Origin of the sequence: Cryobacterium sp. TMT1-3 (genome assembly GCF_004402315.1) — a bacterium.
In the GTDB taxonomy this organism is placed as follows: domain Bacteria; phylum Actinomycetota; class Actinomycetes; order Actinomycetales; family Microbacteriaceae; genus Cryobacterium; species Cryobacterium luteum.
Genome location: NZ_SOFW01000022.1, coordinates 1 through 57671, shown reverse-complemented (window position 1 = coordinate 57671; position 57671 = coordinate 1). Strand labels below are relative to the sequence as shown.

Below are 57671 nucleotides of genomic sequence, written 5' to 3'. Positions count from 1 at the left end.
GCAGCCGGTACCCCTCGAGGAGCACGCCGCGCGGTTCGGCGCTGCACCCGGCGGCGACGAGACCGGCCACCCGGTCAGGATGCTCGGCAGCGTAGGCGACGGCGTAATAGCCGCCGAGGGAGAGGCCAACGAGCAGCACCCGGCCGCCGAGCGCCGCCACCCCGGCGTCGATGGCGGCGAGCGCGGCCCGCACCGTGAACGGTTCCTGCATCCGCTGACCGTGGCCGGGCAGATCGATCGCAAGCACCGGGTGCCCGGCGGTGCGCAGCGCCTCCTCCTGCACGCGCCACATCGTGGCCGAGGCACGGATGCCATGCACCAGGAGAACCGGCACACGGGGCGGGGCAGTCTCCATGCCGGTGAGCCTAGCCAGCCGCACCCGGAGTGGGCTGATCGTCGGGCGAGGCTCCAGCCCTGAACCCTCACGCATCGACAAGAGTTCGCGCCGGGGTGTCGATTCCGCCCTGTCTCGATCGTCATGTCGGTGTCACGATCAAATGATCAGAAGGGAAACCACTATGCAATACTCACTGCTCGTCATGAGCCAAGAAGCCGGCGACGCCGAGGTCAGCGACGAAGCCATGGAGTGGGGCCGCGCGGCCTTTGACGCCTGGGCGAAGTCGCTCGATGCCGCCGGGGTGCTCGTCTCCGCAGACATCTTGCAGCCGGTCGCCCACGCAACCACCATCTCGGTGCGTGACGGTTCCCTGCTGGTGCAGGACGGCGCGTTCATTGACACCAAGGAACGCCTCAACGGAACCTTTGTCATTGATGTGCCCGACCTCGACGCGGCCATCGGCTGGGCCGAGAGGTGCCCGGGCGCCCAGTATGGGGCCGTTGAGATCCTCCCCTCTGCCATCATTTTCCGCGAAGGTGCGAGGCACAGCCAGGTCAACGAGACAGCTGAGGCCTGATCAGCCGGACGGATGCCCAGGCGCGGGCCGAGCAGGTGGCCCGCGCCTCCTACGGGCGCCTGCTCGCCGTGCTCGCCGCACCCACCGGCGACATCCCCGCCGCCGAAGACGCCCTCTCCGATGCTTTCGAACAGGCGCTCAAGTCCTGGCCTCAGACGGGCATTCCTGACAATCCGAAAGGCTGGCTGGTGACGGTGGCTCGCAATCGCCTGCGCGATCTCTGGAAATCGGCCGCGCCGCGCCGCCAGGTTCCCCTCGGCGTGCTCGGCATGGACTCGGCGCGGATCGCTGCGGTGTTCCACCTGTCGCCGACCGCCCTGGCCCAGCGGTTGGTACGGGCAAAACGGCGGGTCCGCGCCGCTCGCGTCCCGTTCAGGATCCCCGAACGCTCCGAGCTTGCCTGGCGCCTGCCGCCCGTTCTGGAAGCCATTTACGGTGCCTACGCCATCGTCTGGCAGACGGCGGCATCGCGCGAGGTTAATTCGCTCGGCGGTGAGGCGCTCTATCTCGCGACGACACTCGGCGCCCACGTCGCCCTGTGCGTCGCCATCAGCGACGTCGACGGTGCCGAAGCCGCTTTGCAGGCGCTCGAGCGCATCGAGGGCGCCGACGACTTTCAGCCGGCTTGGGCCACCCGGGCCTACCTGCTCGCCCAGGCCGGCCAATTCCAGAGCGCCCGCGCCGCCTATGCTCGAACGATTGCCCTGACGACGGATGCCGCCGCTCGCGCTCGTCAGCAGCGCACCCGCGACGACCTCGGGTAACGCACGGGGACTGCCAACCGCCGGAGCATGGAAGAATAGACGAACTATGTCACCGAGAGCCCTTCACGCGCTGGAACCGGCCGCCACGGCCCCCGAGTTCATCCGCAACTTTTGCATCATCGCCCACATCGACCATGGCAAGTCGACGCTCGCCGACCGCATGCTGCAGATCACCGGCGTCGTCGACGAGCGTTCCATGCGAGCCCAGTACCTGGACCGCATGGACATCGAGCGTGAACGCGGCATCACGATCAAGAGCCAGGCTGTGCGCATGCCGTGGGAGCTCGACGGCGTCACGTACGCGCTCAACATGATCGACACCCCCGGGCACGTCGACTTCACCTACGAGGTTTCCCGCAGCCTCGCCGCCTGCGAGGGCGCCATCCTGCTGGTCGACGCGGCCCAGGGCATCGAAGCCCAAACCCTCGCCAACCTCTACCTCGCCCTCGAGAACGACCTCACGATTATTCCGGTGCTCAACAAGATCGACCTGCCCGCCGCCGACCCTGAGAAATATGCCCGCGAACTGGCGAGCCTCATCGGTGGTCGCCCCGAGGACGTGCTGCGCGTTTCCGGCAAGACCGGCGCGGGGGTCGAGGAACTGCTCAACCTCGCTACGACCATGATTCCGGCACCGAAGGGCAACCCGGATGCCGCCGCCCGCGCCATGATCTTCGACTCGGTCTACGACAGCTACCGCGGCGTCGTCACCTACGTGCGCATGATCGACGGCCACCTCAAGGCCCACGAGAAAATCCAGATGATGTCGACCAAGGCGACCCACGAGATCCTCGAGATCGGCGTCATCTCGCCGGAACCGGTCGAGAGCAAGGGCCTGAAGGTCGGCGAGGTCGGCTACCTGATCACCGGTGTGAAAGACGTGCGGCAGTCCAAGGTCGGCGACACCATCACGACCGCGGTGCGCCCGGCGACCGACGCGCTGCCCGGCTATGACGAACCGCAGCCCATGGTCTTCTCCGGTCTGTATCCGATCGACGGCAGCGACTATCCGGCGCTGCGCGAGGCCCTCGACAAGCTCAAGCTCTCTGATGCCAGTCTCGGGTACGAGCCGGAGACATCCGTCGCCCTCGGGTTCGGCTTTCGCTGCGGATTTCTCGGCCTGCTGCACCTTGAGATCATCACAGAACGCCTCGAGCGTGAATTCAACATCGACCTGATCACGACCGCGCCGAGTGTGCCCTACGAAGTCACCACCGACGACAAACGCACCATCACGGTGACCAACCCGAGCGAGTACCCCACCGGCAAGATCGCCAAGGTGCTCGAGCCCATGGTCAAGGCAGCGATCCTCGCGCCCAAAGACTATGTCGGCGTCATCATGGAACTCTGCCAGGGCCGCCGCGGCACCCTGCTCGGCATGGAATACCTCGGCGAAGACCGGGTCGAGATTCGCTACTCGATGCCGCTCGGTGAGATCGTGTTCGACTTCTTCGACATGCTCAAGGGCCGCACCGCGGGCTACGCCTCGCTCGACTACGAGCCCTCGGGCGAGCAGGAAGCCGACCTGGTCAAGGTCGACATCCTGCTGCAGGGTGAGCAGGTCGACGCCTTCAGCGCCATCGTGCACCGTGACAAGGCCTACGCCTACGGCGCTCTGATGACCGGTCGTCTGCGCAAACTGATTCCCCGCCAACAGTTCGAGGTGCCCATCCAGGCCGCGATCGGCGCCCATATCATCGCCCGCGAGAGCATTTCGGCGATGCGCAAGGACGTGCTCGCCAAGTGCTACGGTGGTGACATTTCACGCAAACGCAAGCTGCTGGAGAAGCAGAAAGAGGGTAAGAAGCGCATGAAAATGGTCGGCCGGGTCGAAGTTCCCCAGGAAGCTTTCATCGCTGCGCTGAGCGGCGATATCGAGACGAAAGACAAGAAGTAGAGCAGATGCGCAGGGCCACCTTCACCGACGCCGCCGTCAGCTATGCCGCAATCGGCGGCACGCTCGCGCCCGATCTGATGAGCTACCCGCCCAAGGGCTACCGGCCGATGGAACAGAGCGTCAAGCTCGGCAGTTCGCAGGAACGCTTCGAAGCGGCCACGAAACTGCTGATGACGTGGGGAATCCAACGCGGCAGTGGCATGGAGGTGACCGACCTGGAAAACGGCACCGGCGTGCAGTACACCCCGGTGACCTTCCAGCCGGACGGTACGCCGGCGGCCGGCCAGCAGCATCCGGTCAACGAGGCGACCTTCGCCGAGGACGGCACCCCCTACATCGCCAACGGCATGACGGCGACCCTGAGAATGAAGCTGTGGCTGTTCCAGGTCACCGCACCCGTGCGCGTCGTGTACGTGATCGACGAGGCCACCCGCATCGGGTTCGCCTACGGCACCATGGCCGGCCATCCGGAAAGCGGCGAGGAATCCTTCATCGTCGAGCATCGAGAGGATGACTCGGTCTGGCTGACCATCCGCTCGTTCTCGCGGGCGAGCACCTGGTATTACCGCCTGGCCTGGCCGGTGCTGCGCTTTCAGCAGGCCAAATTCACCAGGCTCTACCTGCGCGCCCTGCACCCCGCTGGTGCCATCTAATAGCGGCGCCATCACCAACTGAATTCAACGTACTGGAGCACCACCCATGGCCGGACCCCACCCCGTCGGCGATCCCGCACCCGACGACGGCCTCCTTCCCGCGTCAGCAGCCGTCCACGCGGCCGAACGCGATTTCGGCGTCTACCTGCACGTGCCGTTCTGCCGGGTGCGCTGCGGCTACTGCGATTTCAACACCTACACCGCGACGGAATTGCGCGGCGTCAAGCAGAGCGACTATGCCAGCCAGGCCGTGCTCGAGGTGGAGGCCGCCGGCCGTATCCTTACCGCGTCGGGCGTGCCGGACCGTGAGGTGGCGACGGTGTTCTTCGGCGGCGGCACCCCAACGCTGCTGCCGGTGACCGACCTCGTGAAGATGCTCAGCGCCGTGCGGGACCAGTGGGGCCTGCAGGATGGTGCCGAAGTCACCACAGAGGCGAACCCGGACTCGGTCGACGCCGCCTACCTGCACGCCCTCGCCGATGCCGGCTTCACCCGGGTGTCCTTCGGCATGCAGTCGGCCGTGCCGCACGTGCTCGCGACCCTCGAACGCACCCACGACCCGGAGCGCGTGCCGCTCGTGGTGGAGTGGGCCCGCGCCGTCGGCCTCGACGTGAGCCTCGACCTCATCTATGGCACGCCGGGGGAGTCGCTCGCGAACTGGCGCACCAGCCTCGAGCAGGCGATCGACCTCAAGCCCGACCACCTGAGCGCATACTCCCTCATCGTCGAGGACGGCACCAAGCTCGCCAGGCAGATTCGCCGTGGCGAGATCGCCCCGACCGACGACGACCAGCAGGCCGACTTCTATGAACTGGCCGATGAACTGCTCAATGCCGCCGGTTACGACTGGTATGAGGTCAGCAATTGGGCCACGAGCAACGCTCACCGGTCTCGGCACAACCTCGCCTACTGGACCGGCCAGGACTGGTGGGGCGTCGGTCCCGGCGCACACAGCCATGTCGGCGGCGTGCGCTGGTGGAATGTCAAGCATCCGGCCGCCTACGCCGAGCGTATAGTGGCCGGCCTCTCTCCGGCCGCCGGACGCGAAACACTCGACGCGCCGACCCGCGAGCTTGAACGCATCCTGCTGCAGAGCCGCATCCGCACCGGCATTCCGGTAGCCTCACTGTCGACGGCCGGTCGCCGTGAGGTCGCCGGCCTCATTGCCGACGACCTTGTCAATGCCCAGGCTGCTCTCGCCGGGACGATCGAATTGACCCTGCGCGGACGGCTCCTGGCCGACGCTGTGGTGCGGCGGCTCAGTGACTAGAGCGTCGATCTACTGACTGGAGTCAGCCTCAATCGACAAACGTGCCTCAGCTGACGAAGTGGCTCAGCTGACAAACTTGATTGTGAGCGGGTAGCTGTAGCCTTCGCCGCGGTTGGCGGCGAGCGCGGCCAGAATCATGAACACGAGGGCGACGATGGCGAGCGGTGCATACAGGATGCCGCCGATGCCGAGCGTGATGACGGTGATGGGAACCAGCACGGCCGCGTAGATGTAGTACGAGATATGAAAGTTCAGCGCCGTAGCGGTGTGCGCGCGAATGAACGGTCCGCGATCGCGCAGCACGAGGTAACCGATCAGCGCCGGCAGAAAGCTGAAGATGATGCCCCCGACGTGGATCAGCGTCGCCCAGAGTTTCTCGTCAGCCGGGCTCATCGGATTGGCGGGGGTTGACTGGTACGGGTTCTGCTCAGACATGGGGTCTCCTGTGTTCGGCCCGGTCACTGGCACGGCAGTGCCAGTGACCTCCAGACTAATCGTCCCGCCGTTCCCACGTCGCTGGGCGGCTACGTGATCAGGCCTATTTGATCAGGCGCAGGGCGAACGGGTATCGGTAATTCTGACCGTCCTTGGCCTTCAGAAACCCCAGGATCGAAAAGATAACCCCGGCCAGCCAGACGATCCAGCCGAGGCCCACGAGGAGTCCGCCGATCCCGAAGGTGACGAGGGCCAGGAACGTCGATCCCACGGTGATTGCAGCGTAGGCGATCAACAGGGTGATCTGAAAGTTCAGCGCCTCCTTAGCCTCCGTGTTGGTGAGACGACCGCGGTCCTTGAAGACCAACCAGATGATCAGGGACGGCAGAAAACTCAGGATGCCGCCGAGGTGGGCCAGCGACGCCCACAGGCGATCGTCGCCCTCTGAAACGGGTGCCGCTACGACGGGGTTGGAGTACGGGCCGCCGCCAGGTTGTTGGCCATACGGCGGTTGGCCGACAGTGGGCTCACGGTAGTTGGGATCACGATTGCTGGAATCGCCGGGGGGTTGTGCCTGTGGGTCGCTCATGATCGTGCCTTTCGCTCAAAGCGGTGGGAGCGTATAGCGGCAATTAAACGCTCGCTTCCGGTTTCTGGCAATGGGCGCGCTCAGTCGATACCCGGCCGGTCGCGATACACTTAGCAGTCAGCGGATGCGAGTGCCAACGACGTGCCGACAATCCTGCGTCCCAGCGTGCCCACCGGCGCGCGCGGGGGTGGGCATCCGCTCGTGTGCAGCAGTACCCCGAAAATCAGGAAGGCGGGCACAGTGGTTTCCGACCGTGGCCTCGATGTTCTGCGCGTCATCGTGCAGGACTACGTCGCGTCCCGCGAACCCGTCGGGTCCAAATCCATCGTCGATCGGCACTCCTTCGGTGTCTCCGCCGCCACCATTCGCAACGACATGGCTCTGCTCGAAGAAGAAGAGCTGATCGCGGCGCCGCACACCTCGTCCGGGCGCATCCCCACCGACAAGGGCTACCGGGTTTTCGTTGACCACCTCGCCGACCTGCGCCCGCTCACGCCGGCCCAGCGTCAGGCGATCGAAACCTTTCTCGGCCACTCCGCCGACCTCGACGAGGTACTCGTGCGCAGCGTGCGCCTGCTGTCGCAGCTCACGCACCAGGTCGCGCTCGTGCAGTACCCTTCACTGTCCCGGGCCAAGGTGCGTCACATCGAGTTCGTCCCGCTGACCGAGACGCGGATCCTGTCGGTGTTGATCACCGATTCCGGCGGGGTGGAGCAGCGGGTGATCGACCTGCCGCGCGCGCTCGACGAGCAGACGCTCGGCGAGGTGCGTGCGCGGCTAAATGTCGCGGTTGTCGGGCTCGGCATGGCCGAAGCCAGCGTGGCTCTCGCCGCGAGCGTCTGGCCAGGTTCTCCGGCACTGCAGCCGATCGTCGACCTGATCACCAAGACCCTCGCCGACCAGGTCGGTGCGAACCGCCAGGACAAGCTCGTCATGGCCGGGGCCGCGAATCTCGTGCGCACCGAAGACGACTTCTCCGGCAGCATCTATCCGGTGCTCGAGGCGATCGAGGAGCAGGTGGTGCTATTGCGACTGTTCGGCGAAATGGAGACCGACCAGCACGGTGTCTCGGTGAGCATCGGCCGCGAAAATGCCGCCTTTGGACTGCCGGAGGCGAGCGTGCTCACCAGCGGCTACACCGCAAACGGCAACCTCGCCAGACTCGGCGTGCTCGGACCCACCCGCATGGATTACTCCAACAATATGGCGGCGGTGCGCGCCGTCGCCCGTTACCTCTCCCGCCTGCTGGGCGAGACCTAGATTTTTCCTGGCCGCGCTGCGGCACCGACCCAATTCGAACAACATCCTCAAGGAGAGCCACCTTTGGCTGACCACTACGAAGCGCTTGGCGTTGACCGCGACGCGACCACCGATCAAATCAAGAAGGCGTACCGTCGCCTCGCCCGCGAACTGCATCCCGACGTCAACCCCGGCGCCGAGGCGTCGGAACGGTTCAAAAGCATCACGCACGCCTATGACGTGCTGAGCGACGCGAAACAACGCCAGAAGTATGACCAGGGCGGCCAGAACGGCGGCTTCGACGGGCAGAACTTCGGCAACTTCGGTGACATCTTCGAGACCTTCTTCGGTGGTGGAGGCGGCGGCAGTCGCGGCCCGCGCTCCCGCCGCGAACGCGGCCAGGACGCCCTCATCCGGGTGGAACTCGACCTGGACGAGGTCATCTTCGGCACGCACCGGGACATCGAGGTCGACACCGCGATCGTCTGCGCCACCTGCCAGGGCTCCTGCTGCGCCCCCGGCACCCAACCGATCACCTGCGACATCTGCCACGGCACCGGCAGTATCCAGCGCGCCGTGCGCTCCCTGCTCGGCAACGTCATGACGTCGAGCCCGTGCGGTTCCTGCCGCGGCTACGGCACCATCATCGCCACACCGTGCATGACGTGCTCCGGCCAGGGCCGTGTGCGCGCCCGCCGCACGGTTCCGGTCGACATTCCGGCCGGAGTCGACACCGGCCTGCGCCTGCAGATGCCCGGCAGTGGCGAGGCCGGCCCGGCTGCCGGTCCGAACGGCGACCTGTACCTCGAGATGAAGGTGCGCCATCACGACGTGTTCAGCCGCGACGGCGACGACCTCATGTGCTCGCTCGACGTGCCCATGACCAGCGCCATTCTCGGCACGAGCGTCACCGTGAAGGCCCTCGACGGTGATATCGAGGTGGAGATCCGCCCCGGTGCGCAGAGTTCCGAGGTGCTCACGATCAAGGACCGCGGCATCACCAAGTTGCGTGGCAGCGGCCGTGGCGACCTCAAGATCGGTATCCACGTGGTCACACCGAGCAAACTCGACCACAAGGAACGCGACTTGATCGAGCAGTTCGCGGCGCGCTACGCCGCCCCGGCACCCACCCTGAGCCAGTACCAGCAGGGCCTGTTCGCCAAGCTGCGCGACCGGTTCCTCGGCTAAATGGCACATTTCTACCTGCAGGAATCGCTGCGCACGATCGAGTGCCGCCCGGGGCAGGTCGTTTCTGTCGACGGTGCCGAGGCGCGCCACGCGGTGACGGTCAGCCGGGTGCGTCCCGGGGATCGGCTCCGCGTGGGCAATGGGGCCGGGTTGCTGCTCGACGGTACGGTATTGACGGCGGAGGCTGCGTCGTTGACCCTGCGCGTCAACGACGCGAGCGAGACGCCGGCGGCGGCGCCGCGCATCCGATTGGTGCAGGCCCTGGCCAAGGGCGACCGTGACGAACTCGCCATTCAGGCTGCCACCGAACTCGGCGTCGACGGCGTTATCCCGTGGTCGGCCGCCCGCTCCATCACCAGGTGGGAGGGCCAAAAGATCGCCAAGGGCCACGAACGGTGGAGCAGCATCGTGCGCGAGGCCAGCAAACAATCCATTCGAGCCTGGCTGCCCGACGTCGCCCCGCTGGTGAGCACCAAACAACTCGCCGTGCTCGCCGGCACCACACGGATGCTGCTGCTCGACCCGACCGCATCCGCTCGCCTCACCGAGGTGGCTGCGCCCACCGACGACCGTGACATTCTGCTCGTCGTCGGCCCGGAAGGTGGAATCTCCCCGGCTGAACTGCTGCTGCTCGAGCAAGCCGGTGCCAGTCAGGTGCGCCTCGGTGACACCGTGCTGCGCACGTCGACCGCCGGTCCGGCAGCACTCGCGATTCTCAATGCGACGCTCGGCCGCTGGTAGTGCGAGCCGCTGACAGCGCCGCTTAAGATAGAGGCATGTCTTCTTCTGGCGCCGAGCCGTCCATTTTCAGTCGAATCATCGCGCGGGAGATTCCGGCGACGATCGTGGCCGAGACCGAAAACATCATCGCGTTCCTCGACATCGCACCGAAAGCCCCCGTGCACGTCGTGGTCACCACCAAAGACCCGCAGTACCACAACGTCGTCGACCTTGCCGCCGGCAACCCCGCCCTGCTCGCCCAACTCGTCGCCGTGGCCGAGCAGATTGCCGCCGAGCGCACCAACGGGCAGTTCCGCCTGGTTTTCAACACCGGGGCCGCCGCCGGCCAGACCGTGTTCCACGTGCACGCCCACGTTTTGGGCAGCCCAACACCGACCGACACGCTGGGGGAGGACTCGCTTGGCGCACTCTGATCCCGATAAGGCAGAATTGCGCTTCTCCGTTGACGGCGTCGCCATGGTGCGCCTGCTCGGCCCTGAAGACCGCTACCTCAGCACCATCGAGGCCGCGTACCCCAACGTCGACGTGCACGTGCGTGGCAACGATGTCACCCTCGGCGGCAGCGCCGATGACGTCGCAGCCGTGCGCCGACTGATCGACGAACTGCAACTAGCCCTGCGCACCGGCCACGACCTCGGCGAGACCGAGGTGGCCACCTCAGCACGGATGCTCGCCGCCGACAGTTCCGTGAGCCCCTCCGCCCAACTCGGCGCCCCCATCCTGACGGCGCGCAACAAGAGCATTCGGGCTAAGTCGCTCGGCCAGAAGGACTACGTCGACGCGATCGACGACAACACCATCGTGTTCGGCATCGGGCCGGCCGGCACCGGCAAGACCTACCTCGCCATGGCGAAGGCGGTGCGCGCCCTGCAGAACAAAGAGGTCGAGCGCATCATTCTGACCCGACCGGCGGTCGAGGCGGGCGAGCGGCTCGGTTTTCTGCCCGGCACCCTCACCGACAAGATCGACCCCTACCTGCGGCCCCTCTACGACGCTCTCGGCGAGATGCTCGACCCCGAACTGATTCCCAAAATGCTCGCTGCCGGCACGATCGAGGTGGCGCCGCTCGCCTACATGCGTGGTCGCACCCTGAACGCGAGCTTCGTCGTGCTCGACGAAGCGCAGAACACCACGCCGGAACAGATGAAGATGTTTCTGACCCGCCTCGGCTTCGGCTCGAAGATGGTCATCACCGGCGACATCACCCAGATCGACCTGCCGGCCGGCACGAGCGGACTGAAACTGGTCACGCGCGTGCTCGACGGGATCGACGACATCCACTTCGCCTATCTGAGCAGCGCTGACGTGGTGCGGCACTCACTCGTCGGCCGCATCGTCGACGCCTACACCGACTATGACGCGCAGAAGCAGGCCCTTCGTCAGGAGAGCGCCGAAGCCCGAGAATTCGCCACCCGCGGCCCGCAGCGCACTGCGTCAGGCCGCAACCCGAAACGGAGTTCCAGTTGAGCATCGAAATCAACAACGAGTCGACCATCCCGGTCGATGAGGCCGCCATTTTGCGCCTCGCTGCCTTCGCGCTCGACACCATGCACGTGCACGCCGACGCCGAACTCGCCATCGTGCTCGTCGACGAGGGCGCCATGGAGCAGCTGCACGTGCAGTGGATGGATGAGCCGGGCCCCACCGACGTTCTGAGTTTTCCCATGGACGAACTGCGTCCGGGCACCGAGGAGCAGGAAACCCCGCCGGGACTGCTCGGTGATATTGTGCTCTGCCCGCAGGTCGCCAAGGAGCAGGCCGAGACCGCCGGCCACAGCACCCTCGACGAGCTGCTGCTGCTGACAACGCACGGTGTGCTGCACCTGCTCGGCTTTGACCACGCCGAACCGGCGGAAGAGAAGGAGATGTTCGGCATTCAGCGTGACATTCTCATCGGCTTCGCCATGCAGGAACGACAACGCCACTGATGCACATCGTGTGGTTCATTTACTCGGCCGTCATCCTGGTCGTTTTCGCCGGTTTGATGGCCGCCGTCGACGCGGCGATCACCGGCCAATCCCGAGCCGACATCGCCGGCCTGGTGCCGAATCATCGGGCCAAACGATCGCTCCAGGCCATCGCCGACGACGCCGGGGCACACCTCAACGCCATCAACTTCATTCGGATCACCGCTGAGACGACCGCGGCCGTGCTGGTGACCCTCGTCTTCGCGACGACCATCGACGCGCTCTGGCTGGCACTGCTGCTGTCGGCGCTCATCATGACCTCGGTCTCGTTCGTGCTGGTCGGCGCCAGCCCGCGCAGCGTCGGCCGAGCCCACCCGGTCGGGCTGCTGACCGCGACCGCCCTCCTCGTGCACATCGCCCGCTTGCTGCTCGGACCGATCGCCAACGCGCTGGTCGCCCTCGGCAACAGGGTCACCCCGGGACGCACCAAACTCGCCACCTTCACCTCCGAAGACCAGCTGCTCAGCATGGTCGACGAGGCCACCGAGCTCGACGTGCTCGAAGAAGACGACCGCGAGCTCATCCACTCCATCTTCGAATTCAGCGAGACGGTCGTGCGCGAGGTGATGATTCCGCGCACCGACATGATCACCATCGACGCCGGCGCGAGCATCGATGCGGCAATGGGCCTGTTCCTCCGCAGCGGGACGTCCCGGGTGCCCGTGCTGGACGGGGAGGTCGACGACGTCGCCGGCATCCTGTACCTGCGTGACGTTGCCCGGCTGGTGTTCGAGCGGCCGATCAACGCCCTCCAGCTCACCGTGGCCGATCTGGCCAGACCGGCCGTTTTCGTGCCCGAGTCCAAGAAGGCCGACGCCATGCTGCGGCAGATGCAGCTCGAGTCCAACCACCTCGCCATGGTCGTCGACGAGTACGGCGGAATCGCCGGGCTGGTCACCCTCGAAGACCTGATCGAGGAGCTCGTCGGCGACATTTCCGACGAGTACGACCGCGACGTGGTCGAGTTCGAAGACCTCGGCAACGGGCAATTTCGGGTGAGCGCCCGGCTGCCCGTCGATGAACTGGGCGAACTCTTCAACCTGGAACTTGACGACGACGATGTCGATTCGGTGGGTGGCCTGCTGGCCAAAGCCCTGGGACGGTTGCCCGTGGCCGGGTCGGTGGCCTCGGTGAGTGGTTTGAACCTCACCGCCGAGCGCACCGAAGGCCGCCGCAAACGCATCAGCACCGTGCTGGTGGAACGCGACGCGGCGTTGATCGATGCACAGATCGCATTCCTTACGGTACCCACGAGTACCCCAAGCACAGTGTCAGATGATGAAGGAGAACGGTCATGACCGGAGCAACCGAGCCTCACCCGAGCGGGTACCGAGCGGGATTCGTCTCGTTTGTGGGACGCCCCAACGTGGGCAAGTCCACCCTGACGAACGCGCTGGTGGGCGAGAAGGTCGCGATCACCTCGTCAAAGCCGCAAACCACCCGCCGTGCCATTCGCGGCATCGTGCACCAGAAGAACGGCCAGCTGATCCTGGTCGACACTCCCGGTATCCACCGCCCGCGCACCCTGCTCGGTGAACGCCTCAACAGCCTCGTCACCGCGACGCTCGCCGGCGTCGACGTGATCGGACTGTGCATCCCGGCCAACGAACCGATCGGCCCGGGGGACAAATTCATCAACGAACAACTGGATGCCTTCCCGCGCGCCAAAAAGGTTGCCATCGTCACCAAAATCGATGCGTCCTCCAAGACCAACGTCGCCAATCAGCTGTTGGCCGTGTCCCAGTTGCGGGACTGGGAGGCGATCGTGCCGATCTCCTCGACCAGCCGCATCCAGCTGGACACCCTCGCCACCGAGCTGCTGCGCCTGCTGCCGTACGCCGACGCTCCGCTCTACCCGGCCGACGCGGTCACCGACGAAACTCTCGAATCGCGTATCTCGGAATTCATTCGGGAGGCGGCGCTCGAGGGCGTCACCGACGAACTGCCGCACTCCATCGCCGTCACCATCGACGACATCATTGAGCGTGACGACCAGGAACTGGTCGAGATCTACGCCAACTTGTTCGTGGAGCGGGACAGCCAGAAGGGCATCATCATCGGCAAGTCGGGCAGCCGCCTGAAGGATGTCGGCACTCGCGCCCGCAAACAGATCGAACCGCTCGTCGGCAAGCGCGTGTTTCTCTCCCTGCGGGTCAAGATCGCCAAGGAATGGCAGCGCGACCCAAAGCAGCTCGGTCGCCTCGGCTTCTAGCCGGCCGGGCGTCGCGGCCGTCGGTTCGGACCCCCTCCGCAGATCGGGCCCAGGCCCGGCAAGTGGGCCCAGGCTAGATCATGGGCCCGCTTTCGCAACCTGGGCCCGGCATCCCGGCATCCGGGCACACGCTGTTCGTGGATCGGACGGCCGTGGAATGTGCCCAAGTCTGACCGTAGCTGAGACCCGCTGTCCATGCTGGTTGCGCCGTTCTCGCTGTCAGGGGAGTGGGTGCCTGTGCCTATGGCTATGGCTGTGGCTGTGGCTGTGAAAACCTGTGTATATTGTTTATCGATAGATTGACACCGATAATCGATAGGATTTCATGCATCGCACCGCGATCGTCACCCTGAAAACGCTCATCATTGCACTGGTCGCACTCCTGCTGGTGTGCCAGGTGTTCGTGGTTCCCGCGGTCGCGCAGCAGATGATCGCCAGGTCCCCGCAGCTCGGCTACCTCCACGTGCCCGCCATCATCGTCACCGTGGTGTTCCTGCTCTGTGTGCAGGTCGCCCTCGTCTGCGTCTGGCGGCTGTTGTCCCTGGTGCGGGCATCCACCATCTTCAGCGCCACCGCATTCACCTATGTGAATATCGTCCTCGCCCTCGTCGCCGTGGCGACACTCCTCATCTGCGGTTCGTTCATCACCCTTGCCGTCGTCGGTGTGGCTTCGCCCTCGGTCACCGTCCTGTGCCTGCTGGGCATTGTCATCGGCTCGGGACTTGCCTTGCTGGTCGTCGTGATGCGCGGGCTTCTGCGCCAAGCCTCTCAACTCGAACGCGACCTGGCGGAAGTGGTCTGATGCCCATCGTGATCAACCTTGACGTCGAACTCGCCAAAAAGAAGATGTCGGTCGCCGACTTCGCCGCCGCGATCGACATCACACCGGCCAACGTATCCGTGCTCAAGAACGGTCGGGCGAAGGCCGTGCGATTCTCCACCCTCGATGCCATCTGCCGCGTGCTCGAATGCCAGCCCGGCGACATCTTCATGTGGGTGCCGGAACAAGGGGCCAGTGCGGCCGCAACCGTTTCGGTGGGGGAATGAGCGTGCCTCGCGCCGTACAGCCCTGGAGCGACATCGCGATTCGCCATCTGCTCGACCGCACCTCGTGCCCGGTCTGTGAGGCCGCACTACCCGACAGCCCCTGCTCCACGTGCGGCGCCGAACTGGTCGGCCATCTGGCCGCCGAGCTCTGGGCCGCCTCCGAGTCCGCCGCCGCGGCGCTCGTGGCGCGACAGGACGCACTCGTGCGCGTGTCGCATCCATCCCGGGCCACCGCAGCCGAGCCCAGCGCTGCCCCGCCGACACCGATTCCGCAGCGGATGACCGGGCCGCGTGGTGCGACTGGTGCGGCTGTCACCGTCGCGCCACGGTCGAGCGCAACGGTGCAGTCCGTGCTGGCCGTCGCTGGTGCCGGATTGTTCGCGGTCTCCGCGGTCGTCTTCACCTTCTTCAATCCCGACCTCACCGATCACGCCCTGCGCAGCGTGATCGTCGGGCTGATCACCCTCCTCTTTCTGGCGGGTGCCTGGCTGCTTGCCCGCCGTCAGCTGCAATTCTCGGCGGAAGCTGTCGGCGGCCTCGGAATGGTCTTTATCGCCCTCGATGTCTATGCACTCTCACAACTAGCCCCGACCGAAGTGTGCCCGTGGGTGCTCGCCGCCAGCGGAACGCTTGTCAGTGGCGGCATCATGGTCGTTCTGGCGACTCTCACCCGCATCCGCGGCTGGCTCTGGATTTCGCTCGCCGGTCTCACCCTCGCCCCCGCGATGCTGGGCTACGCGGGAGGAACGACACTGTCGGCGACCGTGGGGCATCTTGGAGTGGCGTTCGTCGCCCTTGCCCTCGTCGAAACGACTCCGGCTCTTTCACCGCGGTTCGCTGGGGGCCTCCGGTTGGAGCGGATGACGCTCGCGACGATTCAAATCATCGCGACCGGCACCGTGCTGGCACAGACCGGGTTCATCGAGGTAACCACCACGACCGGGTACTGGCTGACGATCACCGCGGTGGTGACCGCTGTCGCCGCGCTTGCCCTGCTGTCGACTCGGCAGCTCGCCCGAAACTTCTGGAGCGCAGTGACCGGCGCTGCGGCGATGGCCGCTGCCGTCAGCCTCCCGTTCGCACTAAACCTCGGAGCACACGGGGCGGGAGTGTGGTATTTGTCCGTCGCCCCGGCTGCCGGGGCCGCCGCGCTGCTCGTGCTGCAGGCAGTTGCCCCGAGACTGCGCACGCTCAAAGTGCGGTCATTCCTGGCTGGTGCCTTCGCACTGGCCGGTGTGAGCGTGCTCTCGCCCATTCTCTCAGCCGTGCTGCTCGGAGCCGTGACGGTGCTCACCGCGCTCAGCGGCTCCGACCTCGGTGCGACGGGCGTGCTGCCTCCAGACGGTGTTCTCGCTGTTGTGCTCGGCCTGGCCGCCATGTCGGCCGGGCTCGGCGCGTTCTCGGTTTTGGCCCGGCGCAGAAGCGCAACGAGAACGGATGCCGCTGCGGTCGATGCGGGTTCCCTCCCGGTGGCAGCATGGACCGCTTCGAGTGCGATCTGGCTCGTCGCCCTGGCCGCGCTGACCCTGGCCTGTCAGCCCGTCTTCCCCCTCTGGTCCCGCATCGCGATCGCGGTCGGCCTCGCCGTGATGTTCAGTGGTGCGCTCGTCGCTGTGCCTCGCCTCCGCCAGGCGCCCCTCAATATGCGGCTGCCACTCGTGCTGGCCGTCCATTTCGCGGTACTGCTGGCCACGGTCTGCTCCCTGGTCGATGCCGTTGTGGCGGTCTGGGCTGGCATCGCTGTTGTCGCCACGATCGCCGTCATCGCCCGAACGGTGCCGGCCAGGGCGCGGTTCCTCCACGTCGGTGCGGGCTATGCCTACGCACTGGTCGTCTTCGCAATGGCGCTCGACCAGCTGGGCGTTGGCACCATCGCGTTGCTCTGCCTCACCACATCGCTTGGTTCGATCGGTGCGATCGCCGCCACCTTCCTCCGGCGGCTTGCTCCGCCGGCCTGGTACGCGATTCTGGTGGTGACGTCGGTGCCGTTCGTGATCGGGGTCGCACAGGTGCTCTTCGAACGCAGCGGTTGGACCGCTCTCTCGACCGCCTTCATCTTTCTGTTGGCACTCACCCTTCTCAATACGCGGCGTGTCGGCCTGGGCATCGTGCTCCGCTCCATTGCCGCCGGCCTCCTCGTTCCGTCACTCGCCGTCGTGGTGATCTGCCTCGGCGCGCAGGTGCTTCTCGTCAGCGCCTCTCCCGTCACCCTGCCGGTGATCGCCGCCATTGTCGCCGTTGTGCTTCCCGGCACCGGCCTGATCGGCAGCACGCTGAGCCGGCGGGGCATCGTTCTGCGGGACGTGACGGCGGCTCGAGTGGCGATTGAAGCATCCACTCTTCTGACGGCGGTGATCGCGGTCACACTCGCCCTCGTGCGCGTCGCGGCGGGACTACCGACCACCTTGATCGTGCTGGTCATCCTCGGGCTCGGCGCCGCAGCCACGTCCGTCTGGGCGAAGCGCCGCTACGGGTGGTGGCTTGCCGCTGCCGCCTTCACCGGCGCGCTGTGGTGCCTGTGGGCCATCGCCGGAATCAGCGCGCTTGAACCATACCTGCTTCCGCCGAGCCTGGCCGCTGCCACGATTGGCCTGATCCGAACGAAACGCGGGTTCCGCGCCGTGCCGCTGTTCACGACGGGTCTGGTCGTGGCCGTCGCGCCGATCCTCGTGGTTCTGGCCGTTTCCGGCACGGGAACTGCCGCGCTGGCCCCGTGGCGGGGGTATGGCCTCGTCGCCGCAGCCTGGCTGCTCCTCGGTCTCGCGGTCGTGCTCGGCCGCGGCTCGTCGGCGCGCGCCGAATCGCTTGGAGTCCTGCAACTGCCGACCCTGGCGGTTGCTGTGGCTGCCGGCGCGGCCGGTGCGATCCAGGGTGTGCGGTTCGGCCTCGGCGCCGACACGATCCAGACCGGAGGGGTGCCACTCGTTCTGCTTTGCTTCGGAATAGCCGTGGCCGGCGCGTTGCCTGCGGTCCTGGGCGCCCACGGCATCCGCGTGACGGTGTCGAAACAGTGGAAACTCACACGCATCCGCTGGCTCTATGCGCCCGCAGCGGTGTACGTGGCGGTTGCCACCTGGAGCGCGATCGAACGCGATTGGTTCACGATCTGGATGGTGTGGTGCCTCATGCTGGCGTATCTCGTCCTGACGGTCGTCGTTGTCTGGCGGATGCGCACCCACCCGGCCAGCCTGCCGCCCGTATGGTTCACTTTCGTGCTCGCCCTGGTTACCGCGATCGTGGCGTGGAGTCCGCGCGACCTGCGGGTCGAATGGTTCTCACTGCCCATGGGCCTGTTCCTCCTGGCCGCCGGAGTCGTCGTTCTGACTGGTGCGCGCGTGCATCCCGACACGGCCAACGGGCGCGACGGAACGGTCAACAGCTGGCCCGCACGATGGAGCGGCTCCTGGCCGCTGCTCGCTCCCGGCATCGTCACCCTGCTGCTTGCATCGATCCTGGCCACCTTCACGGACCCCCAGACCTGGCGGGCTATTCTGGTGATCCTGATTGCGCTCGTGGCCATCCTGATCGGCTCGAGCCTCAAACTCGCTGCCCCGTTCCTGATCGGAATCATCGTGCTTCCCCTCGAGAACGTTCTCGTGTTCCTGGTGCAGATCGGTCGAGGCATCGAGTCGATGCCGTGGTGGATCACCCTCGCCGTCGTCGGTGCCGTGCTTCTCATCATCGCCGTCACCTATGAGCGACGCGCGGGGGAGGAGAACAGCATCACGGATCGGCTGCGCGATCTGCGTTAGGCGTGGGTGACAGGAGCGTGGTCGCAACCGTGCCAAACGGTGCTAGCCTGACATCGTGTTGAACGGTGTGCTCCTCCTTAGCTGCCGCGACGAGTCCTAATCTGAGGCCTCCCTCGTCGCGGAGTTCGTCGTTGGCTGCCGACACCCACGAGGAAACAGGACCATGAAGAACAATCAGACCGCATCCACACTGCCGATCCACCGCTACCGTCCGTACCACGAGCAGTTCGCCGTTGACCTGCCCGACCGCACGTGGCCGAGCAAGCACATCACGGTCGCGCCGCGCTGGTGCGCCGTCGATCTGCGCGACGGCAACCAGTCGCTCATCGACCCGATGAGCCCCGAACGCAAGCGCATCATGTTCGACCTGCTCGTGCGCATGGGCTACAAAGAGATCGAGGTGGGCTTTCCCTCGGCGAGCCAGACCGACTTCGACTTCGTGCGCAGCCTCATCGACGAGAACGCCATTCCCGACGACGTCACCATCCAGGTGCTCACCCAGGCGCGCGAGCACCTGATCAAGCGCACCTACGAGGCGATCACCGGAGCCAAGCAGGCCATCGTGCACTTTTACAACTCCACGAGCATCCTGCAGCGCGATGTCGTCTTTCGCGAACAGAAGCAGGGCATCGTCGACCTGGCTCTGTTCGGTGCGCGCCTCTGCAAGCAGATGGAAGCGACCATTCCCGGCACGATCATCTACTATGAGTACTCCCCGGAGAGCTTCACCGGTACCGAGCTCGACTTCGCCGTCGATATCACCAACCAGGTCGTCGAGATCCTCGTGCCAACTCCGGAACGCAAGGTCATCGTCAACCTGCCGGCCACCGTCGAGATGGCCACCCCGAACGTGTACGCCGACTCCATTGAGTGGATGAGTCGTCACCTGACCCAGCGCGAGAACATCCTCATCTCGCTGCACCCGCACAACGACCGCGGAACCGCGATCGCCGCCGCCGAGCTCGGTTACCTGGCCGGTGCCGACCGTATCGAAGGCTGCCTGTTCGGCAACGGTGAGCGCACCGGCAACGTCGACCTCGTCGCCCTCGGCGTCAACCTGTTCACGCAGGGCATCGACCCGCAGATCGACTTCAGCAACATCGACGAGATCAAGCGCACCGCCGAGTACTGCAATCAGCTGCCGGTGCCCGAACGCAATCCGTGGGCCGGCGACCTGGTCTTCACCGCCTTCAGCGGTTCGCACCAGGACGCCATTAAAAAAGGCTTCGAAGCCATGGACGCCGACGCCGTCAAGCAGGGCTGCACCGTCGACGACCTGGTCTGGGCCGTACCCTACCTGCCGATCGACCCGAAAGATCTCGGCCGCAGCTACGAAGCCGTGATCCGGGTCAACTCGCAGTCCGGCAAGGGCGGCGTCGCCTACCTGCTCAAGACCGACCACGCCCTCGACCTGCCGCGCAAGCTGCAGATCGAGTTCTCCGGCGTCGTGCAGGCCAAAACCGATGCCGAGGGCGGCGAGGTGACGAGCGAGCAGATTTGGGACATCTTCAACGACGAGTACCTGCCGGCCACGCTCAAGAACCCCGAAGCCAAGTGGGGTCGATTCGAACTGCACTCCACCCGCACGTCGAGTGACCTGACGGGAACGGTCGACCTCGCCGTCGAACTGCGCGACGGCGACACCGTGGCGCCGGCCACCGGTTCCGGCAACGGCCCGATCAACGCATTCCTCGGTGTCATGGCCGAACGCGGCATCGCGATCACCCTGTACGACTACGTGGAGCACGCTCTCTCGGCCGGCGGCGACGCGCAGGCGGCCGCCTATGTTGAGCTCGATGTGAACGGTAAGCGCTACTGGGGCGTCGGCATCGATGCTGACATCTCCACCGCATCGCTCAAGTCGGTCGTTTCCGCCGTCAACCGCGGAATCCGCGCCGAGGTCGGCGACCTCGAACTGGCCGCCGTCTAAGCAGCGCGCATCCGCTCGCAGCAACTGAGCACACACGAAAGCCCAGCCTCATCACTGAGTCTGGGCTTTCGTTGCACCATCCGGGTGCGGTCAGGGGCTATCTGAGATCGGCACGATGTTCAGGCCAGCGCTGGCAGGTTCACCGTGCGATCGGTCGTGCTGGCAGGGCGAGGAGCGCTTCCGAGCAGTGAGCGACAGTCGTCGATCGCGCGCTCCAGCAGGGTGTACAGCCGGGCATCGGGGTCGGCGACGCAGGCCTCGCCGATGCCCTGCACACCGACGCGAATGATCGTGTCAGCGGTGCGTGGTGTGAACTTGGTATGTGACCAGGAACGCACGCTGCCGATGAAATCGCGGGCCCAACGTTCGGCATCGGGTGCCTGGTCGAGCGCGGCCCGAATCAGCGGTCGTACCTGCTCGGCCAGGTCCGGATCAAGAACGGATGCGTTCCGCTCGCAGGTGAGCACCCCCACGGCGAGCGCACGCTGGCGTTCCAGACTCGCCACCGGAAGTGCTTCGCAGCCGGTGCGCAGGGCGACCATGACCTCGATCCGTCGGTCGGAGCCGGTCAGGCCGATCACCGACGGAATAAGCAGGGCGAGCCGCGACCTCGAGTCGTCGGAACTGCAGTCGTTGACCATGCGGGCCAGTGATGCCAGTACCGGATGGGTGCAGGCCGGGTGGTCACTCCAGGACTCGCCGGCGAGGTAGGAGGCGAATTCCATGAAGCAGCCGCCGCTCTTGGGAGTGCGGTGCTTGCCACGCGACAACACGGGCATAATGTCGGGCAAACTGCCCTGGACTGGTTTCATGAAAAACCTCCATACCACGGGGACTACGTGACCTAAGTCTCCCCCCGTCCGGGCCGAAAAACCAGTGCCAGGGACGACTCGTGACAAAATTTCAGCGAGCCGCGGCATCCGTTCGGGCAGCCGTCGCGCCGTGACCGCGCTCCCAGCGGCAAAGTGGGATAATTATCTGTGCCTGTCTATCGAGATGAAGCCGTCGTGCTGCGCACCCACAAGTTGGGTGAAGCCGACCGCATCGTCACCATGCTCACCCGAGCGCACGGCAAGGTGCGCGCCGTCGCCAAGGGCGTACGCCGCACCGGCTCTAAATTCGGCGCCCGGCTCGAGCCGTTCATGGTCGCCGACGTGCAGCTCTACGAGGGTCGCAGCCTCGACATCATCACCCAGGCTGAGTCGCTCGGCTCCTACGGAGCCCTGATTACCGCCGATTACGGCAGCTACACCGCCGCAAGCGTAATGGTGGAAACCGCCGACAAACTCACCGAATCCGAGGGGTCGCTTCAGCAGTACCTGCTGCTGGTCGGCGCCCTGCGATCGCTGTCCCGCCAGGAACACGGCTCCCACCTCACCCTCAACTCCTACCTGCTGCGGGCCGTGTCGATGGCCGGCTGGGCCCCGAGCTTTCAGGACTGCGCCCGCTGCGGTGCCGTCGGTGAACACAGCGCCATGGTCGTGCAGCTCGGCGGGATCGTCTGCGATTCCTGCGCCGCGCCCGGCTCGCCCCGCCTTGATGCGGCCACGATCGGCCTGCTGAGCGCGCTGCTCACCGGCGATTGGGAGCATGCCGCCGCCGCGCCCGAACGCACCCAGAGCCAGGCGGCCGGCGTCGTAGCCGCCTACACCCAGTGGCATTTGGGCCGCGGGCTTCGCTCGCTGGAACACGTGGCCCGATGATGGCCGGTCTGTTCGGCCACAAACCGTTCACCCACAAAGATGCCGTTGCGTTCAAACCGCTCGACTGGACCGGGCTGTACCCGCCGGAGCTGCCCCGCAAAGTCGTTCCCGAGCACGTCGCGGTGGTCATGGACGGCAACGGCCGCTGGGCCAACGGCCAGGGCCTCACCCGGGTCGAGGGTCACAAAGCCGGCGAAGCCGCCCTGCTCGACGTCGTCGCCGGCGCTATCCAGATCGGGGTCAAACACCTCAGCGTCTACGCCTTCTCCACTGAGAACTGGAAGCGTTCGCCCGACGAGGTGCGTTTTCTCATGGGTTTCAACCGCGATGTGCTGCATCGCCGCCGCGATCAACTCAACGAGTGGGGCGTGCGCATCAGGTGGGCGGGACGTAAACCCAAGCTGTGGGCATCCGTCATCAACGAACTGCAGTTCGCCGAGAAACTCACGGCCGGCAACGACGTACTCACCCTCACCATGTGCGTGAACTACGGCGGTCGCACCGAAATAGCGGATGCCGTGCGCGCGCTGGCCGAGGACGTCGCCGCCGGCAGGCTGAAGCCGTCGGGAATCACCGAGAAAGCCATCGCCCGGCAGCTCTACGTGCCCGAGCTGCCCGACGTTGACCTGTTTGTGCGAAGCTCGGGGGAGCAGCGCACGAGCAACTTTCTGCTCTGGCAGAGCGCCTACGCCGAGATGGTCTTTCTCGACACGCTGTGGCCCGATTTCACCCGGGTGGACCTCTGGCACGCCGTCGGACTGTATGCGTCACGCAACAGGCGCTACGGTGGCGCGGTCGACGCCCCGACCACTTAATATTCCGGCGGGGGAATACACGGGCTCGGCGCCCCGTTGGGCCGAGTGTGACTGACACAACTACAAGCGAAGCAACCGCATCCGCCACGAGCGCACCGACCAGCACCGACCCGATCAAGGTCGATATCTGGTCTGACGTGCAGTGCCCCTGGTGCTACATCGGTAAACGCAAATTCGAGGCTGGAGCTGCGCAGTTCGATGGCGCGGTCGACGTCGAATACCACAGCTACGAACTCTCACCCGACACCCCGGTCGACTACGCCGGAACGCCCGTGCAGTACCTCAGTGAGAAGAAGGGGATGCCACTCGCCGAGGTGGAGCAGATGCTGGAGCGTGTCACCGGCATCGCCGAGAGCGTTGGCCTGCACTACGACTACGACTCCGTGCACCAGACCAATACGGTCATCTCGCACGAACTGCTGCACTACGCCAAGGCTCACGACCGCCAGCTCGACATGATGGAACGCCTGCTCAAGGCCTACTTCATCGATGGCCGCCACGTGGGACGCATCGAGGACCTCGCCGACCTCGCGGCCGAGATCGGACTCGACCGGGCCGACGTCGTGCGGTCGCTCACCAGTCACGAGCACCTTGCCGCGGTGAAAGCCGACGTGGCGCAGGCCGGCGCGTACGGCATCCAGGGCGTTCCGTTCTTCGTGATCGACGGCCGCTACGGCATCTCCGGCGCGCAGGACCCGACGGCGTTCGCCCAGGCGCTGGACCAGGCCCGTGCCGACCGTCTGGCCGACCCGACCTACGTCTAACCGTGACGCCCAGCGAACTCGCGTAGCCTGACGGGGGAGCACTCAGCTCCACCCGCAGGCCTTCACCGTTTAACCCAATTGATTCAGGAGACAACTCATGACCGACACCGCTACCACCACGCCGCCCGTCTACACTGACGCGGCCGGCCGTCCCACCATTGAGCTTCTGGGTGCACCCGACGAGGCCGCCGGCTCCTGCTGCGGTGGTGGCTGCTGCAGCTGATCCCGGCCCCTGCTCTCGAAAGCGCAGCTGTCGCGCGGCCTGCTCAACCGGCTGGGCAGCTGCGCTTTTGTGCGCCGTCTGCAGCCTTGCCTTGGCCGATTAGCGGATCCCTCGCTTTCTGGGAGAATTGATGCAACATGACTTCACGCATCCCTACCGTCGACACGCGCGCGAGCTACACCCCCATCGCGCCGTTGACGATCGGCCCGCTCACCCTCGACGTTCCCGTGGTGCTTGCGCCGATGGCCGGTATAACCAACACCGCCTTCCGTCGACTGTGCCGCGAATACGGTGCCGGACTGTTCGTGAGCGAAATGATCACCTCCCGGGCGCTCGTGGAGCGCAACACCGAGACGATGCGGCTGATCACCCACCATGAGAGCGAAACCACCCGGTCCATTCAGCTCTACGGTGTCGACCCGAAGACGGTCTCCGAAGCCGTCACGATGCTCGTGGCCGAGGATCGCGCCGACCACATTGATCTCAATTTCGGCTGCCCGGTGCCCAAGGTCACCCGCAAGGGCGGGGGAGCGGCCTTGCCCTGGAAGATCGGCCTGTTCCGGCAGATCGTCGAAGCCGCCGTCACCGCGGCCGGGGCGGTTCCGCTCACCGTGAAAATGCGCAAGGGCATCGACGCCGACCACCTCACCTATCTCGAAGCCGGCAAGGCGGCTGCCGGAGCCGGCGTCGCATCCATTGCCCTGCACGGTCGCACGGCCGCCGAGTTCTACTCCGGCCACGCCGACTGGTCCGCCATCGAAAAACTCAAGAACGCGATCAGCGACGTGCCGGTGCTCGGCAACGGCGACATCTGGTCAGCCAGCGACGCCCTGCGCATGGTGCGAGAGACCGGCTGCGACGGTGTGGTGGTCGGGCGCGGGTGCCTCGGCCGTCCGTGGCTGTTCGGCGACCTCGCCGCGGCGTTCCGGGGGCAACAGCAGAAGGCGGAGCCGGGCCTCGGCCTGGTCATCAATGCGTTCCGCCGGCACGCCGAACTGCTCACCGAATACTTCGACAGCGAAGACCGGGCCTGCCGGGACATCCGCAAGCATGTCGCCTGGTATTTCAAGGGCTACCCGGTGGGCGGTGACCTGCGCGCGAGCCTGGCCATGGTGCAGTCCCTGGCCCAGCTCGACGACCTGCTCGGCACCCTCGATGCCTCGCTGCCCTACCCGGGTGCCGACGTCGAAGGGCCGCGCGGCCGCGCTGGAACTCCGAAGAAGCCGTCGCTGCCCGAGCACTGGCTCGAGTCGCAGCAACTCATCGACGCGCAACGACTGAATTTGACCGAGGGCGAAGGGGACACCAGCGGTGGCTAACAAGACCGGATACAGCGAGACCGATGAGGCCCGCTGGTTTCCCGAAGAGCACTACTCTCGGCGCAGCGACTTCGCCCGCGACCGAGCGCGGCTATTGCACTCGAGCGCCCTGCGACGCCTCGCGGCGAAAACCCAGGTGCTCAGCCCGACGGCGGGGCTCGACTTCGCCCGCAACCGACTGACCCACTCGCTCGAAGTGGCCCAGGTCGGGCGGGAGATCGCCTCGCGCCTCAATGTCGACCCTGACATCGTCGACACCGCCTGCCTGGCGCACGACATCGGGCATCCGCCGTTCGGTCACAACGGGGAAAAGGCGCTCAGCCTGTGGTCAGCGGACATCGGCGGGTTCGAAGGCAACGCCCAGACTCTGCGCCTACTCACCCGGCTCGAGCCCAAGGTGTTCGGGCCAGACGGTCACAGCTATGGCCTCAACCTCACCCGGGCGAGCCTCGACGCGAGCTGCAAGTACCCCTGGCCGGAAGGCTCCTCGGTCTACGACCCGAGTGGGCGGGCCAAGTTCGGCTTCTACCAGGACGACATCGCCGCGTTCGAGTGGCTCCGGGATGGGGCTCCCGATCGTCAGCTCTGCATCGAAGCTCAGGTGATGGACCTCTCCGACGACATCGCCTACAGCGTGCACGACTTCGAAGACGCCATCGTCAACGGTTACGTCGACGTGGCTGCCCTGAGCAGCCGCGCCAACCACGACGAACTCCTCGCCACCATGTCTGAGTGGATCGGTGACGCGACGAGCGCCGACGACCTCGCCACCGCATTCAACAGGCTCGACTCCCTCGATGTCTGGATGGACTCCTGGACCGCAGGGCGCCGCGACCAGGGCCACCTCAAGAATCTCACGAGTCAGCTCATCGGCCGGTTCAGCGGTGCCGCCGTGCACGCCACCAAGGAGGCGCACCCCGGCGCGAACATGCTGCGTTTCGGGGCCAATGTGATCGTGCCGCGCGAGATACAGGCCGAAATCTCGGTACTCAAGGGCATCGTTGCCGCCTTCGTGATGACCCGCAACACCCGCAAGCCCATCTACGTGCAACAGCGACAGGTGCTCACCCTGCTCGCCGAAACCCTGCACCAGTCCGGCGACGAACACCTCGACCCCGGCTTTCGCGAAGACTGGCACGCCGCCGCCGACGATGCCGGCCGCAAGCGCGTCATCGTGGACCAGGTCGCGAGCCTCACCGACCAGTCAGCGCTGGCCTGGTACGAGCGCCTGGTGCAGGGCTAGCCTCCCGCCCCACTCACGCCCGATATGTCCGGGCCCGGGCCCGGCACCACCTGACCAGAACCTGTCAGACCGAGAAGATAGAATTCGACTATGGCTGGACTGATTCGACAAAGTGACATCGAAGAGGTCAAGGCCCGCACCAACATCGCCGACATCATCGGTGACTACGTCACCCTGAAGTCCGCCGGCGTCGGTTCGATGAAGGGCCTCTGCCCCTTTCACGACGAACGCAGCCCCAGCTTTCACGTGCGCCCGCAGGTGGGTTTCTACCACTGCTTCGGCTGCGGCGAAAGCGGCGACGTCTACTCCTTTCTACAAAAGATGGACCACGTCAGTTTCAGCGAAGCCGTGGAACGCCTCGCCGGCCGGGTCGGCGTCGACCTGCACTACGAAGATGGCTCGGGCGCCGCCCCCGACCACGGCAACCGCACCCGTCTACTCGCCGCCATTCAGGCAGCCTCCGACTTCTTCATCGACCAGCTCGGCAGCGCCGGCGCCGAAGTCGGCCGGGCATTCCTCGGCCAGCGTGGCTTCGATGCCGCGGCCGCGACACGCTTCGGGGTCGGCTTCGCACCCAAGAGTTGGGACGAACTCACCAACCACCTGCGCGCTAAAGGATTCACCACCGAAGAGCTGACCCTGTCCGGTCTGGTCTCCAGCGGCGACCGGGGAATCTACGACCGGTTCCGCGGCCGTCTGGTTTGGCCCATTCGTGACATCACCGGCCAGACCATCGGTTTCGGCGCGCGCAAGCTGCTCGACGACGACAAAGGGCCCAAATATCTGAACACCCCTGAATCGCCGGTTTACCACAAGGCCCAGGTGCTCTACGGGCTCGACCTCGCCAAACGCGACATCTCGCGCAGCCATCAGGTGGTCGTGGTCGAGGGGTATACCGACGTGATGGCCTGCCACCTGGCCGGTATTACGACGGCCGTCGCCACCTGCGGAACCTCTTTCGGCGTCGACCACATCAAGGTGCTGCGCCGGGTGCTCGGTGACGATTCGGGCGTGGGCGAAGTCGTCTTCACCTTCGACCCGGATGCCGCCGGCCAGAAGGCCGCCATGCGCGCCTTCAGCGAGGAGCAACGGTTCTCCGCCCAAACCTACGTGGCCGTCGGACCGGAGGGACTCGACCCCTGCGACCTGCGCCTGCAGCGCGGCGATGACGCCGTGCGTCGGCTGGTCGATTCGAAGAAGCCCATGTTCGAGTTCATGATTCGGCAGATTCTCTCTCAGTACAACCTCGACACGGTCGAGGGTCGCACGGCCGCGCTGCGTGCCGCCGCCCCCGTCGTCGGCGAGATTCGCGATCCCGTGCTGCGGCCCGGGTACACCCGCGAACTGGCCCGCATGCTCGGCGTCGACATGGGAGAAGTCGCGAAGGCGGTCACCAACGCCCACTCCGGAGCGCGAGCCGCAGCGAGCGGCGGGCCGAACGCACCCCGCCACGGCGGTGCGGTCGAAGTGTTGCCCGAGCGCCCGTTCTCCCTGGTCGAGCTGCCGACCGACCCGGTCACCAGGCTCGAGCGGGACGGTCTCATGGCCATGCTGCAGCGGCCAGTGCTGATCGGCCGGGATATTCTCGACAGCGCGGTGCAGACGTCCTTTGCCAACACCTCGCTCGCCGTCGTGCGCGACGCGATCGCCGCGAGTCTGGCGCACTTCGAAGCACCCGACTGGCTTGATCGCGTGGTCTCCGAGGTGCCGGACACCTTCAAGAACCTCGTGCAGGAACTGGCCATGGCGAACCTGCCGGAGCGCACCGAGAAAGACGTCGCCCGCTACGTACGCGACATCACGATTGTGCTTATTGACAAAGACCTGCTGCGGCTCAAGGCCGAGTTGCTCGGCCGCCTCCAACGAGCGGATGCCTCCGAAACCGAGATGTACCGCACCCTTCAGCGCGAACTCGTGCGGGTCGAGGCCGAGCGACGTGCCCTCCGCGACGAGTGAGCCGGCCCCTGATGTCGCCTGCTGCGGCATCATCATCCGAGCGGATAATCTCAAACTGCAACACATGAGCTCGTGATTGTTGCAGATATGTAAAGAAGCTGCGGCTGACCGTGGCTATCTGCGAATTCTGTGCTAATTCTTGGCTAACAGCAATGAACAGCTGCGCCCATTCTCGGGTTCTCCTGGTCATGAGACTTCTACAGGAAGAGGACGACGGATATGACATCCGCATTCACTAACGGCAAGCGCGCTCTCGCTGCCACAGCCGGACTGGCCGCTGCGGCGCTCGTTTTGGCCGGCTGCTCGGCGGGCGACTCCTCCACCAATGCCGGAGGGACCATCACACTCGGTACGACCGACAAAGTCACCACCCTCGATCCTGCTGGTTCATATGACGCCGGCTCGTTCAACGTTCAGCTCCAGGTTTTCCCGTTCCTCATGAACACGCCGTATGGCAGCCCCGATGTCGAGCCCGATATCGCGACCAAGGCGGAGTTCACCTCGCCCACGGAATACACCGTCACCCTCAAGCCCGACCTGAAATGGGCCAACGGCAACGACCTCACGTCATCAGACGTCAAGTTCAGCTTCGATCGCCAGCTGGCGATCGCTGCGGACAATGGCCCGTCGTCCCTGCTCTACAACCTCGACAGCACCGAAGCTGTCGACGACACCACGGTCGTCTTCACGCTCAAGGCCGCAGACGATCAGATCTTCTCTCAGATCCTGTCGAGCCCCGCCGGTCCCATCGTCGACGAAGAATCCTTTTCGGCCACGGAGCTGACCCCGGATGATGACATCGTCGCGGCCAAGGCTTTCGCCGGCCAGTACGAGATCGCCAGCTATGACTTCAACAACATCATTTCCTACAAGAAGTTCGACGGCTATCAGGGGCTCTGGGGCGCCGCGAAGAACGACGGCGTGAACGTGAAGTACTTCACCGACTCCTCCAACATGAAGCTTGAGGTGCAGGAAGGCGGCATTGACGTTGCCTTGCGCAGCCTGTCAGCCACCGATATCGACGACCTGCGCGGAAACGACAACGTATCCGTTCTGGACGGTCCCGGTGGCGAGATTCGCTACATCACCTTCAACTTCAACACGATGCCGTTCGGCGCCACGACGGCGGAGGCCGACCCGGCCAAGGCCTTGGCCGTTCGTCAGGCTATCGCTGATGTCGTCGACCGCGACGAACTCGCGAACCAGGTCTACAAGGGCACCTACGCCCCGCTCTATTCCTACGTTCCGAGCGGTCTGACCGGTGCCAACGAATCTCTCAAGGGCCTCTATGGTGACGGATCGGGCGCCCCGGACCTCGACAAGGCCAAGGCCACGCTCGAGGCCGCCGGAGTTAGTATTCCGGTCGACTTCAGCCTGCAGTACAACACGGACCACTACGGTCCCGGTTCGAGCGACGAGTATGCCCTGATCAAGGACCAGCTCGACTCCTCCGGCCTGTTTAACGTCGCCTTGCAGTCCACCGAGTATGTGCAGTACGTCAAGGACCGCACCTCGGATGTCTACCCCGCGTACCAGCTCGGCTGGTTCCCGGATTACACCGACGCTGACAACTACCTGACGCCGTTCTTCCTGACCGAGAACTTCATCAAGAACCACTACAGCGATCAGGAAGTCAACGATCTGATCCTGAAGCAGGCCGTCACGGTCGACCCGGAGGCGCGCACCGCGCTCATCGGCGAGATTCAGGACAAGGTCGCGGCTGCGCTGTCGACCCTGCCGTTGCTTCAGGGGTCACAAGTTGCCGTGACCGGCACCGACGTCACCGGCGCGAAGGACACGCTCGACGAGTCGTTTAAGTTCCGCTACGGAGCTCTTTCCAAGGGCTAGGCAGTTGAGCGACTAGAGTTTTCTCTAGTTCGATCTGCGGGGGCCTCCAGCTGAATACCATGCTGGATGCCCCCGATTCTTTTGCAATCGTGAGGTAGTTATGACCACTGTGGCACTGAAGCCATCCGCCCCGACCGGCGGACGTGCTTCGAAGAAGAAATCGAGCCCAGGAGGCGGGATCGGTCGCTATCTTCTGATTCGGTTCCTGCTCATCATCCCCACGATACTCATCCTGGTCACGATGGTTTTCTGGCTCATGCGTGCAACGGGCGACCCGATCACGGCCGCGCTCGGTGGCCGTCTACCCCCTGATCAACTCGCCGAACGCATCCACGAGGCCGGCTACGATCGGCCCATTCTGGTGCAGTACGTCGAGTACCTCGGCCAGGTTTTCACGGGTAATTTCGGCACCACCATCAGTACGAACCGTCCCATGTCAGAAATCCTGCTGACTTATGGTGTGGCGACTGCCGAACTCGTTTTCTATGCACTCCTTGTCGCCTTCATCGTCGGCATCCCGCTGGGCATGGTGGCCGCCTATTGGCGCGACAAAGCACCCGACGCCGTCCTGCGCGTTGTCGCCATCCTCTTTTATGCCACCCCGGTGTTCTTCGCCGGACTTCTGCTCAAGCTGGTCTTCGCCGTCTGGCTGAAGATTCTTCCGGTGGCCGGGCGGGCCACGACAGGCTCGGAACTAGAGATGGGCTTTCTGCCCAATAAGACCGGGTTTTACACCATCGACGCCCTGCAAACCGGCGACCCCGCCATTCTCGGTGATGTACTCGCCCATGCCGTCCTCCCCGCTTTGGCCCTGGGGCTGCTGACCGCCGGAGTCTTCCTCCGGCTGGTGCGCACCAACGTCATCGGCACACTCGGCACTGATTACGTCGATGCGGCGCGGTCGCGTGGTGTGAGCGAATTCCGGCTCGTCAGCAAGCACGCCTATCGACCGGCCCTCATTCCTATCATCACCGTCATCGGGCTGCAGGTCGCCCTGCTTCTCGGCGGTGCGGTGTTGACCGAGACGACCTTCGAGTGGAAGGGCCTGGGCTTTATCCTCATCGAATTCATCAAGGCGCGGGACTTCGTGGCCGTGCAGGGCATCGTTGCGCTCCTGGCCGTGATCGTTGCCCTCTCCAACTTCATCGTGGACGTCATTGCCGCGCTCATCGACCCGAGAGTGCGGTACTGACCATGAGAACGCTCACTGACACCCCGAACGCCCACAAGTCTCCACTGTGGACTCGGCTGCCCGTCGTCCATCAACTTCGCCAAAGTGTAGGCCTGCAACGGGGCATGCTCGTGGTTGGCCTCGTGCTCACCGGAATCTTCATTCTCACCGCGATCTTTGCGCCGCTTCTCGCGCCTTACGGCTTCAGCCAGCTGCGCGACGACAATGGCCCGTTCGGTGCCCAGCAGGAGCCGGGCGGCGACCATCTGCTCGGCACCACGGTCGGAGGCTACGACGTACTGTCACGGGTCATCTGGGGCTCGCAAACCGCGATCACCGTCATGGTCGTCGCCGTCGTGCTGTCTATTTTCGCCGGTGTAGCCCTTGGCCTGGTCTCCGGCTACTTCGGCGGCTGGCTCGACCGCGTGCTCGTCGTCATCTGCGACGCCGTCTACGCCTTCCCGCCCCTGCTGCTGGCCATCGTCATGGGGATCGTCATCTCGGGCGGACGATCCAACCTGTGGGGCGGAATCCTCGCTGCTGCGATCTCCATCACGGTTGTGTTCATCCCGCAGTATTTTCGGGTGATCCGCGCGGAAACCGTGCGCATCAAGGCTGAAGCCTACGTGGAGTCGGCCCGGGTGCTCGGAGCGAGCAATGGACGCATCATGTTCAGGCACGTGCTGCGCAATGCCACGCGTACGCTGCCCCTCATCTTCACGCTCAACGCTTCGGAAGCCCTGCTGACGTTGGCCGGCCTCGGCTTCATCGGCTTCGGCATCGAACCGTCCTCGGCGGCCGAGTGGGGCTACGACCTGAACAAGTCGCTCGCCGACGTTACGAGTGGCATCTGGTGGACCAGCCTGTTCCCTGGCCTGGCCATCGTGCTCGTCGTGCTCGGCATCACCTTGGTGGGGGAGAGCCTCAACGACCTCGCCGACCCGCGGCTGCGCAGTCGCCGCGCCCCGGGCAAGACCGCACCTGCCCCGGCCACCCCGGTCGAGGTGCGCGACCCGGCCGGCCGCATCGACCCGAGTGGCATCTACGGTTCGATCAGCACTCCGCGAGTCCGCCCCGCCGGATTGGAATCCAACTCATGACCGACGTCGTACGTATCGACAACCTCAATGTCACCTTCGCCACCGACGGCGGCGCGGTCAAGGCCGTCGACGGCGTCACCCTGCGGGTGGCTCCGGGCGAGGTGCTCGCGATCGTGGGGGAGAGCGGCAGCGGCAAGACCGTCACCGCGAAGACCATCCTCGGCCTGCTGCCGGAGACGGCCACCGCCCACGGTGCCGTCATCCTGAGCAGCAAGGACGGTTCCAGCTCGAACGACGTGCTCACCGTCAGCAAGCAGAAGCTGCGCCAGCTGCGGGGAACGGATGTGTCGATGGTGTTCCAGGAGCCGTCCACAGCCCTGAACCCGGTGTTCACCGTCGGCTGGCAGATCGCCGAGGGCATCCGTGCGCACGGCGAATTCTCCGGGAAGGAAGCCCGCGCGAAGGCCATCGACATCCTCGGTCGGGTGGGTATTCCCGACCCGGAGAGCCGCGTCGACTACTACCCGCATCAGTTCTCCGGCGGTCAGAAGCAGCGCGTCGTCATCGCCATGGCCCTCGTTCTCGATCCTGGGTTGATTGTTGCCGACGAACCAACCACTGCCCTGGATGTGACCGTGCAGGCCGAGATTCTCGACCTGCTGCGGCGCTGCCGCGATGAATTCGGTACCGCGATCGTGCTGATCACCCACAATATGGGTGTCGTCGCCGACCTGGCCGACCGCGTCGTAGTGATGTACGAGGGCAAGGTCGTTGAAGAAGCTCCGGCCCAACAACTGTTCTCGAACCCCACGCACGACTACACCAAGCGACTGCTCGGTTCGGTACCGCGCGTCGGCCACGGCACGGCGCGGGCCACCGCTCGGTTGGAGGCTCGGGAGCCCGACTGGGCCGATCAGGCGCCGGTCGTCGTCGCCGACAGCCTGAAAATCCAATATCCCGGCCGGCTGGGCAAACCCGGGTTCACCGCCGTCGACGGAGTGAGTTTCCGCATCCGGCCCGGAGAGGTGCTCGGCCTCGTCGGCGAGAGCGGATCAGGCAAGACCACCATCGGTCGGGCGATGGGCGGGCTCACCCGAGTCACCGGGGGGTCCCTGACCGTGCTCGGCCATGAGATGAACGGTTTCAAGGAACGCGCCTTCAAGAAGGTGCGCAGCGACATCGGCTTCGTTTTTCAGGACCCCGCGTCGAGTTTCAACCCCCTGCTCACCATCGCCGAATGCGTCGCGGAGCCCCTCGTCGTGCACGGGCGGGCAGCGAATACCCGTTCCGCGCGCAAGCGGGTGAACGAACTGCTCGAGGCGGTGCAGTTGCCGCGGGCCTACGGCGATCGTTACCCGCACGAGCTCAGTGGTGGCCAACGCCAGCGTGCAAGTCTCGCACGTGGTCTGGCCCTGGAGCCGAGTTTGCTGATAGCGGACGAGCCGACCAGTGCGCTCGACGTGTCGGTGCAGGCCAAGGTGCTCGAGCTGTTCGCTGAGCTGCAGAAGGAGTTTGGGTTCGCGGCGCTGTTCATCAGCCACGACCTCGCCGTCGTCGATATTCTCGCCGACCGCATTGCCGTGCTGTACAAGGGACAACTGGTCGAGGAAGGCACCGGTGCCGAGGTTCTCGGTGCCCCGAAGGATGCCTACACCCAGCGGCTGCTCGCATCACTGCCGGTTCCTGACCCGGCTGTGCAGGCACTGCGGAGGGGTGAACTCCGGCTCCTTCGTGCGGCAGGATAGCCCCATGAGGCATGGCGCGGCATCCGTTCCCCCGATCACCACGAGCGATCTGACAATCGAATACCCGCCACACGGGGCGAGCCCGGCCTTTGTCGCGGTGCACGGGTTCACCCTGCGCATCGCTCCCGGAGAAGTGGTGGGGCTACTCGGCGAGAGCGGCTCGGGCAAGAGCACTCTGGCCCGGGTGCTCTCCGGTGACGCCTTTGTGAGCGACGCCACCGGCATCCGTCCCCAGATCACTGGGGGAGAGGCGACCGTGCTTGGGTACGGGCTGCGCCGCATCAGCAAGCGCACGCTGCGAGGTCTCACCTTCGGCGTCGGGCTGCTGGCCCAGGATGCCGCAGACACCCTGCCGTCGACCCTGACAGTGGCCGAAATCGTGGCCGAGCCGGTGCTCGAACGGGATCGGCGCTACAACCGGCGCGCGCTCGGTGCCCGAGTGGCCACCATGATCGATGCGGTGCGCCTCCCGTTGGCCGTTCTCGGTCAGTACCCCTACGAGCTCTCCAGCGGCCAGCGGCAGCGTGTCGCGCTGGCCCAGGCGCTCGTGCTGGGGCCGACCCTGCTGATCGCAGACGAGCCCACAGCGGGCGTTGACGTGCTGGTGCGTGACGCCGTGATCGACCTGATCAGCGAGCTTCAGCAGCACAGATCGTTCTCGGCCCTCGTGATCAGCAGTGATCTGGCCGTCCTGCAGCGGGTCGCCAACCGCATCGGCGTCATGCACCAGGGCGTGCTGGTCGGCCTCGGTCGCATCGACGAGGTGTTTCGGGACCCCTGGCATCCCTACGTGCGGGGTCTCGCCGCCGCCCTGCAGCCCGACAGCGATGTGCCGAACGTCGATGACGCCCGGGGCGGTGCCGTTGGTGAACTGGGCGATGAAACGGATGTTGCGGCCGGCAGCTAGGCGGGTCGCGACCGCAGCATCCGCCGTGAAAGGCGACCGGCCGACACGCCCGACCGGCCGAGTGCACCCGAGACTGCTCATGTGTTGCTCCCGGCCCACTTTGCGGGGCTGCGCCGCCGGTGAAGCGATTAAACCGGGCCGTTGGAGCCGATCAGAACCCGTCATGGTTTTGGACAGGCGGGAAACCTTGGTAAAGTAGCAACGCTGTTCACAGCATTCCTCGATAGCTCAATTGGCAGAGCAGCGCACTGTTAATGCGCAGGTTCTTGGTTCGAGTCCAAGTCGGGGAGCGAAAGGCCACTCAGGGCTCCACCCCGGGTGGCCTTTTTTGTCGGTTCGTTTCGCTCCGACGAAAAAGTTCCTTCCCAATTCGTATGGCTTCGGCTCAAGAAACGGTGGACAGCGTGGATTTCTCGCAACTTCTGGTACCGGCACTGGGCGTGCTCTCCGGGGCGCTCCTCGTGCTCTGGACCATCTCGCTGCTGAGGTCGCGGCGGGTCATCTTCGACCGCAATGCCGCCGAACGCGTGCGCATCGAACTCGAACTTTCCCTCGCCGAGCAGCAGGGGCGCCTCGCCATCATCCGCGAACTGCAGGACGGTGCCGTGCTCACCATCGCCCGCCTCATCACCCGGGCCGAGGGCGCCCGCTACACCGCCGAGAGCGACCCCTCGACGGCCGTGCGCGCCGCCACCGCCCTCGCTGACGACGGCCGGGCGGCACTCGCCGATATGCGCCGCGTGCTGACCATCGTGCGCGAGGGTGAAAACGTCGGAGCGCTGCAGCCCGGCCCGCGATCGACCCGCGATCTATTCCGCGTGATGCGCGACGCCGGTCTGGTGGTGAGCTTCATCGAGTCGGGGGAACGATTCGCGCTCAAGGCTGGTGCCGAGCTCGCCATCTTCCGCATCCTGCAGAGTGCGCTCTCCAATGCCCTCAAGCACGGCGGCGTCGGCACGGAAGCGCGGGTGTCGTTCACCTGGACCAGAGACGGCCTGCAGCTGCTCGTCGACGATGACGGTATCCGTGCCGCCGCGCGTCGGGATGGGAAGGAGACCGGCGAACAGGTCGCCCGCACTCCGTACACGATCGAGGACGACCTCAAGGCCCTGAGCGAGAGTATCGCCGGCCCCGGCATCACGCAGATGCGTGAGCGCGCCCAGCTGTTCGGCGGCGTGTTCAACGCCGGAACGGTTCCCGGACTGGGCTTCTCGGTGTCAGCCGTATTTCCGTCGCTGCGCTTTCACAACGGCGTGCACGGCGTCGACCTGTCCCGGTGACCTCGGCGCCCGTCACCGAGACCGCCTCCCACCCGCTCGACGAGACGCACCAGCAACGCCTGGCCCTTCGGGAGGGTCTGGCCGTTGGACTGGCCACCGCTGCATACGGGGTGTCGTTCGGTGCGCTGTCGGTTGCGGCCGGACTCGACATCTGGCAGACCAGCTTCATCAGCATCGTCATGTTCTCCGGCGGTTCCCAATTCGCCCTCATCGGCGTGCTCGCTGCCGGCGGGGTCGGGGCCGGCCCGGCGGCGATTGCGAGCGCGGCCCTGCTCGGGGTGCGGAATGGCATCTACGGCATGCGCACCGCCCCAATCGTCGGCAGCGGGCTCTGGAAGCGGCTCGCCGCCGGGTGGATCACCATCGATGAATCGACAGCGGTCGCCCTCGCCCAGCCGACGGCCAGCAGCCGGCGCGTCGGATTCTGGGTCACCGGCCTGGCCGTCTTCATCGGCTGGAACGCGACCACCCTGCTCGGCGCGCTGATCGGTGACGCACTCGGCGATACCAGGGCCTACGGACTCGACGCAGCAGCGGCAGCGGCCTTCGTTGGCCTGCTCTGGCCTCGCCTCAAGCGGATGCAGGCCGTCGCGGTCGCCGTTGCGGCCGCCGTCGTCGCCGCCACGCTCACCCCGGTGCTCATGCCGGGGCTGCCCGTGCTGGTCGCAGCGCTCGTGGCGGTCGTGGTCGGCGTATTCAACTGGCTGGGCGGGCCGGCGCTGCCGGGTGCGGCATCCGCTCGAAAGGGCCTGCGCTCGTGACTCTGTGGCAGATCATCATTGCGGCGTCGATCGCGGTGCTCGCGCTCAAACTGGCCGGCTACCTCGTGCCGCCCGCGGTGCTGGCGAAACCTACACCGTCTCGTATCGCCGACCTTCTGACCGTGGCCCTGCTGGCGGCGCTCATTGCGGTGCAGACGCTCGGCAGCGGGCAAGCGCTCGCCCTGGATGCCCGCATTCCGGCCGTCATCGTGGCGGCCGGCCTGTTTGCGATCAAAACGCCGTTCATCGTCGTGGTGATCGTTGCGGCGCTCGTCGCCGCCGGTCTGCGCGCCCTCACCTGACGCAAATCAGCCCTCAAGATTATCGACGCCCGGCGTCCAGCTCAGGCCGGGAACGCCCCAACTCTTCTTGCGCTCGATCTTGGCGGCCATTTTCGAGTAGACGTGCTCGAGGCGATCAACGTACAGCGTGCCGTCGAGGTGATCGTATTCGTGCTGAAAGATGCGGGCGAGCCAGCCATCCGCTCGAATCTCAAACGGATGCTGCTCGGCGTCGACGGCACGCAGAATGGCTGACTGGGCTCGTTTCAGCGGAAAACGCTCGCCCGGAAAGGACAGACACCCTTCGTCTTCGTCGACATCGTCGTCGTCGACGGGCTCGGCAGAGATCGGCGTGATCCACAGTTCCGGGTTGATCGCGACTCCGCGCCAGGTCACGTCGTCATCGTCCTGATAGCTGTACGTGAAGAGGCGCAGGCCCACTCCCACCTGCGTGGCGGCGAGACCGACGCCCGGCGCAGCATCCATCGTCTCGAACATGTCTTGCACCAATTCGCGCAAATCGTCGTCGAAGTCGACGACGATTGCGGCGGGGGAGTGAAGAACGGGGTCACCTGAAATAACTATCGCGCGTACGGCCATTTCTCCAGAATATCGGCAAGCTTGTCGATAAGGTCATGAAGTGACCTCTGACCTAACCGATCTGGCGACAGAAATCGCCATTGATCCTCGTCAGGCCATCGGAATTCCGCTGGCCCTGGTCGGTGCCGTCTTTCTGTCTCTCGGCGCCCAATTTCAGCACCGTGGCGTCAACAAGGTTGAGGCGCGCACCGAAGCGGTCACCGGTGGACTCAACGTGCGCCAGCTCAGCTTGCTGCTTGCCCGACCCAGTTGGGTATTCGGTTCGCTCATGCTCGGCCTCGCCATCGTGTTCCAACTCACGAGCCTCGCCTTCGCGCCCATCATCGTCGTGCAGCCGCTCGGGGCGGTCGCCCTCGTCATAACCGCCGTTTTGAACGCCCGCGTCAGCAAGGTCAAACTCAACCGGGCGAGCATCATCGCCATTTCGATGTGCGTGGGCGGAGTCGGCCTGTTCGTGACGGTCGCCGCGTTTACCGCCGTCGACAAGCCGGTCACTGACCAAAATCTGGTGACCATCCTCGTCGTTCTTGCGGTTGTGCTGTTGGCCTTCGCACTCGCCTTCGGGTTTCTGCGGCGTCGATCGCAGGCGATCTTCTACATTCTCGGCGCCGGAGTGCTGTACGGGTTCGTGGCGACCCTGGCCAAGGTCGTCATCAATCGCACCCAGAACGGCAACTTTGAGTGGCTCACCCTCACCTGTGTGCTCGGCCTGTTGCTCGCGGCCGCGCTGGGGGCGTACTTTGTTCAGAACGCCTACGCGGCGGGGCCACCCGATCTCGTCATTGCAGGGCTCACCGTCGTTGACCCGCTGGTCGCTGTCGGAATCGGAATCGTCGTACTCGGAGAGGCCAGCCAGGCGCCGCCCGCAGCGGCGGTGGCGTTCGTCGTCGCCGGGGCGATCGCGATTTGGGGCGTGTTCCTGCTCGCGCGGTACCATCCGCAACTCGATCGCTGACGGGTAAAGAATTTTCGCCTTCCACGGTGCGGGACACCGCGGGGTGGGCACGGTTTAGAATAGTGTTCGAGTGCGCAGCGTCAGTATTGCCAACCGCACCCGAGATTTCCTGCCGGACGATGATCCCCGGCCCAACAACGTAGGGACCACTCCACTTGTCAGATTCGACCGACTTGCTGAGCAGCCCGACCCCGGGCGAAGCCCCCGAGAGCGCTGCAGACGCGCCGACCGAGAAGCCGCGCATTCGCGTGCTCATCGCCGCCGACACGTTTGCCCCTGATGTAAACGGCGCTGCTCGCTTTGCCGAGCGGCTTGCCGCCGGCCTGGTGGACAGAGGCCATGAGGTTCAGATCATGGCACCGGCCGCTTCGCGCAAACACGGCAGCTGGACCGAGATGCACGAGGGCCAGCCGATGGTGGTGCACCGTCTGCACAGCTGGCGCTGGTATCCGCACGACTGGCTGCGTTTTGCCCTGCCGTGGCTGATTCGTGGTGAAAGTCGGCGTATTCTCGATTCTTTCCACCCTGACGTCGTGCATTTTCAGTCGCACATCAATGTCGGGCGGGGCGTGTCCATCGAGGCGGCCAAGCGCAACATTCGTCTGGTCGGCACGAATCACTTCATGCCAGAGAACATGGTGAAGTTCTCCCTCGTTCCGGTGGGCATGCAGGACCGGGTGATAAAGGCTGCCTGGCGGGCCGCGCGGCGTACCTTCGGCCGTGCTGCCGCTGTCACCACCCCCACACGGCGTGCCGCCCAGTTTCTGGAAAAGTATACGGGCCTAACCGGGGTGCACGCCATCTCCTGCGGCATCGATGCCGATAATTACGCGCCGAACTTTGAGTCGCGCACCGAGAACCGTATTCTGTTCGTCGGTCGAGTCACCGGTGAAAAGCAGATTGACGTCTTGCTGCAGGCAGTCGCGCTGCTGTCGCCTGACCTCGACGTGCAGGTCGAGATCGTGGGCGGTGGCGATCAGAAACGTAACCTGGAGCACCTGGCTGACACCCTCGGCATCCGCTCACGAGTCACCTTCACCGGGTATGTGACGGATGACGAGCTTCGCGCGGCTTATTCGCGGGCCACGGTGTTCGCCATGCCGTCTATTGCCGAGTTGCAGAGTATCGCAACGATGGAAGCCATGGCCTCGGGACTGCCCATCGTCGCGGCCGACGCCATGGCGCTGCCACACCTCGTGCACGACCAGGCGAACGGCTACCTGTTCAAACCCAGTGATGCACAGGACCTCGCTGACAAGCTGGCCGTGGTGCTCACCGCCCCGCCGGAACAGCTAAAGGCGCTCAAGCGCGAGTCGCTCAAGCTCATCGCCGCGCACGACATCAAGCGCACGTTGAACACGTTCGAATGCCTGTATCGTGGGGAGCCGGTGAGCGATCTGGTCACCAACGGCGCCGCGTCGCAGACGCCGGAGTAGTCACGTATCTGCGGGTTCGACCGTTCGGTCGTGCCCTTTGGGGCGGTAGCTCAGCTGGTTAGAGCAGCGGACTCATAATCCGTCGGTCCCGGGTTCAAGTCCCGGCCGCCCTACTGTAATTTAGATCTGATCAGGGCTTCTTGTCTGTACCGAAAGGGCAAGACTTGACTCACCCATTGTTTATCCATTGTTTATTCAAAAATATACGGCTTTCTCAGGTCCTCGTAGAGAAGGTGCACGACCCTGTTCGAGTCATCTGGGATGACCTCGAACACCTACGGGTTATGGACACTGAAAGACTCTTGGGGCTCGGTCTCGAGCCCGTTTTGACGACAAGTGAGCTCGCCGAATATGTCGGCGTGCAGGTGCAAGCCATCTATGACCTGCGCACCGACGGTCGTGGGCCCTCCGGCATTCGAGTCGGCCGGGAGATCCGCTACCGTATCTCCGATGTTCGGCGATGGCTCGACAGTCTGCACGTGCCTGAACCGGCTCTGGGCGATCTTGGGGGCGATCACTAGTGGCGGGTCGTCCACGTCTGCCGATCAGCACGTTCGGCTCGATCACAACCGTCAAGCTCGGCCCAGGACGGTTCAGAGCCACGACCGTCTTCCGTGACTGGGACGGACAGTCTCGACAGGTTGGCGCGACGCGTGAGAGTCGAAACGCGGCGCAGGCAGCGCTCAAGGTCGATCTGGCCGCGCGCATGCGTTCTGGTGGCGTCGGCGACTCTCTCGATGCCAGCTCGCCTTTTCCGGTGCTCGCCGCGGCATGGATGGAAGACGTGATGCTCGATGTTGACCGGTCCCAAGGCACGAAAGACACCTACCAACGCGAACTGCGCGTGCTCGTCGTGCCCTTCTTCGAGAACTTCACTATTCGCGAAGTGACCGTTGGCCGCATCGAGCTTTTCCTGAGGCAGCAGCGAGCGCAGTCGTATCCGCGAGCGAAACACTCCCGCACGCTCCTCGGCATGATCCTGGCATTTGCAGTGCGGCGGGAGATCATTCCGCGCAATCCGATGAAGGAGACCTCGCGGATGAAGAAGCCTCCGCACACCCCGAAGGCCCTCACGCCGGACCAGATCGTTGCGATCCGCCTGGCGGCTCGCGAATGGCGCACAGAGCAGGGCCGGATGGGCCCTCGATCCGACGGGCAGGTGCGGGACATCATTGAGGTGATGCTCGGCACCGCTACGCGCATCGGAGAAGTGCTCGCCATTCGGCAGTGCGACGTCGACCTGGACGCCGACCCGCCGCGGCTGAACATCAGCGGCACGCTCGTCGTGCACAATAAGGCCGGCGTGCACCGTCAGGAGCATCCCAAGACCCACGAGTCGAACCGGGTCATCGGCATGCCGCCCTTCGCGGTCGAGGTGATCCGCCAGCGTTTGGCACTGCTCGATCCGGAGGATGCGGAGCACCTGCTGTTCTACTCGAGAGTGGGCACTCCACTCGCGCCATACAACGTCAGGCGCACGTTTCGGGAGATCCTGCGGAATACCGGCCTCGAGGGCCTGAACATCACTCCGCACTCCTTTCGCCGCACCGGTGCGACGCTCCTCGCCAATGAGCTCGGCATGCAGGCGGCGGCCGACATGCTCGGGCACACCTCGACGTCGACGACCAAGGCGCACTACGCCGAGCCAGACCGCACGGTGAAGTCAGAGCCGGCGGAAGTGATGCAGCGGCTGGCGCCTCCACCGTAGAAGTTTCAGACGGGAACCCTATGCGGTGATGCTGCCCAGCACGTCGCCTGTGGACTCAACCGCACTCAGGATCCCCGCCAGTGATCTTGAAAGATCTGTCGGCCGCTCCAGGTAAACGTGGCAAGAACAGCTTCAGTAGGAATTACGCCTACGGAGCAGAACCGGCAGACTGGACGCATGACGACGACTGCGGATCGAAAGCAACGAGTCGACACCGTCTCAAAGGTGCCGCGCTGGGCGTTGTGGGTTGCTCACGCCGTTCCCCTCTGCGTGCTGCCGTCTGGACTTTGGCGTCTCGCAATGAGTATTGGCATCCCCGTTGGCTTCAGTGACGCCGAGCTGCGCGAGGACTACGATTTGCCTGGCTGGGGTGCCGTTTACACGATTGGTCTCGCCGTGGCCCTCGAGTGTCTTGCTCTCCTCACTCTGGGCCTCGTCTACCACTGGGGGGAGGTCGTGCCTCGTTGGATTCCCTTCATCGGTGGAAAGTCCGTCCCACGAATGGCGGCGGTCATTCCGGCCGGAATCGGCGCTGCTCTGATCACCTTAATCACCTTCAGCCAGCTCTCAATGTGGGACAAAGTCGACAGCACCAGCCTTCCTTGGATGGGGCCGTCCTACGCCCCGATTCTCGCCTGGGGGCCGCTTCTCGCCGTGGTCACCGTCGCCTATTTCCTTCGGCGAGGCAAGGCCACACTTCCAGTCTCGTAGCACATGCCCGTGCCCGTAAGCCGAACCCTCTGCGGGTTCAGTATTGATGCGCACGCCAACCGGAACGCAATAGGCTTTCCCGGTGCCATAGTGTCGGACCATGGATCTCTTGGAATCGCCCACGCTCTCAGGACTGCTCGTCACTCTTGAGCCCCTTTCATTCGATCACCTAGCCGAGCTGTGTGAAGCTGCGAACGAGGGCGAACTCTGGCGTACGTGGTACACATCCATACCGCGCCCGGAGGCGATGGCTGCGGAGGTTGAACGCCGACTCAGCCTGCACGAGCGGGGGAAGATGCTCCCTTGGGCCACTCGGCTTGCGTCAACGGGGCGAATCGTTGGCATGACGACCTTTATGAATCCGAGCGCCGATGCCCCACGATTGGAAATCGGCTCTACTTGGCTGGCCGGAAGCGCTCAAGGTACGGGTGCGAACCGAGAGGCCAAGCTTCTCCAACTGACTTACGCCTTCGACGATTTGGAGTGCATTGCCGTAGAGTTTCGCACTCACTGGCACAACCGCCAATCACGAAAGGCAATAGCCGCTTTAGGCGCCAAGGAAGATGGAGTACTGCGCAGCCACTCGGTTGGACCGGACGGTGCTCTCCGCGACACTGTCGTGTTCTCGATTACTGCTAATGAATGGCCAGCCGTGCGCGTGGGACTTCGGCATTCTTTGGCCATGAGGAAATTGTCCCTCCAGTAATTGCGTCACATCGCCGGCTCGGCCGCTCGATTTCGCAAGAACCTCACTCCGTATGACGAACGGTCAGCGGGACGCCTCACCATTCCGATAGGGAATTGGTTACCTTCGACTCCGACTGGTGAAGGAGTACCCTTGCTTCCTGCGCCGACGTGAGGGAGATGAGACGAGAGTCTTGCGTCTTAACATCGGAGGTTCGACCCGCACCGAACTGCGGACTGAACTGGGCTCACGAGGCATCTTGCTCAACGCGTACGCCGACAGGCTGCTCGATCATACGGTCTTCGATCCGCGAGCCCAGGAGGAGATCAACATCATCGAGCGCAATGTAGGTGAACTCGGTCTGCGCACCGGGGCGACGCTACTGGAGGTCTTCGCGGTGGCCCGTGAACGAGGATTTGCGCTCTGCCCTCCGGACACCGGCCCGTATCTCCGGCTCGCAATGGCGTCGCAGGCAAACGCGCCTGATTCGGTTCTGTCCGCCGGCAGGTCACCTGCGGGCGCGCTCAAGGTCGCCTCGGCACCATTAAGTGACGACGTGGCGTTTCCGAAAGGTTTCTATCTACGCGTCGTCGACGGCCAGCAGTGGCTGCGTGGGTTCCGCTGCGACCATGAGTACATATTTTCACCGGAGGACAGGTTCGCATTCCAGCCGTTGTAGATGGGAGCAGCGGGTGCGAAGGGACTCCAGGTTCGTATCGCGAGTTGATGAGCCGTTCGCAAGCCGAACCTTCATCGGGACACTCGGCGACATAGTTCCTGCCGGAGGCACGGGTCCGTTTTGATGGCCTTATGGCAATCTTCTTCTTTGACGGTGACCCGACGCTGTGGGATTTCCAGGCGATGATGAGGCGGGCCCTGACAGCCACGATCGGAAAGCTTCGCAGGCTTCTGTATGGGACCGGAGGAGATACGAGCGTCGAGGCGTTCGTCACCGACAGGGAGGTCGTCGCGGAACGGTTGCGGGGCCAAGTGAGCAACCTAGAGCAGGTGCGGTTCGAGGCCTTCAAGAAGAGCCTCGCCCGCGGGGAAGGTTGGTGCCATGCTGGTGGCGGTTGACCGTGGAATCCATCGACACCTCCCAATTGATCAGCCCGGCGACGTCCGCCCGCGTCAGCACCCCAGGTCCCGTCGGCACTGTAGCGGCGGTGGCGTTCCCAGACCGTCTGCCACGGCCCGAACTGCGGCGGCAGGTCCCGCCACGGGATGCCGGCCCGATTCCGGTAGATGACCCCTCCGTCATAAGACGGTGATCCTTGAACGGACGGCCCAACTTCCCCGCCGATTCAGGCATCAACGGGGCAATCTGCTTCCACTGGGCATCCGACAACACGGCGTAACGAGGGCTCACTCCTCCATCCTGCCGATGAACAGCCCATCATTGGGAGACACGCCCTAGCGGCCACGGTCGCAGTGAAGCCGGTTCCTCAATTCGGAACCGGCGACGTCGATACCCCCCCGAGACTGGGGCATCATCCCCAGCCGTCGCCGGTTCCACCTTTCTGAAGCCAACTCAGCCGTAGGTGGCTTCGCCCGGGCGCTCAGCCGCAGCTCAGCCGGTGCTATCGAGAATCAGGCGCGCCGCTTCCGTTGGTTGGTCCCAGTGCGGGAAATGACCGCAGTTTTCGAACCAGTGCAGCGTTGCATCCGGGAACAGCTCCGTGGCCCGCGCCGCCTCACTGGGAACGGTGACCTTGTCCTTCCGCCCCCATCCAATGACCATTTTGCCCTTGAGCGAACCGGCCGGTGCGCCTTCCTGGCGGGGTCCATGAATCAGCGCGTTGAGGGACGGGTCCAGGCTGGTCGATGTCTTGAACCCGCGAAGCTCGTGCAGGACCAGATCCTGTGGCAGCTTCCAGGGGTGGGCGGAGAACTGTGCAAACAGGGCCGTGCGACCCACAGGGTTGCCCGTGAGGAAGGGGAGCGCCGGTTGGATGCGGCGCACCAGTGCGACGGATGCCTTGATGCTTGTACCAAAGATCGCTGCCTGGCGGTCATTCCAGAATCCACCAGGGTCCAGTGCGACCGTGGTCCCAGCGTGCCCGCGGCGTGCCATTTCCATTACCATCCGCGCGCCCATGGAGCTGCCTACCAGATCAAGGTCACCCAGTTCCGCGTCGCGGATAAAGGCTTCGACGGAATCGGTCAGCGTGGCAATGGTGGTTTCGCCGGTCAGCGGCGCGGATTCGCCGCAGCCGGGGAGGTCGACGGCGATGACATCGCGTTCAGCGGCCAGCGCCGGGATTACCGGGTTCCAGTTGCCAATACTGGAACCGAGCCCATGGATCAGCAGGAGTGGCTTACCGGAGCCTTGCCGGGTTGAGTGCAACATGACTTCACTGTAGGGGCAGTGCAACATATCTGGCCAGAGGCCCGACGGCACAGCGATACGCCGTTAGGCAGCGCATCCAACGCTCAATCGCAGCTTGGGTAGGCAGTCCCATCGACCCGCAAGAGGGACGCTCAGCAGCGCGCCGGATCTGAGGCCGCCCCGACTACGTGCTGAACTTCCCGCTGCTGTGTCACTCGGGAACCCTCAACGGGACGCCACGAGCTCCGAACCCGTCTGTTCGCGCGCGAGCTGAGTCAACATGAAAGAAGGGTGACCGGGTTGCGAAAGCTCGGGGTCAGAAACCCCGACCGGGGAGCGGCCTGGCTCAATCCGTCTTCTGCGGAATCCACTGCGCGAGGTGGTCACTGCTTACGTAGTACAGCAGTCCGTCCCTGAAAACGTAGCCACCGCGCGAAACGTTGATGTCTACTTCGGGTTCCTGGAGATATCCGCTGGTGGAGGCGTTGGCTTCGGATGCTCCGAGATTGATTAGGTCGGACTTCTTGGCTTCCCATTGTTCAGCTGTCATCTCAAGTGCGGCGAAAACGGCGACCTCGCCGCTGTTGGGCACACCCTGTTCGCAAACGAGGCCGTCGTTGTCGGCCAGGAATTGCATGTTGTCGTTCCAGGTGCTGAATACGATCGGCTGCATTCCCCGGGCCGTAAAGTCCTCATACGCGGCAGGGAGAAGGAGCGTGTCGCAGTCGATTTCGACGGGAGCGTCAGTCGCTTGCGGCGTCGAGGTCCCTGATGCCGAATCACCAGTGTTTGGAGCCGAGGCTGCGCATCCAGTCAATGCGAAAATGGCTACAAGTACGGTCAAGTTTCTGGCACCGGACAGCACGTCCCCAAGTTTCCCCATCTCTCCACCGTATCGTCATAGTGACATCGATGTAGCTGCACGAACTTCTGACCCTGGCGGTTGCCTCGCACGGCGTCCCCTTGAGTAGCCCTCTACGGGACGCCATTCACTGGATAAGTGAACACACTCTGTTGCGCGTGATTCGCGGTCCCATGGACCGAACCGGCCGCTAATCCGGTCGTGTCGACTTGGCTAGTTCGTGGATCGCGTCCAGGGGCTCACGCTCTCCAGCTGGACATTGACGACGCTGGGACCAGCAAGGAGAGTGCCAACAGCGGGGAAGTCTTCCTGAGGGAGGATGCTGTCGGTCGGGTCGATGCCGTTGAACTGTCGAACGTTGACCCGCCCCGAGTTTAAGGACGAGAAGATGGCCGGTTGCTCTGCGCCCGCGTACAGATAGGCGTCGTAGCCGCCGGTCTCCGGCAGTGCGGGAAGCGCCGAAATGGGCGACACGGTAATGGACCAGTCACCCGCGCCAGGCCCGACGGTGATCCAGCCTGCCGGGCCAAGGGAGGAGTCAAGGCCATAGGCGACGCTGGCGGAATCGCCTTGATAATCTGCCATGCCAGCCTCGTGATACGTGCCGTCTTCACCATAAACCTGCGCGCCGGACTGCTCATTGGCCCAGTGGCCGGGTGCCCACGTGATCGTGTAGAAGCCAGACTTAGCGTCATCGGGAAAGACAATTTCATCCGCACCGTTACCGGTGACCGTGAAAGCCTCGAACGTCCCGAAGGTCTCGTCCGCCCACGCCTGAGCAGAATCCTGCGCAGTAGGTTCATCCGTCTGGGCGGGAGTCGATGAGGCTGACGATGATGAATCAGGTGCGACGGGTTGCTCTGCTTGACACCCTGACAAGATAACAGCCGCTACGGTCGCTGCGGCCAATACGAATGTCACACGTTTCATAGAATCCCCTTGGTATTTATCGTCTTCTCCGCCTTGAGATAACGTCGTTGGGCTGCGCCTTGGCTACCCACTGTTTCAGATTGAGTTCCGCACTGCCTAAGTTCGTTAGACAATTCGACAGTTGTGGTCGTGTGTGCGAGGTCTAGGCGTGGGGCTGTGGCCCTGATGCAGGCTCTTCAACTTGCGCCGTGACCTTCGATGCTGGACGAACAGAGAGGCCCGCAAGGGGAAAACCCTCTTGCGGAAATCTGATGAAGGTCTCCACCGCATCGCGAGAAGCGGCACCCGGTCGCGGTGTCCCAGCTCTGGCAACACAATTTGAATTTATCTAAGGGCGGTGTCGATCAGGCTGCGGATAGAGTCGTAGTCCGGGTTCTGCGGGTCGACGCCATTATCCGGAACTAACTCAACGGAACCCACCGGTAGGTCTCTAGTCTTGCCTGCCAGGTTGGCGAAGGAGTCGAGCATTCCCTGAGGTACGTCGGTCTTGACGACCTGCTGGCCGGCCTGGGCCACACCTTGGAATTTTGTGAGCACGTTCGCCGGGTTGAACTGTTTGAGGATCGCCTCCTGCAGGATGCGCTGGCGGGCCATGCGGTCGTAGTCGCTCGTTCCGTGCCTGGAGCGGGCGTACCAGGTGGCGTGGTAGCCGTCCATATGCTGCTTGCCCGGCTCGAACCACTCCGCGACACCGCTCAGTGCCTCATCGCCGCCGAGCGGAACACGTTCGGTGACAGTGATGTCTACGCCGCCGAGGGCGTCGATCAGGTCGGAGAAGCCTTGCATGTCAATCAGCACGTAGTACTGGAGGGTGAGGCCGGTGATTCCACTGGCGGCGTCGCGCATGCCTTCAATGCCTGGATCGCTGTTGTCGGCCAAGGCGTTCGGGTACATCTCCGGGCTCTTCAGGGCGACCTCGGTATAGATCGAGTTGAGCATGCAGACATCCACGGCGCAGCGATTGCCGTAGCCGTAGCCGTCCGGGTAGACCGCATTCAATGGCGAGTCTGCCGGGAACGGTACGTCTTCGAGGTCGCGCGGTAGGCCAATGATGTCGGCCTTGCCCGTCTCAGCATCGATGCTGACGACCGACATGCTGTCGGGCCGCATGCCTATCCGGTCGGCGCCAGCGTCGCCACCGAGGAGCAGGATGTTATAGCGGCCGTCAACGGGCGGCTCCGACGGTCCAGCCGCGAAAACCGAGGATAGGAAATCGCTGGCCGTGGTTGCCACAGAGGCACCATACCCGGCGATGCCGACCACGGCCGCTAGCACGACGGTCGCTAGCCCCGCGATAAACGGGCGCGCCTGGGATCGGACCTTCACCAAACGCACTAGCCGGATCGTGTCGACAGTTAAGACAACCCACAGCACGGCATAGAACACCATCGCGGCGGCGATGATCCACAAACCAATCGAGTTGGTGGCAACGGTGAGCAGGATCTCCGGATTCATCGCATATGCGGCGCCGGTCACTACAACAAGGGCGAGGAAACATAGGGTGGCGCGTAGGCCAAACCGGCCAAGGGCCCGACTACCGGCAAGCACTTGAGCGGAGCCGGGGATGAGAATATTGAGGACGACGAGCCACCAGGCCCGCCGGGTCATGAACGTTCGGGATCCGAAGTTCGGGTGCCGGATCGGACTCCTCGCGCTGCTCAACGTTTCGCCCGCAGTGACGTGTTCTGCAGTTCTACATGACGGGCGAGGAGGGCCACCTTACCTCGTTCGACGACAAGGCTCTCCCTATCCACCGCGAATGGCTTGTTGTCGTTCCAAATCTTGACTGCTACGGGCTGCATTCCCACCGTCCCAAAGTCGTCATACGCGGCAGGGAAGAGGAGCATGTCAGAGTCGCTTTTTACGTGAGACGCAGCTGCGGGAGGGAACGAAGTTCCCACGGCCCAATCACGGGTGTCTGGAGCCGAGGCTGTGCACCCAGTCAGCACGAGACCGTTGCAAGTACGGCCAAGTTTCTGGCACGGAACAGTGCGCCCCCAAATTTTCCCCATGCTTGCACCGTATCGCTACAGCGAAAGCAACATCGACTTCGGGGCGACTGCACCGAACTTCTGGCGCTGCCGAAAGCAACCAAATCACTGTCCGTGGACAGAACCTTCACAATCTGTCTCGGTTCCCCCTCCGGTGACATTCAGGTTGAACCGGTTGATTCGGAACCACGCACAGCGTCCAAAGGGTATTAGGAAGCGAGTCTCAGCCTCTGCGACCTCAAGAAGGACCCACTGACGGATTGAGTTCCAGGCCAGCCTGAGGAAAATTTCCCTGGCCAGCAAGGCGCCCAGCAACTCCAGTCTCAGTAACGAGGGCCCCTTCCGTGCGCCCCAGCCGTCGCGTGGAAAGCGGTAGCCTCGGGAGGGCCAGCGCGACGTCGAGGGGCATGATCGGTCGTAACGCAAAGAGATGGTTCGGTCACAGACCGGGCGCAAGGGGACGAGGCTTTGTGGTTGACGCGAGCAGGCGAAGCAAACGGATGATCGGGATCGCACGTCATGGGCGATTGAAACGCTCGAATCCGTACGCCACCGCCCTCAAACTGGTGGCGGCCGTGCTGACCGTGGCCGTGGTGAGCACCTCAGCCGTGGCTGCTGTTGCGGTGTGGAGCTTCAGCAAGACGGTCGACGACAACGCCATCGACATCACCGCTGGCGACACGGCAGCGCCCGTGCCACAGCTCGAAAGCTACGAAAACGGCTTCAACATTCTCATGGTCGGTATCGACAATGATGCGACTCAAAGCGCGGCCTACGGTGAACGCCACGGCACCCGCAACGATGTGAACATTCTCGTGCACGTGTCCGCCGACCACAGCAACGCTGTCGTCGTGAGCATCCCCCGCGACCTCATCGTGCCGCACCCCACATGCACGGATGACGAGAGCGGTGCCGAGTTTTCAGCGATGGCCGCCCGCCCCATCAATGAGGCCATGTCACGGGGCGGGCTACCGTGTGTGGTCAAAACTGTGTCCGAGCTGACGGGACTCACCATTCCGTACGCCGGACTTATCTCGTTCAACGGGGTCGTGCAAATGAGCGACGCTGTCGGCGGAGTGCCCATCTGTCTGGATGCACCCATCAACGACGACTCTGCAGGCCTATATCTGCCCGCGGGCACGAGCGTCGTCGCCGGAGACACCGCACTGGCATTTCTGCGCAGCCGCCACGGCGTCGGCGACCAAAGCGACCTGGCACGGATTTCCTCACAACAGATCTACATGGCCTCACTCATGCGCACCGTACAGGGCCACGGAACACTCACGAACATCCCGACCCTGATCAACCTCGCCAACACTGCGGCATCTAAAATTAAGCTGTCAACGTCCCTCGCCGATATCGACACCATGGTATCCATGGCCCTGGCCCTCCAAGACATCGACCTGGATCGGTTGCTGTTCGTGCAGTATCCCGGCACGACCGGAGACTCCCGCTTCCCCGGCAAGGTCGTTCCCACTGAAGCGGTGGCCGCCGACATGTTCACCAAACTCGCCAGCGATGAACCCTTCACCCTCCCTGGAACAACGCCAACACCGGCACCAACACCGGATGCACCGGTGCCGGTCGAAACGTCAACGCCTGCGACGACCGAAAGCATCGTCCCCACTCCACAGCCGACCGTTCAAGCGTTGGACGGACTCACCGGTCAAACAGCGCAGGATGACTCGTGCGCCCAAGCCGCCACCGGGTGACAGCGATCACACCGCGCTATAAAGCGCACGAAATAGGCGTAGGTGTTTCCGGACCGCCACGCACAATATCTTGTCCTTCACCTGAGTTGTCCAGCAAGCTGAATCCTCTACGGGACGATCAAAAGTCGGATGTTGGCGCGCTCTCTCTTGAGACTGCGCGAACAAGAGCCCTGTGACCAAGGCGCAGCGCCGGCCGCGCCCCACTCACGAGGGCTGCGCCGAATCCCGGGGGTGCAGTTACGCCTACCGCTCCGGTAGTGCGGAAAGTTTCGTCCACTGTTGCGGTGGCCGAATTTCGGCCGTGATCAGGGTCCGGTCGTAGGCCACTCACGCGTCCCTTTCGATCAGCAGCACGCGCGCGAGCTCATTGCCGGTGACCTTTGACCGCGTGCGGCTGGTCTCCAGCGCCGTTGGAGTCGTTGCGCGCCTGAGTCGTCGCGATCGCCGGTTCTGAGACGAATTCGTCATCCCCGACATCATTAGGAAAGAACGCAAATGAAGGGGGACGTAGTGACGGTCATATGCAAGTTGCGACAGTGGTAAAGATTCGGCCCAACTCACAAACAGACCAGGAACTCATCGACCAGTGCATTGATGGCGACCGCAGGGAATTCGCGACGATTTTCAGGCGGCACAGCCGAATCGTCTACGCGGTAGCGATTACCGTCCTGCGGAATCCCACCGACGCCGAGGACGTGCTGTCTGATACTTTTCTCACTCTGTGGCGCAAAAGAGCCACGGTCAACTTCATTGAAGATTCTGCGCTTCCGTGGCTGATCGCCACCGCCAGATACCAAGCGATGAATCGGCGGCGAACTGCGTCCCGGGAGGCCTCGATCTCCCTCAACGATGAGATCGACACGCACTCATCAGCCGGCGCGGACGTGATCGCCGCGGAACAGCAACTGACAAGGCGGCTCGACGACATCATCGCCGGGCTTAGGCCGTTGGAACAACGAATCGTGCAATTGTGCCTCGTCAACAATCTCAGCTACGAGCAGGCCGCCACCAAACTCGGCGTCAGTCACGCAACCGTGCGAAATCGGCTGTCGAGAGCGCGCTCTCAATTACGACACGAACTCCAACTACAGGAGGATTCCTATGAACAGACGCACTGACCCACCCAGCACCCTCATCCCCGACGATGCCGCCTTCACTCGGATGGAGCACGACCTCTTTCAGCGGATTGCCGCAGACGAAGCGGCGCCGATGGTTCGGCCCGTCCCAGTTCGACCGAGCACGTCGAAGCCGGCCAAACGGATGACGCGACGCCGGTGGGTGGGTGTCATGGCCGCGGCCGCAGCTGTGACCATCGTCACGATGCTGACGTCCAACCTGGTAGGCCCGAACGCTGCAACGGCGGAGGCAGCGGAAGCACTCCGCAGTGCCGCAACGACGACGATCACGACCTCCGACCCCGTCGTCGGCCCCGGCGAATACCTCGCCGTGGACACGACGGAAGCTGCTACCGGGTCGTATGTGGATTTCGCCATTCAAGTCGGTCAACGTGCCGTGCTGTACGTGCCATTTGACCGGGACGACGTCTGGGTTGAGTCCCGACAAACTCTGCCCGCCGGGGAGACCTACGGCAACGTTGAGAAGGCCCAGGTCGAAATCGACCGGCTCTCGAGCAATCCAGGCAACGGCGATATCGTCCTCCGCGACGGCCAAGCCGGCCAATTCATCGAATACGGTGACAGATCAGGATCACAGATCGCCCTGCTTCCCACCGACTCCAACGAACTCCTCACCTACCTGTATGACCAGGTCCAAGCCGAGGGATCGTCCCGGTCCACTGATGAACACGTCTTCATGGACATCTCGGACCTTCTACGAACCGGGTTGGTGCCGGCTGCGGTGCGCGCATCGCTGTACGACGTCCTGGCCCGGGTGCCGGGTGTCTACTTATCGGACGGTCAAGCCAACCTCGACGGGCGAACCGGTGTCGGCATTAGCCGGAAGTCCTCCGATTCATACATCGAACAGATCATCATCGACCCCTTAACCGGACTCGTCATTGGAATGCGAACACTCACCATAGAAGCCGACGGCTACTTTCCGGCCGGTACCGTCACACAACTCACGTCCGTGAAAACCCTCGTCGTCGGCGACGCTCCTCCCGGGCCTTTCCGCGAACAGTCGCCGCCAGGATAGGTGAAGGACAACATGGATCTCGATGAATGGCCAGCAGCCGAGCCCGCTGCCACGTATTGGATCGACATCACGTACGTCCTGCAGGAACTGCCAGCAACGAGTTGACGGCAGAGTCAGCGGTTCCCGGAATACCATCCGCGGGCCGCTGACACGCGCAGGGAATTCATGGATCCGTCCGCAAAAGGAAACCCCTACGGGACGCTTTCAGCGGTTGAGAAGTTCGCGCGAGTGGACGACAGTGGCGAACTCGTCGTGGAGATTGATCGCGGTTACTCGGGAAAGTTCCTCGGCGCTGATCATGCCACCTTCGAGGTCTGCCCTGTCAAATGTGTGAGTTGCATCTATAGCAAAATAGACGGTGTATCCCAAGTTTCCGCCAACGCGAGCTGTTGTTTCGCAGCAGTGATTGGTGGTGATGCCACAGATCACAATGATCGAGATAGCGTTTTTGCGAAGCCAGGAGTGAAGATCGGGTGTGCCGTGAAAACTTGAGTTGACCGTCTTTTGGACCAACAAATCTGGAGTACCGGACATGTAGCTTTTCAACGCATAGCCAGGGTTGCTGGGGTGCAGCGGGGAGAGCGGACTAGAAGAATTATGCTGCACGAAGACGACCGGTCGCGAAAGCCTGTGCCACTCGTTCACTAACGCTGCGATGTTCTGATCGCAGTCCTCGTTGTTTCGCGGTCCCCACCATTCGACTTGGTCAAATCCTTGCTGAGCGTCAACGACGATCAGGGCGGTGTGGTCATCGATCGAGGGTAGCTGTGTCACGATTTAGAACTCCTTATAGGTTTCAGATCAACGACAGAAATGATTGGTCCCCAGCTGCCATGTGGACCGGGACCGCGTCAGACATCATTCAGCATCCCACGACTGCGCACCACGTCAGTTCGACACCCACGGTGGGACGCAGACGCGATCTCACAAGCCGGAACTCTAATGTTCCAGAACGATCAATACGGCCGGCGGCACGCCGGTCGCTCAGAGTTCCCGCAAGGGGAACCCCAACTGGGATTCCCAGGACCTGGGACTGCCGCTGGCTCTGAGGTTCGTGCTCGGCATCGGACTGGTCCGGATAACGATGAACCCCCGCGATGATCATCGGGGGCACCGCACCGTTGGTTAACACGATCCACGCATCGTTCATCACCCTCGGCTCCGCGTTGATCCTTGGCTACGGGGCTCCTAGCGCCAGATGGTTCTTAGTTGGCAGACGCGAGGTCGTGCAGTCGTTGCTGTCGCTCATACAGCTCACCCTGCCTCCGGTCGAGGCATTCGGAGATGGAGGCGAGTTCGGCGCGGAGATCCGGGCATAGTTCAAGCCACGTGCCGTGGTCACCGACGCGAGCGCAGTCGAGGTAGCGTTTGACGGAGGCGGTGTTCAAGCCTGCGTCGATCATGGTCTTGATCTGTGCGACTCGGACGATGTCCTCTTGGGCGTAGTCGCGGTAGCCTGCGCTGCTGCGTTCGGGGATGAGCAGGCCGCGCTCTTCGTAGTGGCGCAGCGCGCGGGCGCTGACCCCAGTCTTGCTGGCGAGTTCGCCAATCTGCATCGCTGTCTCCTCTCATCAGGCTTGACCTTCACACTAGCGTCAGGCCGTACGTTCTTGTTCGTGACTTCTTTAACAACACTTCAGGATGCCTATATCTTCCACGGCTACGGGGCCGTCCCAGACGATCACTGGTTCGGCTGGCTCGCTCGGCAACTCGACGCCGCCAACATCCGGACCGTCGTCCCTGCACTGCCAGACTCTCGCGCGCCCGAGGCGCCCCGCTGGCAGGAGACCGTAAGCGCTGCCGTGGGCGAGATGGGTGAGGACACGGCCGTGATCGCGCACAGCCTCGGCTGTCTCGCCGTACTGCGGCACTTGGCGTCCCTCACCGGCGTGTGGCGGCTAGGAAGCCTCGTCTTGGTGTCCGGGTTTCTCGATCCGCTGCCGGTGCTGCCGGAGTTGGACAGCTTCATCGGTGCCGGTTGCGATGTGACCGGGCTAAGCAAACACATCGACCGGGTTATCGTGATTCGCTCCGACGACGATTCCCTGGTGCCTCTCTCTCACACGGATCGGCTGGCTGAACTTCTCGGGGTCAGGGCCGTGGTGGTCCCCGGAGCAGGGCATTTCCTCGCCGCCGATGGCCACAGCACCCTGCCCGCCGCGTACGACGCCATCGTGTCCTGAATCCGCTTCCGTTCGAAGGGATTTCCATGTACTTCCGGATGGCCGTGCTGATCCTCGGTATCTTCTGCGTCGGCACTGCCGAACTCTCACCCAGCGGGATGCTCGGAGAACTCTCCCGCGACCTGTCGGTGACCATCCCCACCGCAGGCCTGATGGTCACTGTCTACGCTCTTACTGTGGTGGTAGGCGGCCCGATAGTCACGGCGGTCACCACTCGTTTTCCCCGCAAGTACCTGCTTGTGCTGCTCTTGCTGGTGTCAGTGCTCGGGAACGTGCTGTGCGCGCTCGCGCCGACGTTCGCGATCCTGCTGGTCGGAAGGATGATAGCTGCCATCATCCACGGCACGTTCTTGGCGGTGTGCGTCGTGACGGCAAGCAGCCTGGCTTCTGCCGAGAAGCGAGGCTCTGCCGTAGCTGGCACCCAACTCGGCGTGAATCTCGCAACCGTCCTCGGGGTGCCGTTAGGCACACTCATGGCACAGCAGATCAACTGGCGCGCCACCTTCGGCAGCGTCGCCGTGCTCGCTCTGATCACGTGTGTGATGATCCTGATCGCGATCCCCGCCAACGACAAGGCCGTGGATCCAACCTCGGTGCGGCACGAGATACGGGCGTTCACGAACTGGCAGGTCACCGGCACGGTGCTCGCCACGGTGCTATGTTCAGGCGGCATGTTCACTGTGATCACCTATATGGTGCCGCTGCTCACCGACGTCAGCGGGTTCCCCGCCGCCTGGGTGCCCGCCGTGCTCCTCGCGTATGGTGGCGGGTCGATCGCCGGGAACTTCATCGGAGGCCGGCTCGCCAATCGCTCTGTCGAGGCCACCGTCGGGTGGCTCTCCTGGGCGCTCACAGCCGCATGCGTTCTTTTCTGGATCGCCGCCCCCTCCGCAGCCGGAAGTGCTGCGTTTCTGGTGCTGTTCTCCATCGCGACGTTCGCACTGATCCCCGGTCTGCAAGTCAGGATCCTCGCGACGGCGGCGGACGCGCCGACCCTATCCCTGACGGTTAACATGGCCGCTTTCGCGCTCGGCGCGGCCGTTGGCTCGTGGGCCGGTGGCCAGGTTATCGCCACGGGACTCGGCCTCCGCGCGATCGCCCTGGCCGCTGCCGCTTTCAGCCTGTTCGGGGCGCTCGTGATCGCACAAGTGGTCTATGCCGCCCGAGACCGAACCGGATCGACCAGCGGTGAAACGTCTCCGGCTGGAGAGGATCAGCCCGTTTCCTTAGTTGGGAGCGATAGGCCTTGATGGTCTGTTGAAGATTTGGCTGACTCCAGAAATGCATAGCGAGCTCCCGATCGCAGTATGCCTCTCGGCCACCCTCGGGGTCAGCAGTAATGGCCCCACCACATCATCGGTTCAGCACAAGTTGGCAAATGGATCGATGGGGCTCATCACTCATCACTCATCACTCATCAGGGCGATCAAGGATCATGACGATGTCGACTCGCGGGGTTCGCGCCTACGCACGGACGGGATGTTGAAGCGAAACGCGATCAAGCATTAGGACGAAACTCCACTGAATACCCAACACCGCAGCATCCAAAGTTAAACGTCCGCAAACGCAAGAACTCAGGTTGATGCCGATACGCGACAAGCAGATCGGACAACAGTAAGGGGCGTCCCGCATAGACACCGCGTTATTGTCCCGCAAGCCGGAGGCGGATTCAACCGGTCGTCGCAACACTCGATTTTTGTGAGGTGTTGTACGTGTGGTTGAAGAATGAGTTCGTTAAGAAACAGGCGCGGTTTTGGGTGT

Annotated in this window: 56 protein-coding genes, 2 tRNA genes and 1 pseudogene (1 of these 59 running past the window's edge); 47 read left to right on the top strand and 12 right to left on the bottom strand. The window is 64.1% G+C overall.

Translation table 11 applies throughout. The features are described 5' to 3' along the window. A protein-coding gene (locus E3O25_RS07480) for an alpha/beta fold hydrolase (RefSeq protein ID WP_134360851.1) crosses the window boundary here: on the bottom strand, positions 1–355 show its 5' end (the start). Its footprint begins 374 nt before the window's first position; the window shows 355 of its 729 coding nt (coding positions 1–355); it begins with the start codon at positions 353–355; the stop codon falls past the left edge of the window. 163 nt (positions 356–518) lie between these two features. On the opposite strand from E3O25_RS07480, the gene E3O25_RS07475 reads away from it, so the two are divergent. Genes E3O25_RS07475 through hemW form a run of 5 tightly spaced genes read left to right on the top strand, consistent with a single transcriptional unit; the run spans position 519 to position 5498 of the window. Next, a complete protein-coding gene (locus E3O25_RS07475) occupies positions 519–914 on the top strand; it encodes a YciI family protein (RefSeq protein ID WP_134360850.1) in 396 nt (131 codons plus the stop codon). Between the two features lie 35 nt (positions 915–949). After that, positions 950–1678 (top strand): sigma factor, encoded by a 729-nt coding sequence (locus E3O25_RS07470; protein ID WP_241988533.1) that lies wholly within the window; start codon positions 950–952, stop codon positions 1676–1678. Positions 1679–1724: 46 nt separating this feature from the next. Further along, a complete protein-coding gene (lepA, locus tag E3O25_RS07465) occupies positions 1725–3575 on the top strand; it encodes a translation elongation factor 4 (RefSeq protein WP_092112366.1) in 1851 nt (616 codons plus the stop codon). A 5-nt stretch (positions 3576–3580) separates the two neighbouring features. Next, the gene (locus tag E3O25_RS07460; RefSeq protein WP_092112368.1) at positions 3581–4228 is read left to right on the top strand and encodes a DUF1990 family protein; all 648 of its coding nucleotides are present in this window, start codon (positions 3581–3583) and stop codon (positions 4226–4228) included. A gap of 46 nt (positions 4229–4274) precedes the next feature. Then, positions 4275–5498 (top strand): radical SAM family heme chaperone HemW, encoded by a 1224-nt coding sequence (hemW, locus tag E3O25_RS07455; protein ID WP_092112370.1) that lies wholly within the window; start codon positions 4275–4277, stop codon positions 5496–5498. Positions 5499–5561: 63 nt separating this feature from the next. On the opposite strand, the gene E3O25_RS07450 is transcribed toward hemW, so the two are convergent. Further along, on the bottom strand, positions 5562–5933 hold the full coding sequence (locus E3O25_RS07450) for a DUF4870 domain-containing protein (protein WP_241983874.1): 372 nt from the start codon (positions 5931–5933) through the stop codon (positions 5562–5564). A gap of 103 nt (positions 5934–6036) precedes the next feature. Then, positions 6037–6522: a DUF4870 domain-containing protein gene (locus tag E3O25_RS07445; RefSeq protein WP_134360848.1), complete on the bottom strand. Its 486-nt coding sequence runs from the start codon at positions 6520–6522 to the stop codon at positions 6037–6039. Between the two features lie 240 nt (positions 6523–6762). On the opposite strand from E3O25_RS07445, the gene hrcA reads away from it, so the two are divergent. From hrcA to leuA, 12 genes are all read left to right on the top strand, one after another. Beyond that, entirely contained in the window at positions 6763–7782 is a 1020-nt protein-coding gene (gene hrcA, locus E3O25_RS07440) for a heat-inducible transcriptional repressor HrcA (RefSeq protein ID WP_092112374.1), read from the top strand. Positions 7783–7845: 63 nt separating this feature from the next. Beyond that, the gene (gene dnaJ / locus E3O25_RS07435) at positions 7846–8949 is read left to right on the top strand and encodes a molecular chaperone DnaJ (protein ID WP_092112376.1); all 1104 of its coding nucleotides are present in this window, start codon (positions 7846–7848) and stop codon (positions 8947–8949) included. Next, positions 8950–9690: a 16S rRNA (uracil(1498)-N(3))-methyltransferase gene (locus tag E3O25_RS07430; protein WP_092112378.1), complete on the top strand. Its 741-nt coding sequence runs from the start codon at positions 8950–8952 to the stop codon at positions 9688–9690. A 35-nt stretch (positions 9691–9725) separates the two neighbouring features. Next, entirely contained in the window at positions 9726–10103 is a 378-nt protein-coding gene (locus E3O25_RS07425; RefSeq protein WP_092112380.1) for an HIT domain-containing protein, read from the top strand. Positions 10104–10146: 43 nt separating this feature from the next. Continuing rightward, the gene (locus tag E3O25_RS07420) at positions 10147–11157 is read left to right on the top strand and encodes a PhoH family protein (RefSeq protein WP_092112382.1); all 1011 of its coding nucleotides are present in this window, start codon (positions 10147–10149) and stop codon (positions 11155–11157) included. Then, on the top strand, positions 11154–11618 hold the full coding sequence (gene ybeY, locus E3O25_RS07415; protein ID WP_092112383.1) for an rRNA maturation RNase YbeY: 465 nt from the start codon (positions 11154–11156) through the stop codon (positions 11616–11618). The genes E3O25_RS07420 and ybeY overlap by 4 nt, the downstream gene beginning before the upstream one ends. Beyond that, positions 11618–12955 (top strand): hemolysin family protein, encoded by a 1338-nt coding sequence (locus E3O25_RS07410; protein ID WP_174721721.1) that lies wholly within the window; start codon positions 11618–11620, stop codon positions 12953–12955. The genes ybeY and E3O25_RS07410 overlap by 1 nt, the downstream gene beginning before the upstream one ends. Further along, positions 12952–13869: a GTPase Era gene (gene era, locus E3O25_RS07405; protein WP_092112387.1), complete on the top strand. Its 918-nt coding sequence runs from the start codon at positions 12952–12954 to the stop codon at positions 13867–13869. Before E3O25_RS07410 ends, era begins: the two co-directional genes overlap by 4 nt. Before the next feature lie 325 nt (positions 13870–14194). Further along, positions 14195–14671 (top strand): DUF2975 domain-containing protein, encoded by a 477-nt coding sequence (locus E3O25_RS07400; protein ID WP_092112389.1) that lies wholly within the window; start codon positions 14195–14197, stop codon positions 14669–14671. After that, the gene (locus tag E3O25_RS07395; RefSeq protein ID WP_134360847.1) at positions 14671–14916 is read left to right on the top strand and encodes a helix-turn-helix transcriptional regulator; all 246 of its coding nucleotides are present in this window, start codon (positions 14671–14673) and stop codon (positions 14914–14916) included. The genes E3O25_RS07400 and E3O25_RS07395 overlap by 1 nt, the downstream gene beginning before the upstream one ends. After that, a complete protein-coding gene (locus tag E3O25_RS07390; RefSeq protein WP_134360846.1) occupies positions 14913–18668 on the top strand; it encodes an SCO7613 C-terminal domain-containing membrane protein in 3756 nt (1251 codons plus the stop codon). Before E3O25_RS07395 ends, E3O25_RS07390 begins: the two co-directional genes overlap by 4 nt. A 163-nt stretch (positions 18669–18831) precedes the next feature. After that, the gene (leuA, locus tag E3O25_RS07385; RefSeq protein WP_092112393.1) at positions 18832–20598 is read left to right on the top strand and encodes a 2-isopropylmalate synthase; all 1767 of its coding nucleotides are present in this window, start codon (positions 18832–18834) and stop codon (positions 20596–20598) included. 119 nt (positions 20599–20717) lie between these two features. On the opposite strand, the gene E3O25_RS07380 is transcribed toward leuA, so the two are convergent. Beyond that, positions 20718–21410 carry a hypothetical protein gene (locus E3O25_RS07380; protein WP_092112395.1) on the bottom strand — a complete coding sequence of 231 codons (693 nt, stop codon included), beginning with the start codon at positions 21408–21410 and terminating at the stop codon, positions 20718–20720. Between the two features lie 168 nt (positions 21411–21578). On the opposite strand from E3O25_RS07380, the gene recO reads away from it, so the two are divergent. The 16 genes from recO (at position 21579) to E3O25_RS07305 (ending at position 37675) form a co-directional block, all read left to right on the top strand. Continuing rightward, entirely contained in the window at positions 21579–22301 is a 723-nt protein-coding gene (gene recO / locus E3O25_RS07375; protein WP_092112396.1) for a DNA repair protein RecO, read from the top strand. Continuing rightward, the gene (locus E3O25_RS07370) at positions 22298–23116 is read left to right on the top strand and encodes an isoprenyl transferase (RefSeq protein ID WP_241983875.1); all 819 of its coding nucleotides are present in this window, start codon (positions 22298–22300) and stop codon (positions 23114–23116) included. Before recO ends, E3O25_RS07370 begins: the two co-directional genes overlap by 4 nt. Before the next feature lie 47 nt (positions 23117–23163). After that, on the top strand, positions 23164–23880 hold the full coding sequence (locus E3O25_RS07365; protein ID WP_134360845.1) for a DsbA family protein: 717 nt from the start codon (positions 23164–23166) through the stop codon (positions 23878–23880). A gap of 97 nt (positions 23881–23977) precedes the next feature. Next, positions 23978–24103, top strand: a complete 126-nt coding sequence (locus E3O25_RS17700) for a hypothetical protein (protein WP_255576133.1) — start codon at positions 23978–23980, stop codon at positions 24101–24103. Positions 24104–24240: 137 nt separating this feature from the next. Then, the gene (dusB, locus tag E3O25_RS07360; protein WP_134360844.1) at positions 24241–25422 is read left to right on the top strand and encodes a tRNA dihydrouridine synthase DusB; all 1182 of its coding nucleotides are present in this window, start codon (positions 24241–24243) and stop codon (positions 25420–25422) included. Next, positions 25415–26665, top strand: coding sequence for a deoxyguanosinetriphosphate triphosphohydrolase (locus tag E3O25_RS07355; RefSeq protein ID WP_092112404.1), 1251 nt, complete (start codon positions 25415–25417; stop codon positions 26663–26665). The genes dusB and E3O25_RS07355 overlap by 8 nt, the downstream gene beginning before the upstream one ends. 90 nt (positions 26666–26755) lie before the next feature. Continuing rightward, complete coding sequence (gene dnaG, locus E3O25_RS07350) at positions 26756–28621, top strand: DNA primase (protein WP_134360843.1); 1866 nt, start codon at positions 26756–26758, stop codon at positions 28619–28621. 219 nt (positions 28622–28840) lie between these two features. Next, entirely contained in the window at positions 28841–30469 is a 1629-nt protein-coding gene (locus tag E3O25_RS07345) for an ABC transporter substrate-binding protein (RefSeq protein WP_134360842.1), read from the top strand. A 100-nt stretch (positions 30470–30569) separates the two neighbouring features. Further along, positions 30570–31661 carry an ABC transporter permease gene (locus tag E3O25_RS07340; RefSeq protein ID WP_134360841.1) on the top strand — a complete coding sequence of 364 codons (1092 nt, stop codon included), beginning with the start codon at positions 30570–30572 and terminating at the stop codon, positions 31659–31661. Positions 31662–31663: 2 nt separating this feature from the next. Continuing rightward, a complete protein-coding gene (locus E3O25_RS07335) occupies positions 31664–32740 on the top strand; it encodes an ABC transporter permease (RefSeq protein WP_134360840.1) in 1077 nt (358 codons plus the stop codon). Further along, entirely contained in the window at positions 32737–34425 is a 1689-nt protein-coding gene (locus E3O25_RS07330) for an ABC transporter ATP-binding protein (protein ID WP_134360839.1), read from the top strand. Before E3O25_RS07335 ends, E3O25_RS07330 begins: the two co-directional genes overlap by 4 nt. A gap of 4 nt (positions 34426–34429) precedes the next feature. Beyond that, positions 34430–35332 carry an ATP-binding cassette domain-containing protein gene (locus tag E3O25_RS07325; protein ID WP_092112595.1) on the top strand — a complete coding sequence of 301 codons (903 nt, stop codon included), beginning with the start codon at positions 34430–34432 and terminating at the stop codon, positions 35330–35332. 217 nt (positions 35333–35549) lie between these two features. Continuing rightward, a tRNA-Asn gene (locus E3O25_RS07320) sits at positions 35550–35622 on the top strand. Between the two features lie 84 nt (positions 35623–35706). Next, a complete protein-coding gene (locus E3O25_RS07315) occupies positions 35707–36612 on the top strand; it encodes a sensor histidine kinase (protein ID WP_166805996.1) in 906 nt (301 codons plus the stop codon). Continuing rightward, on the top strand, positions 36609–37373 hold the full coding sequence (locus E3O25_RS07310; RefSeq protein WP_134360838.1) for an AzlC family ABC transporter permease: 765 nt from the start codon (positions 36609–36611) through the stop codon (positions 37371–37373). The genes E3O25_RS07315 and E3O25_RS07310 overlap by 4 nt, the downstream gene beginning before the upstream one ends. After that, positions 37370–37675: an AzlD domain-containing protein gene (locus E3O25_RS07305; RefSeq protein ID WP_092112589.1), complete on the top strand. Its 306-nt coding sequence runs from the start codon at positions 37370–37372 to the stop codon at positions 37673–37675. Before E3O25_RS07310 ends, E3O25_RS07305 begins: the two co-directional genes overlap by 4 nt. A 6-nt stretch (positions 37676–37681) precedes the next feature. Here E3O25_RS07305 and def read toward each other — a convergent pair whose 3' ends face one another. Next, positions 37682–38254 carry a peptide deformylase gene (def, locus tag E3O25_RS07300; RefSeq protein WP_092112587.1) on the bottom strand — a complete coding sequence of 191 codons (573 nt, stop codon included), beginning with the start codon at positions 38252–38254 and terminating at the stop codon, positions 37682–37684. Between the two features lie 40 nt (positions 38255–38294). Here def and E3O25_RS07295 point away from each other — a divergent pair, with 40 nt between their 5' ends. From E3O25_RS07295 to E3O25_RS16935, 9 genes are all read left to right on the top strand, one after another. Next, positions 38295–39209: a DMT family transporter gene (locus tag E3O25_RS07295; protein WP_092112585.1), complete on the top strand. Its 915-nt coding sequence runs from the start codon at positions 38295–38297 to the stop codon at positions 39207–39209. A gap of 155 nt (positions 39210–39364) precedes the next feature. Then, complete coding sequence (locus E3O25_RS07290) at positions 39365–40645, top strand: glycosyltransferase (protein ID WP_370448737.1); 1281 nt, start codon at positions 39365–39367, stop codon at positions 40643–40645. Positions 40646–40684: 39 nt separating this feature from the next. Beyond that, a tRNA-Ile gene (locus tag E3O25_RS07285) sits at positions 40685–40758 on the top strand. A 171-nt stretch (positions 40759–40929) separates the two neighbouring features. After that, on the top strand, positions 40930–41166 hold the full coding sequence (locus E3O25_RS07280; RefSeq protein ID WP_134360837.1) for an AlpA family transcriptional regulator: 237 nt from the start codon (positions 40930–40932) through the stop codon (positions 41164–41166). Continuing rightward, the gene (locus E3O25_RS07275; RefSeq protein ID WP_134360836.1) at positions 41166–42353 is read left to right on the top strand and encodes a site-specific integrase; all 1188 of its coding nucleotides are present in this window, start codon (positions 41166–41168) and stop codon (positions 42351–42353) included. Before E3O25_RS07280 ends, E3O25_RS07275 begins: the two co-directional genes overlap by 1 nt. A gap of 300 nt (positions 42354–42653) precedes the next feature. After that, positions 42654–43064 carry a hypothetical protein gene (locus E3O25_RS07270; protein ID WP_198410967.1) on the top strand — a complete coding sequence of 137 codons (411 nt, stop codon included), beginning with the start codon at positions 42654–42656 and terminating at the stop codon, positions 43062–43064. Positions 43065–43164: 100 nt separating this feature from the next. Beyond that, positions 43165–43770, top strand: a complete 606-nt coding sequence (locus E3O25_RS07265; protein ID WP_092112577.1) for a GNAT family N-acetyltransferase — start codon at positions 43165–43167, stop codon at positions 43768–43770. Between the two features lie 172 nt (positions 43771–43942). Next, entirely contained in the window at positions 43943–44428 is a 486-nt protein-coding gene (locus E3O25_RS07260; RefSeq protein WP_241988532.1) for a hypothetical protein, read from the top strand. A 131-nt stretch (positions 44429–44559) separates the two neighbouring features. After that, positions 44560–44826: a hypothetical protein gene (locus E3O25_RS16935; protein ID WP_166805995.1), complete on the top strand. Its 267-nt coding sequence runs from the start codon at positions 44560–44562 to the stop codon at positions 44824–44826. A gap of 74 nt (positions 44827–44900) precedes the next feature. Here E3O25_RS16935 and E3O25_RS17890 read toward each other — a convergent pair. The 5 genes and pseudogenes from E3O25_RS17890 to E3O25_RS07235 form a co-directional block, all read right to left on the bottom strand. Continuing rightward, positions 44901–44996: pseudogene (locus E3O25_RS17890) on the bottom strand (transposase); the annotation flags it as partial. A 323-nt stretch (positions 44997–45319) separates the two neighbouring features. Beyond that, positions 45320–46099, bottom strand: a complete 780-nt coding sequence (locus tag E3O25_RS07250) for an alpha/beta fold hydrolase (RefSeq protein ID WP_241988531.1) — start codon at positions 46097–46099, stop codon at positions 45320–45322. Positions 46100–46424: 325 nt separating this feature from the next. Next, positions 46425–46751: a hypothetical protein gene (locus tag E3O25_RS07245; RefSeq protein WP_092112573.1), complete on the bottom strand. Its 327-nt coding sequence runs from the start codon at positions 46749–46751 to the stop codon at positions 46425–46427. Positions 46752–47153: 402 nt separating this feature from the next. Further along, positions 47154–47870, bottom strand: a complete 717-nt coding sequence (locus E3O25_RS07240) for a hypothetical protein (protein ID WP_134360831.1) — start codon at positions 47868–47870, stop codon at positions 47154–47156. A gap of 324 nt (positions 47871–48194) precedes the next feature. Then, a complete protein-coding gene (locus E3O25_RS07235; protein WP_134360830.1) occupies positions 48195–49478 on the bottom strand; it encodes an LCP family protein in 1284 nt (427 codons plus the stop codon). 883 nt (positions 49479–50361) lie between these two features. On the opposite strand from E3O25_RS07235, the gene E3O25_RS07230 reads away from it, so the two are divergent. The 3 genes from E3O25_RS07230 to E3O25_RS07220 all read left to right on the top strand — a co-directional run bounded on the left by E3O25_RS07230 (position 50362) and on the right by E3O25_RS07220 (position 53727). Beyond that, positions 50362–51573: an LCP family protein gene (locus E3O25_RS07230; RefSeq protein ID WP_134360829.1), complete on the top strand. Its 1212-nt coding sequence runs from the start codon at positions 50362–50364 to the stop codon at positions 51571–51573. Between the two features lie 521 nt (positions 51574–52094). Continuing rightward, positions 52095–52691 carry an RNA polymerase sigma factor gene (locus E3O25_RS07225; RefSeq protein ID WP_092112563.1) on the top strand — a complete coding sequence of 199 codons (597 nt, stop codon included), beginning with the start codon at positions 52095–52097 and terminating at the stop codon, positions 52689–52691. After that, positions 52675–53727 carry a CU044_5270 family protein gene (locus E3O25_RS07220; protein WP_092112561.1) on the top strand — a complete coding sequence of 351 codons (1053 nt, stop codon included), beginning with the start codon at positions 52675–52677 and terminating at the stop codon, positions 53725–53727. Before E3O25_RS07225 ends, E3O25_RS07220 begins: the two co-directional genes overlap by 17 nt. A gap of 204 nt (positions 53728–53931) precedes the next feature. Here the strand turns inward: E3O25_RS07220 and E3O25_RS07215 are convergent, their stop codons facing one another. Together E3O25_RS07215 and E3O25_RS07210 are read right to left on the bottom strand one after the other, a co-directional pair. Further along, positions 53932–54501 carry a cysteine hydrolase family protein gene (locus tag E3O25_RS07215; protein WP_166787665.1) on the bottom strand — a complete coding sequence of 190 codons (570 nt, stop codon included), beginning with the start codon at positions 54499–54501 and terminating at the stop codon, positions 53932–53934. 431 nt (positions 54502–54932) lie between these two features. Further along, positions 54933–55283: a MerR family transcriptional regulator gene (locus tag E3O25_RS07210; protein ID WP_134360828.1), complete on the bottom strand. Its 351-nt coding sequence runs from the start codon at positions 55281–55283 to the stop codon at positions 54933–54935. A 60-nt stretch (positions 55284–55343) separates the two neighbouring features. Here E3O25_RS07210 and E3O25_RS07205 point away from each other — a divergent pair, with 60 nt between their 5' ends. Further along, the gene (locus E3O25_RS07205; RefSeq protein ID WP_092113099.1) at positions 55344–55910 is read left to right on the top strand and encodes an alpha/beta hydrolase; all 567 of its coding nucleotides are present in this window, start codon (positions 55344–55346) and stop codon (positions 55908–55910) included. Between the two features lie 38 nt (positions 55911–55948). Then, positions 55949–57160, top strand: coding sequence for an MFS transporter (locus E3O25_RS07200; RefSeq protein WP_166805994.1), 1212 nt, complete (start codon positions 55949–55951; stop codon positions 57158–57160). The last annotated feature ends 511 nt before the right edge of the window (positions 57161–57671 follow it).

Excerpts from the sequence above, each read along its gene's own strand:
- E3O25_RS07475 (WP_134360850.1), top strand. The coding sequence starts at position 519 with ATGCAATACTCACTGCTCGTCATGAGCCAAGAAGCCGGCGACGCCGAG.
- lepA (WP_092112366.1), top strand. The coding sequence starts at position 1,725 with ATGTCACCGAGAGCCCTTCACGCGCTGGAACCGGCCGCCACGGCCCCC.
- E3O25_RS07460 (WP_092112368.1), top strand. The coding sequence starts at position 3,581 with ATGCGCAGGGCCACCTTCACCGACGCCGCCGTCAGCTATGCCGCAATC.
- hemW (WP_092112370.1), top strand. The coding sequence starts at position 4,275 with ATGGCCGGACCCCACCCCGTCGGCGATCCCGCACCCGACGACGGCCTC.
- E3O25_RS07450 (WP_241983874.1), bottom strand. The coding sequence starts at position 5,933 with ATGTCTGAGCAGAACCCGTACCAGTCAACCCCCGCCAATCCGATGAGC.
- E3O25_RS07445 (WP_134360848.1), bottom strand. The coding sequence starts at position 6,522 with ATGAGCGACCCACAGGCACAACCCCCCGGCGATTCCAGCAATCGTGAT.
- E3O25_RS07430 (WP_092112378.1), top strand. The coding sequence starts at position 8,950 with ATGGCACATTTCTACCTGCAGGAATCGCTGCGCACGATCGAGTGCCGC.
- E3O25_RS07425 (WP_092112380.1), top strand. The coding sequence starts at position 9,726 with ATGTCTTCTTCTGGCGCCGAGCCGTCCATTTTCAGTCGAATCATCGCG.
- E3O25_RS07420 (WP_092112382.1), top strand. The coding sequence starts at position 10,147 with ATGGTGCGCCTGCTCGGCCCTGAAGACCGCTACCTCAGCACCATCGAG.
- E3O25_RS07410 (WP_174721721.1), top strand. The coding sequence starts at position 11,618 with ATGCACATCGTGTGGTTCATTTACTCGGCCGTCATCCTGGTCGTTTTC.
- era (WP_092112387.1), top strand. The coding sequence starts at position 12,952 with ATGACCGGAGCAACCGAGCCTCACCCGAGCGGGTACCGAGCGGGATTC.
- E3O25_RS07400 (WP_092112389.1), top strand. The coding sequence starts at position 14,195 with ATGCATCGCACCGCGATCGTCACCCTGAAAACGCTCATCATTGCACTG.
- E3O25_RS07395 (WP_134360847.1), top strand. The coding sequence starts at position 14,671 with ATGCCCATCGTGATCAACCTTGACGTCGAACTCGCCAAAAAGAAGATG.
- E3O25_RS07390 (WP_134360846.1), top strand. The coding sequence starts at position 14,913 with ATGAGCGTGCCTCGCGCCGTACAGCCCTGGAGCGACATCGCGATTCGC.
- leuA (WP_092112393.1), top strand. The coding sequence starts at position 18,832 with ATGAAGAACAATCAGACCGCATCCACACTGCCGATCCACCGCTACCGT.
- E3O25_RS07380 (WP_092112395.1), bottom strand. The coding sequence starts at position 21,410 with ATGAAACCAGTCCAGGGCAGTTTGCCCGACATTATGCCCGTGTTGTCG.
- E3O25_RS07370 (WP_241983875.1), top strand. The coding sequence starts at position 22,298 with ATGATGGCCGGTCTGTTCGGCCACAAACCGTTCACCCACAAAGATGCC.
- E3O25_RS17700 (WP_255576133.1), top strand. The coding sequence starts at position 23,978 with ATGACCGACACCGCTACCACCACGCCGCCCGTCTACACTGACGCGGCC.
- dusB (WP_134360844.1), top strand. The coding sequence starts at position 24,241 with ATGACTTCACGCATCCCTACCGTCGACACGCGCGCGAGCTACACCCCC.
- dnaG (WP_134360843.1), top strand. The coding sequence starts at position 26,756 with ATGGCTGGACTGATTCGACAAAGTGACATCGAAGAGGTCAAGGCCCGC.
- E3O25_RS07345 (WP_134360842.1), top strand. The coding sequence starts at position 28,841 with ATGACATCCGCATTCACTAACGGCAAGCGCGCTCTCGCTGCCACAGCC.
- E3O25_RS07340 (WP_134360841.1), top strand. The coding sequence starts at position 30,570 with ATGACCACTGTGGCACTGAAGCCATCCGCCCCGACCGGCGGACGTGCT.
- E3O25_RS07335 (WP_134360840.1), top strand. The coding sequence starts at position 31,664 with ATGAGAACGCTCACTGACACCCCGAACGCCCACAAGTCTCCACTGTGG.
- E3O25_RS07330 (WP_134360839.1), top strand. The coding sequence starts at position 32,737 with ATGACCGACGTCGTACGTATCGACAACCTCAATGTCACCTTCGCCACC.
- E3O25_RS07325 (WP_092112595.1), top strand. The coding sequence starts at position 34,430 with ATGAGGCATGGCGCGGCATCCGTTCCCCCGATCACCACGAGCGATCTG.
- E3O25_RS07315 (WP_166805996.1), top strand. The coding sequence starts at position 35,707 with ATGGCTTCGGCTCAAGAAACGGTGGACAGCGTGGATTTCTCGCAACTT.
- def (WP_092112587.1), bottom strand. The coding sequence starts at position 38,254 with ATGGCCGTACGCGCGATAGTTATTTCAGGTGACCCCGTTCTTCACTCC.
- E3O25_RS07280 (WP_134360837.1), top strand. The coding sequence starts at position 40,930 with ATGGACACTGAAAGACTCTTGGGGCTCGGTCTCGAGCCCGTTTTGACG.
- E3O25_RS07270 (WP_198410967.1), top strand. The coding sequence starts at position 42,654 with ATGAGTATTGGCATCCCCGTTGGCTTCAGTGACGCCGAGCTGCGCGAG.
- E3O25_RS07265 (WP_092112577.1), top strand. The coding sequence starts at position 43,165 with ATGGATCTCTTGGAATCGCCCACGCTCTCAGGACTGCTCGTCACTCTT.
- E3O25_RS16935 (WP_166805995.1), top strand. The coding sequence starts at position 44,560 with ATGGCAATCTTCTTCTTTGACGGTGACCCGACGCTGTGGGATTTCCAG.
- E3O25_RS07250 (WP_241988531.1), bottom strand. The coding sequence starts at position 46,099 with ATGTTGCACTCAACCCGGCAAGGCTCCGGTAAGCCACTCCTGCTGATC.
- E3O25_RS07245 (WP_092112573.1), bottom strand. The coding sequence starts at position 46,751 with ATGCAGCCGATCGTATTCAGCACCTGGAACGACAACATGCAATTCCTG.
- E3O25_RS07240 (WP_134360831.1), bottom strand. The coding sequence starts at position 47,870 with ATGAAACGTGTGACATTCGTATTGGCCGCAGCGACCGTAGCGGCTGTT.
- E3O25_RS07235 (WP_134360830.1), bottom strand. The coding sequence starts at position 49,478 with ATGACCCGGCGGGCCTGGTGGCTCGTCGTCCTCAATATTCTCATCCCC.
- E3O25_RS07230 (WP_134360829.1), top strand. The coding sequence starts at position 50,362 with ATGATCGGGATCGCACGTCATGGGCGATTGAAACGCTCGAATCCGTAC.
- E3O25_RS07225 (WP_092112563.1), top strand. The coding sequence starts at position 52,095 with ATGCAAGTTGCGACAGTGGTAAAGATTCGGCCCAACTCACAAACAGAC.
- E3O25_RS07220 (WP_092112561.1), top strand. The coding sequence starts at position 52,675 with ATGAACAGACGCACTGACCCACCCAGCACCCTCATCCCCGACGATGCC.
- E3O25_RS07210 (WP_134360828.1), bottom strand. The coding sequence starts at position 55,283 with ATGCAGATTGGCGAACTCGCCAGCAAGACTGGGGTCAGCGCCCGCGCG.
- E3O25_RS07200 (WP_166805994.1), top strand. The coding sequence starts at position 55,949 with ATGGCCGTGCTGATCCTCGGTATCTTCTGCGTCGGCACTGCCGAACTC.